Annotated in this window: 46 protein-coding genes (2 of these 46 cut by a window edge); 19 read left to right on the top strand and 27 right to left on the bottom strand. The window is 44.1% G+C overall.

Features of this window, described 5'->3' with window-relative positions:
* The 8 genes from dut to KQH97_RS05780 form a co-directional block, all read left to right on the top strand.
* Positions 1-187, top strand: partial view of a dUTP diphosphatase gene (gene dut, locus KQH97_RS05815; RefSeq protein ID WP_216553354.1) — the final stretch only. Its footprint begins 254 nt before the window's first position; 187 of the gene's 441 nt are visible here — the last part of the coding sequence; its start codon lies beyond the left edge, outside the window; its stop codon occupies positions 185-187.
* An 18-nt stretch (positions 188-205) separates the two neighbouring features.
* Positions 206-1354, top strand: coding sequence for an amidohydrolase (locus KQH97_RS05810; RefSeq protein WP_117938332.1), 1149 nt, complete (start codon positions 206-208; stop codon positions 1352-1354).
* An 823-nt stretch (positions 1355-2177) separates the two neighbouring features.
* Entirely contained in the window at positions 2178-4214 is a 2037-nt protein-coding gene (locus KQH97_RS05805) for a chemotaxis protein CheA (RefSeq protein WP_216553351.1), read from the top strand.
* Positions 4215-4216: 2 nt separating this feature from the next.
* The gene (locus KQH97_RS05800) at positions 4217-4660 is read left to right on the top strand and encodes a chemotaxis protein CheW (protein WP_022288702.1); all 444 of its coding nucleotides are present in this window, start codon (positions 4217-4219) and stop codon (positions 4658-4660) included.
* Between the two features lie 25 nt (positions 4661-4685).
* Positions 4686-5522, top strand: coding sequence for a protein-glutamate O-methyltransferase CheR (locus KQH97_RS05795; RefSeq protein WP_022288703.1), 837 nt, complete (start codon positions 4686-4688; stop codon positions 5520-5522).
* Positions 5519-6508, top strand: coding sequence for a CheB methylesterase domain-containing protein (locus tag KQH97_RS05790; protein WP_216553348.1), 990 nt, complete (start codon positions 5519-5521; stop codon positions 6506-6508). Before KQH97_RS05795 ends, KQH97_RS05790 begins: the two co-directional genes overlap by 4 nt.
* A gap of 111 nt (positions 6509-6619) precedes the next feature.
* Positions 6620-7084 (top strand): chemotaxis protein CheW, encoded by a 465-nt coding sequence (locus KQH97_RS05785; protein WP_181983469.1) that lies wholly within the window; start codon positions 6620-6622, stop codon positions 7082-7084.
* Between the two features lie 2 nt (positions 7085-7086).
* Positions 7087-7929, top strand: a complete 843-nt coding sequence (locus KQH97_RS05780) for a fumarate hydratase (RefSeq protein WP_195519792.1) — start codon at positions 7087-7089, stop codon at positions 7927-7929.
* Between the two features lie 415 nt (positions 7930-8344).
* On the opposite strand, the gene KQH97_RS05775 is transcribed toward KQH97_RS05780, so the two are convergent.
* Positions 8345-9637, bottom strand: a complete 1293-nt coding sequence (locus KQH97_RS05775) for a sodium:alanine symporter family protein (protein WP_216553345.1) — start codon at positions 9635-9637, stop codon at positions 8345-8347.
* A 142-nt stretch (positions 9638-9779) separates the two neighbouring features.
* Between KQH97_RS05775 and KQH97_RS05770 the strand changes: the two genes are divergently transcribed.
* From KQH97_RS05770 to KQH97_RS05745, 6 genes are all read left to right on the top strand, one after another.
* Positions 9780-10235, top strand: coding sequence for a hypothetical protein (locus KQH97_RS05770; RefSeq protein WP_046440618.1), 456 nt, complete (start codon positions 9780-9782; stop codon positions 10233-10235).
* Positions 10236-10259: 24 nt separating this feature from the next.
* Positions 10260-11747 (top strand): PH domain-containing protein, encoded by a 1488-nt coding sequence (locus tag KQH97_RS05765; RefSeq protein WP_117863616.1) that lies wholly within the window; start codon positions 10260-10262, stop codon positions 11745-11747.
* Positions 11748-12326: 579 nt separating this feature from the next.
* On the top strand, positions 12327-12860 hold the full coding sequence (locus tag KQH97_RS05760) for an RNA polymerase sigma factor (RefSeq protein WP_022288710.1): 534 nt from the start codon (positions 12327-12329) through the stop codon (positions 12858-12860).
* Positions 12860-15319, top strand: coding sequence for a beta-propeller domain-containing protein (locus tag KQH97_RS05755; protein ID WP_216553343.1), 2460 nt, complete (start codon positions 12860-12862; stop codon positions 15317-15319). Before KQH97_RS05760 ends, KQH97_RS05755 begins: the two co-directional genes overlap by 1 nt.
* 216 nt (positions 15320-15535) lie before the next feature.
* Entirely contained in the window at positions 15536-16888 is a 1353-nt protein-coding gene (locus KQH97_RS05750) for an MATE family efflux transporter (protein ID WP_216553340.1), read from the top strand.
* Between the two features lie 166 nt (positions 16889-17054).
* The gene (locus tag KQH97_RS05745) at positions 17055-17570 is read left to right on the top strand and encodes a hypothetical protein (protein WP_242843649.1); all 516 of its coding nucleotides are present in this window, start codon (positions 17055-17057) and stop codon (positions 17568-17570) included.
* A gap of 299 nt (positions 17571-17869) precedes the next feature.
* On the opposite strand, the gene spoVAC is transcribed toward KQH97_RS05745, so the two are convergent.
* A complete protein-coding gene (gene spoVAC / locus KQH97_RS05740; RefSeq protein ID WP_022288714.1) occupies positions 17870-18316 on the bottom strand; it encodes a stage V sporulation protein AC in 447 nt (148 codons plus the stop codon).
* Between the two features lie 288 nt (positions 18317-18604).
* On the opposite strand from spoVAC, the gene KQH97_RS05735 reads away from it, so the two are divergent.
* Entirely contained in the window at positions 18605-19426 is an 822-nt protein-coding gene (locus KQH97_RS05735) for a hypothetical protein (protein ID WP_216553337.1), read from the top strand.
* A 259-nt stretch (positions 19427-19685) separates the two neighbouring features.
* On the opposite strand, the gene KQH97_RS05730 is transcribed toward KQH97_RS05735, so the two are convergent.
* The 5 genes from KQH97_RS05730 to groES all read right to left on the bottom strand — a co-directional run bounded on the left by KQH97_RS05730 (position 19686) and on the right by groES (position 25465).
* Positions 19686-20996, bottom strand: a complete 1311-nt coding sequence (locus tag KQH97_RS05730) for a S1C family serine protease (protein ID WP_216553334.1) — start codon at positions 20994-20996, stop codon at positions 19686-19688.
* 9 nt (positions 20997-21005) lie between these two features.
* A complete protein-coding gene (locus tag KQH97_RS05725) occupies positions 21006-22427 on the bottom strand; it encodes a cell wall metabolism sensor histidine kinase WalK (RefSeq protein ID WP_117863610.1) in 1422 nt (473 codons plus the stop codon).
* Positions 22420-23124, bottom strand: a complete 705-nt coding sequence (locus KQH97_RS05720) for a response regulator transcription factor (RefSeq protein WP_022288718.1) — start codon at positions 23122-23124, stop codon at positions 22420-22422. Before KQH97_RS05720 ends, KQH97_RS05725 begins: the two co-directional genes overlap by 8 nt.
* Positions 23125-23505: 381 nt before the next feature.
* Positions 23506-25149 carry a chaperonin GroEL gene (groL, locus tag KQH97_RS05715; protein WP_117877148.1) on the bottom strand — a complete coding sequence of 548 codons (1644 nt, stop codon included), beginning with the start codon at positions 25147-25149 and terminating at the stop codon, positions 23506-23508.
* A 43-nt stretch (positions 25150-25192) separates the two neighbouring features.
* On the bottom strand, positions 25193-25465 hold the full coding sequence (groES, locus tag KQH97_RS05710) for a co-chaperone GroES (RefSeq protein WP_022288719.1): 273 nt from the start codon (positions 25463-25465) through the stop codon (positions 25193-25195).
* A gap of 921 nt (positions 25466-26386) precedes the next feature.
* Here groES and xylA point away from each other — a divergent pair.
* Complete coding sequence (gene xylA / locus KQH97_RS05705) at positions 26387-27712, top strand: xylose isomerase (RefSeq protein ID WP_022287212.1); 1326 nt, start codon at positions 26387-26389, stop codon at positions 27710-27712.
* A gap of 288 nt (positions 27713-28000) precedes the next feature.
* Here the strand turns inward: xylA and KQH97_RS05700 are convergent, their stop codons facing one another.
* Both KQH97_RS05700 and KQH97_RS05695 read right to left on the bottom strand, forming a co-directional pair.
* On the bottom strand, positions 28001-29266 hold the full coding sequence (locus tag KQH97_RS05700) for a cation:proton antiporter (protein WP_216553331.1): 1266 nt from the start codon (positions 29264-29266) through the stop codon (positions 28001-28003).
* Between the two features lie 220 nt (positions 29267-29486).
* Positions 29487-30695 carry a cellulase family glycosylhydrolase gene (locus KQH97_RS05695; protein ID WP_216553328.1) on the bottom strand — a complete coding sequence of 403 codons (1209 nt, stop codon included), beginning with the start codon at positions 30693-30695 and terminating at the stop codon, positions 29487-29489.
* A 316-nt stretch (positions 30696-31011) separates the two neighbouring features.
* Between KQH97_RS05695 and KQH97_RS05690 the strand changes: the two genes are divergently transcribed.
* Positions 31012-33732 (top strand): cellulase family glycosylhydrolase, encoded by a 2721-nt coding sequence (locus KQH97_RS05690; RefSeq protein WP_253286380.1) that lies wholly within the window; start codon positions 31012-31014, stop codon positions 33730-33732.
* A 129-nt stretch (positions 33733-33861) separates the two neighbouring features.
* Here the strand turns inward: KQH97_RS05690 and KQH97_RS05685 are convergent, their stop codons facing one another.
* The 6 genes from KQH97_RS05685 to KQH97_RS05660 form a co-directional block, all read right to left on the bottom strand.
* Positions 33862-35625, bottom strand: a complete 1764-nt coding sequence (locus KQH97_RS05685) for a glycosyltransferase family 39 protein (protein WP_216553322.1) — start codon at positions 35623-35625, stop codon at positions 33862-33864.
* A 1-nt stretch (position 35626) separates the two neighbouring features.
* Positions 35627-37189: an NAD(P)/FAD-dependent oxidoreductase gene (locus KQH97_RS05680; protein ID WP_216553319.1), complete on the bottom strand. Its 1563-nt coding sequence runs from the start codon at positions 37187-37189 to the stop codon at positions 35627-35629.
* A 17-nt stretch (positions 37190-37206) separates the two neighbouring features.
* Complete coding sequence (locus tag KQH97_RS05675) at positions 37207-37668, bottom strand: GtrA family protein (protein WP_117927943.1); 462 nt, start codon at positions 37666-37668, stop codon at positions 37207-37209.
* Positions 37669-38088: 420 nt separating this feature from the next.
* Positions 38089-39960 carry a diguanylate cyclase gene (locus KQH97_RS05670; protein ID WP_216553315.1) on the bottom strand — a complete coding sequence of 624 codons (1872 nt, stop codon included), beginning with the start codon at positions 39958-39960 and terminating at the stop codon, positions 38089-38091.
* 148 nt (positions 39961-40108) lie between these two features.
* A complete protein-coding gene (locus KQH97_RS05665) occupies positions 40109-40807 on the bottom strand; it encodes a hypothetical protein (protein ID WP_216553312.1) in 699 nt (232 codons plus the stop codon).
* Between the two features lie 309 nt (positions 40808-41116).
* A complete protein-coding gene (locus tag KQH97_RS05660) occupies positions 41117-41338 on the bottom strand; it encodes a hypothetical protein (RefSeq protein WP_216553310.1) in 222 nt (73 codons plus the stop codon).
* A 260-nt stretch (positions 41339-41598) separates the two neighbouring features.
* Here KQH97_RS05660 and KQH97_RS05655 point away from each other — a divergent pair, with 260 nt between their 5' ends.
* Positions 41599-42909: an SGNH/GDSL hydrolase family protein gene (locus tag KQH97_RS05655; RefSeq protein ID WP_216553307.1), complete on the top strand. Its 1311-nt coding sequence runs from the start codon at positions 41599-41601 to the stop codon at positions 42907-42909.
* A 76-nt stretch (positions 42910-42985) separates the two neighbouring features.
* Here KQH97_RS05655 and KQH97_RS05650 read toward each other — a convergent pair whose 3' ends face one another.
* The 6 genes from KQH97_RS05650 to KQH97_RS05625 form a co-directional block, all read right to left on the bottom strand.
* On the bottom strand, positions 42986-43690 hold the full coding sequence (locus tag KQH97_RS05650; protein ID WP_216553304.1) for a hypothetical protein: 705 nt from the start codon (positions 43688-43690) through the stop codon (positions 42986-42988).
* Between the two features lies 1 nt (position 43691).
* Positions 43692-44444 (bottom strand): hypothetical protein, encoded by a 753-nt coding sequence (locus tag KQH97_RS05645; protein WP_216553302.1) that lies wholly within the window; start codon positions 44442-44444, stop codon positions 43692-43694.
* Entirely contained in the window at positions 44441-45304 is an 864-nt protein-coding gene (locus KQH97_RS05640; RefSeq protein ID WP_216553299.1) for an ATP-binding cassette domain-containing protein, read from the bottom strand. Before KQH97_RS05640 ends, KQH97_RS05645 begins: the two co-directional genes overlap by 4 nt.
* Positions 45297-45668, bottom strand: coding sequence for a GntR family transcriptional regulator (locus KQH97_RS05635; RefSeq protein ID WP_216553294.1), 372 nt, complete (start codon positions 45666-45668; stop codon positions 45297-45299). The genes KQH97_RS05640 and KQH97_RS05635 overlap by 8 nt, the downstream gene beginning before the upstream one ends.
* A gap of 368 nt (positions 45669-46036) precedes the next feature.
* Positions 46037-46561: a hypothetical protein gene (locus KQH97_RS05630; RefSeq protein ID WP_216553291.1), complete on the bottom strand. Its 525-nt coding sequence runs from the start codon at positions 46559-46561 to the stop codon at positions 46037-46039.
* A gap of 195 nt (positions 46562-46756) precedes the next feature.
* The gene (locus KQH97_RS05625; protein ID WP_216553288.1) at positions 46757-49165 is read right to left on the bottom strand and encodes a glycosyl hydrolase family 65 protein; all 2409 of its coding nucleotides are present in this window, start codon (positions 49163-49165) and stop codon (positions 46757-46759) included.
* A gap of 343 nt (positions 49166-49508) precedes the next feature.
* Between KQH97_RS05625 and KQH97_RS05620 the strand changes: the two genes are divergently transcribed.
* Entirely contained in the window at positions 49509-50444 is a 936-nt protein-coding gene (locus tag KQH97_RS05620; protein ID WP_216553286.1) for a hypothetical protein, read from the top strand.
* A gap of 63 nt (positions 50445-50507) precedes the next feature.
* On the opposite strand, the gene KQH97_RS05615 is transcribed toward KQH97_RS05620, so the two are convergent.
* The 6 genes from KQH97_RS05615 to gltX form a co-directional block, all read right to left on the bottom strand.
* Positions 50508-50789 (bottom strand): hypothetical protein, encoded by a 282-nt coding sequence (locus KQH97_RS05615; RefSeq protein WP_038670225.1) that lies wholly within the window; start codon positions 50787-50789, stop codon positions 50508-50510.
* A 233-nt stretch (positions 50790-51022) separates the two neighbouring features.
* On the bottom strand, positions 51023-52528 hold the full coding sequence (locus KQH97_RS05610; RefSeq protein ID WP_216553283.1) for a DUF4340 domain-containing protein: 1506 nt from the start codon (positions 52526-52528) through the stop codon (positions 51023-51025).
* Between the two features lie 19 nt (positions 52529-52547).
* Positions 52548-54272, bottom strand: coding sequence for a GldG family protein (locus KQH97_RS05605; RefSeq protein WP_216553280.1), 1725 nt, complete (start codon positions 54270-54272; stop codon positions 52548-52550).
* Positions 54273-54287: 15 nt separating this feature from the next.
* The gene (locus KQH97_RS05600) at positions 54288-54992 is read right to left on the bottom strand and encodes an ABC transporter permease (RefSeq protein ID WP_022287265.1); all 705 of its coding nucleotides are present in this window, start codon (positions 54990-54992) and stop codon (positions 54288-54290) included.
* The gene (locus KQH97_RS05595) at positions 54992-55969 is read right to left on the bottom strand and encodes an ABC transporter ATP-binding protein (protein WP_022287264.1); all 978 of its coding nucleotides are present in this window, start codon (positions 55967-55969) and stop codon (positions 54992-54994) included. The genes KQH97_RS05600 and KQH97_RS05595 overlap by 1 nt, the downstream gene beginning before the upstream one ends.
* A gap of 282 nt (positions 55970-56251) precedes the next feature.
* Positions 56252-57671, bottom strand: the 3' portion of a protein-coding gene (gene gltX / locus KQH97_RS05590) for a glutamate--tRNA ligase (RefSeq protein WP_022287263.1). 29 nt of this gene lie beyond the right edge of the window; only the last 1420 of its 1449 coding nucleotides appear in the window; its start codon lies beyond the right edge, outside the window; it ends in the stop codon at positions 56252-56254.

Below are 57671 nucleotides of genomic sequence, written 5' to 3'. Positions count from 1 at the left end.
TTGGGACTACAGAGGTGAGATTATCTGCGCTCTCCACAACAGTTCAGACAAGGACTACACCATAAACAGTGGCGACAGGATCGCACAGCTTGTGATAACCCCTGTTTTCACTCCCGAAGTAGAGGAAGTAACAGAGCTTTCCGATACAGAGCGTGGCGCAGGCGGCTTTGGCTCAACAGGCAAATAAGAATGGTGAAAACTGCATATGAAAATTTACAACGTTAAAATAAAGACCATGGACAGCGACAGACGTGTTATTGAAAACGGCTGGGTGGAGATAACAGACGGCATAATTTCCGCCGTAGAAAGCGGCTCTCCCGAAGCTGTCACAGCCGAGGACATAGACGGCAACGGCAGAACAGTTTACCCTGGTTTTATCGACATTCACACACATCTTGGACTATCCACAAGCGGCGTAGGCATGGAGGGCGAGGATTTCAACGAGGAATCTGAACCATGCACAGCTCATATCCGCATTGTTGACGGCATAAACCCTATCGACTATTCCTTTGAGCTTGCAAGAAAAGCAGGCGTAACTTGCTGTCTTGTATCCCCAGGCTCAGCAAACCCAGTTGCAGGCAGTATTGCGGCAGTAAAAACCTATGGCAAGCGAATAGATAAAATGCTTGTAGGCACAGTTGGAATGAAATTCTCAATGGGTGAAAACCCTAAACTCACCTATTCTGACAAAGAGGACGCCCCCTACACCCGAATGGCAGTGGCAGGCATAATAAGAGAAGCGCTTATAAAGGCGCAGAAATACGGTGAAGCGGTCGAGCGTGCAATGGGAAGCGAGGAGGATATGCCTGAGTTTGACATGAAGTCGGAGGCTTTGCTCCCTGTTCTCAGAGGCGAAGTCAAGGCGCATTTTCACTGTCACAGGGCAGACGATATTTTCACCGCCATAAGGATAGCGAAAGAATTTGAGCTTGACTATGTGCTTATACACTGCACTGACGGTCATATCATAGCTGACGAGCTTGCAGAGGAAGAAGCAAGCTGTGTGATAGGTCCTGTAATATGCGACAGGTGCAAGCCTGAAATGGCAAATCTGACCCCAGCCAATGCCGGCATACTTTCTTCTCACGGCATAAAGGTAGCTATCTGCACCGACCACTCAGAAGTGCCGGTAGAATATCTGCCCTTGTCAGCGGCAATCGCAGTAAAGAACGGACTTGACTATGAAAAGGGCATTGAAGCTATCACCTGCACAGCGGCAGAGATAGCAGGCATTTCCGACCGAGTAGGCTCTATAAAGACAGGGCTTGACGCAGACCTCACCCTGTTCAGCGGCGACCCACTTGATGTAATGGTATCACCTGACATGGTGATATGCGGTGGACAAATAATTTGATATGATACCAATGCGGAACGGTTTTCGTTTCGCATTTTTTATTTGTACTTGTGTTATCCGCACTTTGTTATGCACTTTACAAACCATGTAGGGGCTGATGCCCTCGACAGCCCGCACCTGTTTGCCTGTCCATTCTTGCGGTAGCCATACCAAGTTCGGCACATTGTTTCAAAATGCCATACGGCACATATACACAATATTGCGAAACATAACCACTAAAAATTATTGCACAAACCCCGATAACCCCACAAATGGCGGTAGGGGCGAACAGCGTTCGCCCGCCTTTATTCGCCTACATGGTTTGTACAAATTCAACCTCCCGCAACTCCTCGAAACGGGACGTCGTATTTCTGCAAAGCAGAAATTGCGCTGCTCCCCTACAGGTATTCGGGCAAGTTTCTGCCGCCGCAAAATCGCTTTGCTCTTTGCGGATATACGTTCTGCTTTGGGATAGAATAGCGGTGCAGATTGTGTTACTCCGATATTTCTTTTGTCTGATATCTTATTTCTATATGCTTTTAATACTACAATCTGCACCTAGTCGGCTATCGCCGAATGAGGCTCTGCCTCATACTCCGCTAGGGGCTTTGCCCCTAGACCCCACAAGCCCTCCAGCGCCGAGCTTGAGCGTGCGCTTTATCTCTCGCTTCGCTCGGTGCTTGGGGGCAGCTTTGCTCATTCCTCATTCCTCATTCCTAACTCCTCGCTTGATCGTTTCTTTTACTTAAAATGCACAAAAATGCTTGAAAAATATCAAAAAATTTGCTATAATATTATTGATTATATCCGTATGCTTCAACAGCACCGAAAGGGAGTGACTTTTTTGCCGAAATTTGAAAGCGGTATGGAAAATATGGCGGATATGTTCGTCTTTGAAACAGGCGACCTTCTGGAAAAGTTGGACGAGATCCTTATGCGCACCGAGCAGGAAGACTCTATCTCCTCCGACGATATCAACGAGATATTCCGTACCATGCACACTATTAAAGGCTCTGCCGCCATGATGAGTATGCACAATATGTCTACCCTTGCCCACTCAGTTGAGGATCTCTTCTACATTATCCGTGAAGACCCTACTGTGAAATATGACAAGCCTGCTCTCTATGAGCTTCTTTTCTCAGCCTCCGATAACCTTAAATCTGAGCTTGATTCACTCTATGACGACGCTCCGCTCACCGATTTTTCAGAGCTTGAAAATAAGATACACGCCTTTGCTGCCACCATGAAAGGTCAGCCTGCCACAGACAGTTCCGATACTTCCTCAGCCGATACCGACACCTATGAGGGGCTTTTCCCTGATGATGAAAAAGAGGGCGTCCTCACCTATAAGGTCACATATTCCGAAAGCTGTGCAATGCCTGATATGCGTGCATTGGTGCTTTTGCGTGCTTTAGGTAAAATGTGCGAGGTAATAAAAACTTTCCCTGAGGATCTTGACGCCGACAATGCAGGGGACGAAATATCCAAAAAGGGACTTTACATAAAGCTTATCACCGATGACCCGAATGGCGTTCTTGACCTTATGAAAAACGCCGTGAACGTTGACAAAGCCGAGCAGGCGAAAAAGCCTGAGCAACCTGCTAACGCAGCCAAAAAACCTCAGCCTGCCCAAAAGTCTGCTCAGCCTGCAAATGCAGTCCCCAAAAAGCATGCCGAAAAGCATGAGCAGTCCATGATATCCGTCAAGCTTGATAAGCTCAACAGGCTTCTTGATCTTGTGGCTGAGATCGTTATAACTGAAGGTTCTGTTATCTCCTCTCCCGACCTGAAAAAAGCCGAGATAAACCTTGACCGCTTCAATAAATCCTCCCGTGAGCTGAAAAAGCTTACCGATGAGCTTCAGGACGTTGTAATGTCCATACGAATGGTGCCTGTTTCCACAGCATTTCAGAAGATGAACCGTGTTGTCAGAGATATGAACCAAAAGCTCAAAAAGAACGTTACTCTTGTGTTTGAAGGGCAGGAAACGGAAGTGGATAAATCTATCGTAGATATCCTCAATGACCCCCTTATGCACATTGTGAGAAACGCAGTTGACCACGGCATAGAAGACCCCGAAGTCCGTGCAAAAGCAGGCAAGACCGAGCCTGCCACAGTTACTCTGAGCGCAGGCTATGACTCCAACGAAGTGGTTATCTCCTGCCGTGACAACGGTGCAGGAATGGATACCGCAAAGCTTATGGCGAAAGCCAAGAAAAACGGTATGCTCACCAAGCCTGAGAATGAATATACCGACAAAGAGATATTCAATTTTGTTGTGGCGGCAGGCTTTTCCACCAATGATAAAATAACCGAATATTCAGGCAGAGGCGTTGGAATGGACGTTGTAAAGAAAAACCTTGAGAAAGTCGGCGGAAAGCTCTATGTTGACTCCAAGTTTGGCGAAGGCTCTGTCTTTACTATCAGGATACCACTTTCTCTGTCTATCCTTGACGTTTTAAGCGTTGACGTAGGGGGCGAGAATTTCTCTCTGCCTGTTTCCGCAGTTTCCGAAGCTTTCTCCTGCAAAGCCGAAAGCTTTATCACCGACCCCGAGGGCAACGAGTTTATAATGCTCCGTGAAAAATGCCTGCCTCTTATCAGAATGAGCGACCATTTTGATATACCAAATGCCGAAAAGGACGTAACAAAAGGCATAATGCTCTGCTGTAAAGACGGTGGCAAGGAAGCCGTCCTCATGGCAGACAGGATAACAGTTGACCAGCAGGTGGTAGTAAAACCGTTCTCACCACTCCTTGACGCCTATCCCCTCAAGGAATCAGGCATGGCAGGCTGTTCGGTCCTCGGTGACGGCAGCATAACCATAATACTTGATATGAAAGAATTTCTCGGCAATTATGACTTCCGAAAGGGTGAATAAAGATGTCAGAACAGGATATAAACGAATTTTGTCAGAAGGGCGGAAAAATACTCTCCTTTGTTTCTGATGAAAAATATTACGCCTTTGAGGTAAAAGATGTCACCGATATAATAGGGCTTCTCCCCGTCACAAGGCTCCCGAAAACACCAAAGTTCATAAAAGGCGTTATAAATCTGCGAGGAAAAGCCGTTCCCGTGATAGATCTCCGCCTGCGTCTTGGACTGCCCGAAGGGGAGTATGACAACAGAAGCAGTACCATAGTGATAGAAGTCGGCTCAAATCAGGCTGGCATAATATGCGATAAGGTCTTGGACGTTGAGGATATCCTCCCCCAGCAGACCGCCGTGTCGCCCGTAAAAAACAGCCTTGTAAAATGCTTTATAAACGCAAACAACAAAAACATATCCCTGCTTGACCCTGATATTCTGGTCAGAACAAACAGGTAAAACATAATAACAAGGAGGAAGAGGAATGCTGTCACGTCTTGAGATCTCTCAGTCAGACTTTGACGAGCTTACTGCATTCATAAAAGAAAAATACGGTCTTGACCTTGCAAGGAAAAAGTCTATCGTTGAAAGCAGGCTGAGCAACTATGTATTGGACTGCGGCTTCAACAGCTTTTCAGAATATCTCAGCGCCGTCTACAGCGATGAAACAGGCAGAGAAACTGCCAACCTTATAAACCGCCTTACTACCAACCATACATATTTCATGCGTGAAACGGACCATTTCCAACACTTCATGGAGAAATTTCTTCCCTATGCCGAAAAAAACGTCCTCGACCATGATATGCGTATATGGAGTGCAGGCTGTTCATTCGGCAACGAACCATATAATCTTGCCATGTGTATGGACGATTATTTCGGCTTTGACCGCCGTTTCTGGGACTTGAAAATACTTGCCACGGATATCTCCCTTAACGCACTGCGTTCTGCCAAAAACGGCATTTATACCAGTATGTCCATAAAGAATATCCCCGAAGATTGGCGTAAAAAATATTTTCACCCATATTCAAACACAAAGGATCTCTGGCAGGTCAGCGATACAATAAGGCAGAATGTTGAGTTTCGCTACCACAATCTTATGGATGATTTCACTTTCAAAAAGAAATTCGACCTTATCGTCTGCCGTAACGTCATGATATATTTTGACGACGATACAAAAGCCGAGATATGCAGAAAATTCTATGACGCAATGGAGGAGGGCGGCTATTTTTATATCGGTCACGCAGAATCAGTGCCGAAGTATATGCCTTTTGTAAAAGTTGCCCCTGCAATATACCGCAAGCTGGGAGGGGATAAAAAATGACGCCTCTCTTTCTTGTGATAACCGAAAACAAAGCCTTTGCACAGCTTTGCAGAAAAGCCCTTACAAACGCAGGCTTCCAAAGCTCAAAGCTTGCCTCAGCGTGTCTTTGCAACGGCAGAAAAAGCGTCACTGCCATCTCCCCCGACTATGTTCTTCTCGACGGCGATTGCCAAGACAATATGGACGATTACATCATAAGCCTTGCCCCACGATATTCTGTGCCTATAATCTTTCTTACCATTCAGCATAACAATAAATATCCCATGATGCAGGCAGGTGCCATAGACGTCGTATATAAACCTGACGGCACTCCGTCTGATAACGAGCGTTTTCAGAAACGCTTTACCGAAAGCATACAGCGCCTTGAAAAAGCAAGAGCTAATTCTGTTGTGCATATACCTGCCATAAATACCTCCGGAATAATAGCCATAGGCGGTTCAACAGGCTCAACGGAAGCCCTGAAAGCTATACTCAAAGACCTCCGCCACGACCTGCCCCCTGTAGTGGCAGTCCTGCATATGCCTGCAGGCTATACAAGGATATATGCCGAACAGCTATGCACTGAAACCGGTCACAACGTTGTGGAAGCCAAAAGTGGTCTGTATCTCAGCCAGGGCATGGTGGTAATAGCGCAGGGCGGTCAGCACCTTAGATTGTTCAGGGATAAAAAAGGCTATTTTGTCACCTCTGAAGCAGGTGTAAAGGTTTCAGGTCACTGTCCGTCAGTTGACGTGCTTTTTGACTCTGTGGCATACAGCGCAAAGCGTAACGCTATAGGCGTTATCCTCACCGGCATGGGCTGTGACGGTGCAAAGGGTATGCTCAACATGAAGAAAATGGGAGCATATAATATCGGACAGGACGCAGAAAGCTCCATAGTCTATGGTATGCCCAAAGCCGCATATGAAAACGGCTCAGTGTCAAAGCAATGTCCCCTTGACAAGATAGCGCAGGAGATACATTATCGCATCGACAGCGGATTTTGATAAAAACAAAGCGCAATACATAGCATACCTGTGTAGGGGCGAACAGTGTTCGCCTGATATCTGCAAGCAGGATAGCAAAATGGTATTGTTTCAAGATAAGGAGGGATAGCTGTGGAAAACAGCAGATATCTCATTTTCACCTCAGCAGGGCGAAGCTTTTCACTGCCCTTTGAGGATATAAAAATAATCATAGCGGCGCAGACCCCTACTCCCGTGCCTGATTTTCCCGACTATGTTCCGGGAACAGTGGTGAACGAGGGCGAGGTAGTGCCTGTCATAGACCTGCGCAGACGTTTCCGCTATGAGCCAAAAGGGATCTCCGACAGAGATTGCATAATAATCACAATGGGCGAAGAAGTTTCCGTAGGGCTTTTGTGCGACAGCGTAACAGGCTTCACGGATATTCCCGAGGATAAGCTGTGTAAAGCCCCAAACGTCAACGAAGAAGCCTGCGCAGATTTTTTAAAAGGAGAATTTCTTCTGGAGGGCAAGCCATGCTATGTCCTTGACAGCGAAAAAGTAATAAAGCTCAGCGACCGTGAAAAGGTAGCAAATACAGAGCGAAAGGATAAATAAAAATGAGAGAGATAAACGTTTCAGAAGTAGAAGAACTTGTAAGAGATCTGTGCATAAAAGCTAATCTGTATCTTCCTGAGGATATGGAAAGCTGTATAGAGTGCAACGCCAAGAAAGAGCAGTCCCCGGTGGGAAAGAACGTCTTTGCTGATATCCTTGACAATATGAGAGTAGCAAGAGAAGAAACTATCCCTATCTGTCAGGACACAGGCATGGCAGTTATCTTCATGACCATAGGACAGGACGTGCATTTTGTAGGCGGTTCGCTGAATGAAGCCATAAACAAAGGCGTAGCAAGAGGCTATACAGAGGGCAGACTACGCTGTTCCATAGTATCCGACCCATTGGAAAGAGTAAACACAGGGGATAATACACCGCCTGTTGTGCATCTTAAAATAGCAGAGGGCGAAAAGGTAGAAATAATGGTGGCACCAAAGGGCTTTGGCAGCGAAAATATGTCACAGCTTAAAATGATGACCCCGTCAGTTACCGAGGACGAGATAGTGGATTGGGTAGTGTCAGTTTGTGCAAAAGCAGGCTCTAACCCATGTCCGCCAATAGTCATAGGCGTAGGCATAGGCGGCGACTTTGAGAAGTGCGCATACCTTGCAAAGAAAGCACTGTGCAGAAGCGTGTCGGAAAGAAATCCAAAGGAACGTTATGCAAAGCTTGAAGCGAAAATGCTGGAGAAGATAAACCTCCTTGGCATAGGACCGCAAGGCTTTGGCGGCACACAGACCTGCCTTGCAGTAAATATAGAAGAAGCACCGACCCATATCGCAGGCCTGCCGGTGTCAGTGAACGTAGGCTGTCATGTGACAAGACACGCAAGCGGAGAGATATAAGGGCATAATGTGGGGACGAACAGAGTTCGCCCGCATTTTCCACAGCACGCACATCTTATTATTCATCAAACAGGCTCCTACATCTTATTCGGGCAAGTTCTTCCGCCACAAAATCGCTCCGCTCTTTGCGGATTTACATTTGCTAAGGGATAGGGAAAACGGTGCAGATTTTTGCTCCGATATCACCTTTGTTTAATATCGGACTTTCATGTGCTTTTTTCTCATTAAATCTGCACCTAGTCGGCTTACGCCGAATGAGGCTCTGCCTCAAACTCCGCAAGGGACTCTGTCCCTTGACCCTGCAAGCCCTCTAACGCCGGGCTTGTGCCTGCGTTTTACCTCTCGCTTCGCTCGGTGCTAACTTTTACTTTGTGCTTGTGCACAACTCTGGTCAGCTTTGCCAATTCCTCACTCCTCACTCCTCATTCCTCATTTTTACATCTTTTCTCCACAACACCAATACCCCGATAACATTCGGCACTGCCATAAGTCCATTGAAAATATCCGACACCCCCCACACAAGCTCCATGCTCCACATCGTTCCAATGCACCCACAAGCTATAGCCATGATCCTATAGATCATATCGCTCCGTGGAAAAAGATATCTCCAAGCCCTCTCCCCTATGAAAAACCACCCTGCCACTGTCGCTAATGCAAAAAGTATCAGCGAACCTGACATGAAATACTTCCCCGCTCCCCCAAGAGCAGCATTGTAAGCCCTCACTGCCATATCCTCCCCCGTGAGGTCAGTGCCGCTTATTATTATCACCACAGCCGTCAAAGTGCATATGACAAAGGTATCTATAAAAACCTCAGCCATTGCCCATGTTCCCTGCAATTCAGGCGACTTTATCCTGCACGAGCTGTGTACTGCCACCGTCGAGCCTAAGCCTGCTTCGTTTGAAAACGCTCCACGCTTTAACCCCTCCACCATGGAAAATATTATCGTCCCTGCCACCGAGCCTGTTATGCAGGCTGTGGGGCAAAAGGCGTTTTTTACTATCATTGCTATCGCTCCTGCGGCTTTTAATGGGTGAAATATTATCACTCCCAAACTGCCGCCTATGAAAAGCACCGCCATTATCGGCACAAGCTTTTCGCAAAGACAAGCTGCTGAGTTTTTTCCCACAGCTACTAAAAATACGAAAATAAGCACCACAAGTGCAAATATATATGAGGGTATCCCCAACCCCTCTCGGGCAGCCGCAGCCGCCGAACCCGTCTGCACCATGTTGCCCATTCCAAGGGACGCACCCACCGTAAAAACTGCAAACAAAACAGCCGTGAGCTTCGTTCTGCCTATCTTTTCGAGATAAGCCGCCGCACCGCAAAGCTTTCCGTCAGAGCATCTCACTCCCAGATAGTTTTCGCAGTAAGCAAGCCCCATTCCGAAAAATGCAGATACCCACATCCAGAATACCGAGCCTGCACCCCCTATCCTGATACATTCCCCCACGCCCACCACCGAGCCTGTTCCTACAGTTGCCGCAAGCGCCGTGGAAAATGTCTGGAACTGCGAGAGAGAATCGCTTTCGGAGCTTTCTTTTTTAAACAGCGTAAAAACCGTTTTCTTCATTATTTTTAAAATGTGTATCTGTGGAAATCCAAGCTTTATGCTCAGATATATTCCGCCCCCAAGCAAAAGTATCAAAAGCGGAACGCCCCACAAAAACGAATTTATCTTGTTTATTATAGCCGTAAGTTCCATAGCTTTCCCCCGAAAACACTTTTTTCGTGCAAATAATTGCCTTATAAATGATATGATATAAAAGGGAGATTAATTCTTGAAAACTGAGATAACCATACATACAAATACGCAAAAAAACAAACAGCGAGGTGAACGTCCTCAAATGCACAGATATAAGCCCTCAAAAATACCGCTTTTTATCTTCTGGGCTATCCTTGCGGTAATATTGTTTCTTATCCGCTATGCGGTCAATCTCATAGAAAAACTTATCCCATTTTCCGTGAATTATATCCTTATGCCAATGTGGATAATCGCCGCACTTTTTTGCCTGCTGGTGCTTCCCTTTTATTTCATCAGATCTTATTTCACCGTCAGCTCAAAAGAAGTCACCGCCTTTACAGGGCTTTTCTTTACCATGCGGCATTTTATGCCCACCTCGGCGATAAAATCAGTCACAACTATCATAACCCCACTGGGCAGTATAACAGGACTTAACTTCGTTGTCTTAAACGCCTTGGGCGCAAGACTTCTTATACCTTTTATGAGCCGCCGTGATGCCATGGAAATATCCGCCATAGTAAACAGCTCCATACGAAACAGAGAACGCAAAGAAGACTAGATACCAAAGACAGGAAAGGTTTAAATGAGCCGCAGAGAAACTATCAAGGAAAAAAGAAGCTGGCTGAAGAATTTCTTCACCCACCGCCAGCACCCTATAATGATATTATCTTATACAACTAAATATATGTGGCTTCTTGCTATCCCTCTTGCCAAGTATCTCATAGCCGCAAAATTCAACTTTCAAAGCTGGTTTCAGGCACATTGGGTTGATATCCTCACTATCACATTTATCTTCGGCTACGCTTTCCTGCGCTGGATATTCGTCTACTATGAGCTTGAAGAAGATTGCATCATAGCCCACACAGGTTATTTCGGCATAACACGAACTAAGGTCTATTTTGCCGAGATAAGCTCATTGTCACTGTCACAAGGATATATTTCCAGACTTATACATTCCTGTGCCGTGTACATAGACACCGATGCAAAATCACTGCAAAATGCAGATATAATGCTCACCCTTACAAAAAAACGAGCCTTTGAGCTTTATCATTTTGCCACCGCCAAATGCAAAAACAAACCTAAATATGTCTACAACTCAAAGAAAAGCCTGCTCGTTATATTCTCTCTTATCTTTTCATCAACTCTGTCAGGCATGATAATCGTTCTGTCGGTACTTTACGAAGCATATAGGATAGTAGGACGAGAGGCGGAGGAACAAATACTCCGCAGAGTGAATACAGAGATAGCAAAAGTTCCGGTGCTTGCAGAAGTACCTGAATATATCCTTATCGCAGGCGGTGTGCTGGCAGGAGGCTGGCTCATATCATTTCTGTCGAATCTAATGCGCCACTGGAATTTTTCCTGCACACGCTGTGCCGACCTTTTCATAATCAGAAGCGGAATAGGCACAAGACGCAGACACGTCCTCTATAGAGATAGAGTAAACTATATCGACCTAAGACAATCATTGCTTATGAAGATATGCAAAATAACCTCTGTGTCTGCCCACTGTACAGGATACGGAAAAAGACGGCTTGAAATATCAGCACTTATACCGATAACGACAAACGGACAGGTTGACCGCTCCCTGAAGATGCTCATGCCGAAAATACCGCCGGTGAAAAGCGACATCTCCACAGGAAAAGCCGACCTTGGAAGATTTATAACGATACCGCTCATATGCACGTTTATACCCATCGTATCAGGAAGAGGAGCGCTTTACTTTTTCCCTAACTGGAAAAGAGAAATAACCATACTTGTTATACTAACTACCATACCATTGCTGTGGCTCGTGATAGTCAAGGCGGCGGCAGCGTTCACAACGTCAATAGGCTTTGAAAACGGGTATTGTACATTGTCATATTGTAAATGGTATAGCTTTCATAAATCAATAGCCGCACTTGACAGAGTGTCAATGGTAACGGTCATGCAAAATCCGTTTCAGAAGATAAGCCATACTTGTGCCGTGAGAGTTTATACCAATTCGGAGAGTACAGACTATCATACTGTAAAGGGACTTAATTATGATAAGGTTATAAAATTGTTGAACAGGAATGGGTATGCGGTGTGAAAAATGAGGAATGAGGAATTAGCATAGCAGACCAAAGTTACCCCCTCAGCACCGGGCTAAGCGAGCAAAAGGTCCAGGGACACGTCCCTGGTCAGGGTCAAGGGGTGAAACCCCTTGTGGGTACAGGGCAAAGCCCTGTCGGAGTTTGAGGCAGAGCCTCATTCGGCGCAAGCCGACCAAGCGGTGCAGAGTAAAGCAAAAAAGCATATAGAAGTAGTGCTTTATTATAAATGTATATCGAAGAAACAAAATCTGCACCGCTTTTCTATCCTCCTGCACAAAGTAAAATCCGCAAAGAGCGAAGCGATTTTGCGGCGGTAGAACTTGCGACCATAATGTAGGTGACGGCGCCCCCTATATTATGGTTTGTAAAAATGTACCAAAACGTGCGGATATGCAGGGTTTGACAGACGACCGACACGGGCGACCAGAGGTCGCCCCTACACAGTTTGATAAACAAATATCATCAGGGACGACCACCTCGTCCCCGATTTTTTTATTCAAAAAAATTTTTTTCACTGCAACATTTCAGTGAAAAATATACACTTATATTATGACGGACGACAGGGGGGGATCAGATTGGACAAAAAGGGAAGAAAAAAGCTCGCAGAACTTGCGGTGAACGGCGATACGGACGCCTTTTCTAAGCTCTATGGAGAGATATATAAGGAGCTTTATTATTATGCCCTCGCTAACCTGCAAAATGCCGAGGACGCCGCCGATGCAGTGCAGGACGCTGTGCTGGACGGCTATATGAGCATCTCCTCGCTGCGGAAAAGCGAAGCTTTCGATAGCTGGATGTTCAAAATTCTGGTCGCCAAGATCAAACAAAAACAAAAGGAATACGCCCAAAGACGCTCTAACCTCGATTATATTAATGAAAGCGACGCAATAATCAAGGACGAAAACGGATTCGAGCGGTGCGAGATCTTAGAAGAGTTTGCTGATCTCAGTGAAGCGGAAAGACTCTGTATATCACTTCACTGTATAGCAGGCTACAAAGGCAGGGAGATAATGGAGATAACAGGTATTAAAGATACGACAGTCCGTTCCCATATATCCAGAGGTAAAGCAAAAATACGCAGTAAGCTGTTTGGAAAGGAGGTGACATGATGAGAAATTTAAGAAAACGCAGAAAGCTTATCAGACAAATGGAACAGGCAAACAAAATTCCTGATAAGCTCATGCCCCAGGAAATAAAAGATATGCTGGACGTGGCAGGCTTCAGACCCGTTATCGAAAATACTCCAAATAGTGCAGAGATAAAAATAAACAGCGGCAGAAGCAACGCCCTGAGATGTCTGGCTGTGGTGGCGGCTTTCGTCCTTGTGGTAGGCGGATTTGCTGTGCTTAGGTTCAGCAATACCCAGTTCATCAAAAAATACCCCAATTCCGCTTCTTCACAGTCCGCTGACGCCTCAGGTCTTGACGGCCTCCGTGGAACGACCTATAAGGGTCTTTACAACTATATAAATAGCAACAGCAAAAACATAGAGGACTTTATAGTTGACAATAGCTATATATTCAAAAATATCGACACTTTGACTGTTGATGACGATGACTATGTGGCTTTGTATAAGCAGGCACTTAGAGATCACCAGCTCACCCCTAACCCCGCTGATATACAGCTCACTCGCTCAGGCGTGGATATCACCCCCACAACAAGCATAGATGAGCTGGAAACAAACATAACCTACGGAAATGCCTATTTCATTACTGACAATGGCGGTATCGACGTTTATATTACCCAAAACGGAAATATCACAAAGTCAGAACAGGATATCTTTGCGGACACTTTCCTTAAAAAAGATCTTGTTAACATTGCCGAATACGAACAGTACGGCTGTAAGTTCGCTCCAAGCGTTGTTGCAATGTATTTGGATAATAACGAGCTTTACGCTTTCTTCGACTTTATCTTACCCGTGAAGGCAGGAAAGAAAAACCTCGATATCGAATACTGCGGAATGTGCGTGTTTGACGTGAGCGACCCTGAGAATATCAAGCTCATAAGCGAGTTTGAACAGCCCGGCGTGCTGGAGGGCATAAGAAAAGTTGACGGAAAGTTTTTCATCGTGTCACGCTACACCCGAGCGGCTTCACTGCTCTTAGACGACCAAAAGCCCGAGGATATCGCACCAGTGCGATACATCAATGGTGAAAAACAGCTTTTTGAAGAAAGCGAAATGTATATCACAGCCAGAGATAATACACCGTCAATGATCCTGCTTTCGTCCTTTGACGGAAAAAATCAAGGCTCATACATGGCTTCAAAGCTTATCGCCTGCGGTGAAAGCAGCATCTTAATGGGAACAGACAACATTTATATTTTAAGAGCATATGGCTTTGAAAAAACAGACGATGATTACAGCACAGTGCCAACAAGAGCGCTTATTACAAGAATAAACTACGGCGACGGCGGCATGGAGCTTAACAAAACCCAGACCGTCACAGGCGCAGACGCCGAGCATATAAGCCACGCCATATCAGGAGATGAGTATAACGGCAGATTGTCGCTGTTCTCAAACGACTCTGCAAACATTTACGATATCAGCACACACAATATCTATTATAGCAGCATTAATATCTGCACCCTGTGGCTTTTTGACAATGACCTTGGCGGCCCTGTGAAAAAGACCCTCACATACGAGGACACTGATTTCGAGAGTGCAAGGTATAGCACGTTCTATCATTCTATGCTGTATGTTTACAGAGATTATTCCTCCGCTTACAGCAATGATGACACTTATCAGGCAGCGAACAATATCCAGCTTGATGAAGTATATGATTTCTCAGACCCAAACAAGATAACTCAGGTGACCCCTGATGATAAAATGATAGCAGTGTCAACGGCAAACAACTTCTTCCATTATGGTACGAACTATAACGATGATATCGCCGTGCGCACCGACAGCACGTCATTCGACTCTTTCAGCGTAAAAATACTCGACAAGAGCAAAACAGAAAAGCAAGAAACCCTTTTATACGGCTCAAGCGGCAAGGGCATAGCGAATGCTAACGGCACAGTGGATCAGGTGCAGGTCTATGACACAGAGGTAGTAAAGAAATTCAACTTCTTCAAGACTATACAGGAATACAAATATCACGAGAAAGAAATGGGAACAACAGTTGACGGAAAGGATATGACCCAAAGATCCGCCAGCACTATTTCTTCAAACTCCATAATAACAGACAACGAAAACGGATATATAGCCATACCATTATATGACGTTACCTCAGTTGGAAAGACCACTAACGGCTACGATCTGGACTGTACCTATTATAATAAAACTGTGGAAAAAATGCTGGTAATGAAATATGACATAGAAACAAAAACTTTCAGCGAGTGTGGAACTATAAAGCTTGACGAATACACGGATTATTATGACGATTATTTCGATCATGCTAACGAAGACGAGATCACGGCTCTGGTCAACAACAATGACCAGAGAGATCGTTACCGCAGTGCATTCGTTCAGGACGGATATATTTATATCTTCTCCGACAGACAGATACGCTCATACAGCTATGCCGATCTCTCAAAACCCACTGACAGTGTAGACATAGTTAAATAGCATTACACCAAATTTCCCCTTTAGCACCCGACGGATAAATTTCTGTCGGGTGTTTTTTTGCTAAAACGTTTTCGTTATTGCACACAAATAAAACCACCGCAAATTGTATAGTATGTACAATAAATGTTCACAGTAATATAACCAATTGAAATTCTGTTTGTGCTAAAATAATATGGTTTTAGGAATAAATATAAGACATAAATAGGAGAAAGAATTATGAAAGACCTAACGAAAGGAAATATCACAAAGCTTATTTTAATGTTCGCTCTGCCCCTTCTGCTTGGCAACGTTTTTCAGCTTTTTTATAATCTTGCCGACACCCGAATCGTGGGACAGACCTTAGGCAAAAACGCCATAGCCGCCCTTGGCGCAACTTCATCAGTGAACACCGTCATAATAGGCTTTCTGAACGGTCTTACAAACGGCTTTGCCCTTGTGACGGCACGCTTTTTCGGTGCAAAAGAGTTTGACCGCCTGAAAAAGTCCGTTGCCCACGCCCTTACCCTCGGTATCGCAACGGCAATAGCCCTCACCGCCCTCAGCCTTGCCTTTATCGACCCACTGCTGAAAGCGTTGAACACGCCTGACAACATCTTTAAGCAGGCAAAAACCTACATAGTAATAATCCTTGCAGGAATGATAATATCAATGTTCTATAACATCTGCGCAGGTATCCTCCGTGCAGTCGGCGACACCGTTTCGCCACTTATCTTCCTTATAATATCAACTATCGCTAATATCGGGCTTGACCTTCTCTTTATCCTAGGCTTTAAAATGGGCGTTGAGGGTGCAGCCTATGCCACCCTTATCGCACAGGGTATCTCAGTTGTGCTTTGTATAATATACATCATTAAAAAACACAAATTTCTTATCCCATCAAAAAGCGACTTCCGCTTTAACCTCAAGCTCGCAGGAGATATGTATGCAACAGGCGTTTCAATGGGACTTATGATATCTCTCGTTGGTATCGGCACCGTTATAATGCAGGGCGCAATAAATATCTTCGGCACTGACATAATAGTCGCCCACACCACAGCAAGAAAAATATCTGAGATCTTTATGCTCCCTATATCAGTTTTCGGTGCGGCTTCAGCAACCTTTTCAAGCCAGAACTACGGTGCAGGCAGGATAGACAGAGTAAAAGAGGGAGTGAAAAAAGCGACCCTCATAACATGGGGCTGGTCTGTTATCGTAATAGCCGCAACATGGCTTTTCACACCATTTTTCGCACACCTTATCACAGGTATCAGCGACCCTGAGATAGTGGGTACAGTGGAAAAATACATGAAAATAAACACAGCATTTTACTTTATCCTCGGCATAGTAATAGTTTTCAGAAACGCACTTCAGGGCGTAGGAGATAAGATAACACCTATAGCTTCAAGCATAATAGAGCTTTTGGGCAAGTTCGCAGTGGCAATGATACTCGCCCCACGCATGGGATATTTCGGCATCATGATAAGCGAACCCCTTGTGTGGGCAGGCATGGCAGTGATGCTAGGCATAGGCTTTGCCGCAAATAAGACCTTCCGTAAAGAGAATATTCCCAATACGGCAGAGCAAATGTAAATAATCCGTTAATTTACATAAAACAGATAGCTCCCTATGTAGAAAAAAGTAAGCCACTATTGATTTTATCAAAGAAACGTGTTATAATTAGTAAAAACATACAATCCAAAAAGTGTGGCTAACATACCATAGACGTGAAAGGGGGAAATGCCTGCAAACGGCAGGCATGACAGAAAAAATGCTTTCAAAAATATTGTCAAAAGAGGAATGTGCAAAGTGCAGGATATGCTGCTGCTTTGACAGCTATGATATATGGGAAACACCATATATCTCACAAACGCTTGCAAGCAAGATATTGCAGGAATATGCCCCTAAGCAGGAATTTATAAAGAAGGAAAACCATTTCTTGTTCAAAATGGATAAGGAACAGAATGCAGACCTGTATTATTGCCCGATGCTGGATAACGAGAAGGGCTGTATATTAGGCGACGACAAACCGTTCGATTGCAGGATATGGCCGCTGAGAGTAATGGCGCTGAATGAAACTAAAGTAATAACATTGTCGCCGGTCTGTCCTACTATGAATGAAAAGTCCATAAAGGAGCTGACGAAAACGGCTAACGAGCTGGCAGATCAGATATTTGAGTATGCAGACGAAAATCCGGAAGCCGTGAAACCGTATCTTGACGGCTATCCAATATTGGTGGTAGAGGGTAAAAAATATAAGGATACCCTCGTATAAAGCAAAGCAGATGAAACACCGAGCGAAGCGAGCAATAAAGCGCAGGCTCAAGCCCGACGCTAGAGGGCTTGTGGGGTCAAGGGGCAAAGCCCATTGCGGAGCTTGAGGCAGAGCCTCAATAGGCGCAAGCCTACCAAGCGGTGCAGAAAAGCAAAAGAAGAAACACAAACTAAAGAACAAAACAAAGCGGTGTCGTAGAACAAACTCTGCACCGCTTTTTCTATATCCTTGTACAAACCTACCCCGCAAAGAGCGCCAGCGATTTTGCGGCAGTAGAACTTTGACGTGGGCGAGTGACCCTACCTCAAAAACAAATAATAAATAAGCCCGTAAAGCACACTAGCCAAAGTGCCGTAAAGAATAACAGGTCCGCTGATAATGAAAATCTTCGCCCCGAGCCCAAGAATATATCCCTCAGTCTTGAACTCAAGAGCAGGTGCTGCCACAGAATTCGCAAAACCTGTTATGGGTACAAGCGTACCTGCACCTGCGTGCTTCGCTATGCGGTCATACCAGCCAAGACCTGTGAGAAGAGCCGATAAAAATATCAAAGTTATTGATACCGACATTGAGGCATTATCCTTGGATAAACCTAAATATAAATACATATCCATAAGCGATTGCCCAATAACACATATAAGTCCGCCAAATAAAAACGCCTTCGGTATGGTCACCCACCACTTTGTCCCCTTTGACGCCTCCTTGTACATCTCGCTGTATTGCGCCTTGCTCAAATTTATATCCATTTTCTTCGCTCCTTTTTTCTATCATGTTTGCACCTATTGTTCCTCAAAAATCAGTTCTTATTCATTTTTTAAGCTGCACTATTTTCGCATGATTTGTTCAATATGTTGCTGTAAGGTTAATATTTTTATATAGTTTCAACAAGTTTTGTATAATGTAAACGATTTATTATAAGGAAATTTGTTTAAATAGTATCTTGAAAAAAATGCGAAAATTTTGTATCATATTCATTAGAGATATTCTATCTTAGGGGCAGTGTAACTGCCATTATTTTTCAGGAGGTTATTATAATGAAAGCTAAAAAAATTCTTGCTGCTGTCACAGCTCTTTCTCTGACAACAGTAGTATTCGCATCATGCGGCGATTCAGCTGATTCTTCAAGCTCTACTGCTGCCGCAACAACTACAACAACAACAGCAGCTACAACTACAACTGCTGCAACAACTACAACAGCTGCTGCCGAGTCTGCTGCTGATTCAGCTGCAACAGACAGTTCTGCTGACACTACAAAAGGCAGTGACTCTGATTACACACCTGTAAAGACATTCGAGGGCTATGACGCATTCCTTATGTTCGGTGACGGAGAGTGGCTCTGGGGCAACTGGCAGGGTCAGGGCGAACCTGACGCAACTCAGGCTTTCGGCGTTGACGCTGACATAACAGGCGACGGTGAGTACACAGTTTCTATCACAAACGCTTCTATAGCTTATGACGATCCGGACGAGGGCATCAACCCACAGATCGCTCTTGACGGCGACTATGCTGTTGGCGCTCAGGGTTGCGTAGTAATGTGCGTTGATATCATCGGTCTTCTTAACGGCGAAAAACTCAAGGGCACAGGCGATCCTAAGACTGATAAAGAAACTCCAGGTAAGTACAACGCTGACGATCTCAAGGTAGAGCTTAAGTCTATCAAGGCTGACGGTCAGGAAGTTGCATTCGATAAAGCTAAGATCAAGTATGGCAACATCGAGGACAACAACAACTGTTACAGAATCGAGATCTACAACGATTACGGCGATACAGCTAAGGATTCTCCTATTGACAAGGACAATCTTGCATTTGAGGACAGCCTTGAGATTACATTCTCTATCGAGGGTCTTTCTGAATAATTTTTCATGAAAACTAAGAGCAGACCGCAATATGGTCTGCTCTTTTGTATTTTTATACATTTTCCAGTGACAAAAAGTGTGACAGATTTTTTTTAAATAGCTGTCACACTTTTATGTTGACATGAAACTAATGGGAATATATAATAATAGTATTATAGTAATTCTATAATATCATCACATATTTTATTAATCCCCTAAGAAAAAAGCTGTGGTACCCTTTCTTACCACAGCTTTTTTCTTTTTTATCCATTTTTGTTATCTATTTCGCCTGACTGTCTGCCACCAGACCGCCGTTATCCGCCATAAGCTTGAATTTTATCTCAAACTCTTTCTCATCACCGCTGTCCGTCTTGCGATATACCTTGCAGGCGACTTCATCTCCTGCCTGCTTTCCTGAAAACAGCGACGCTATATCCACCTCTCCTGCGGTGGACTTTCCGTCTATTTCCGTGATGATATCGCCCTCCGCAAGATCTGTGTTGGCAACGTCACAATCAGAGTTTATGGACACAATACAAATACCCGGCTTTATGCCGTATATCTCAGCAGTGGTGTCGCTGACAGCATAATAAGTCACACCTATCTTTGCTCTGCCTGCCACATAGCCCTTTTCCATAAGCTCTTCGATAACAGGCTTCGCCTCGTCTATAGATACCGCAAAGCCTATGCCCTCATAATCGCTTGAAGCAAGCTTCGATGAGGTTATCCCTATGACCTGCCCCCACATATTGAACAGCGCTCCGCCTGAGTTACCGGGGTTTATGGCTGCGTCTATCTGTATGCAGTTCATTATTATTGACGAGTTTTCAAGCCTTATCCTGCGGTTCACACCTGACACGATACCCTTTGTCACAGTGCCGTAATAGCCAGCCGGTGAGCCGATAGCGACCACCTCTTCCCCTGCATTCACCTGAGTTGAATCACCGAACTCAGCCGCCTGCAAGCCTTGTGCCTGTATCTTTATCACCGCTATATCCGTGGCAGGGTCCTGCCCCACCACCTTGGCTTCATACTCTGAATTGTCGCTTAGAACAACTTTTATGCCCGACTCCGCCGCATTTACAACATGAGCGTTTGTGACGATATATCCGTCAGCCGACATTATAACACCGCTGCCCTGACCTGCCGCAACATATCCACCCGAATTTTTGTAAACCTCTATAGATACCACAGCGGGAGAAAACCCCTTTGCGATACCCTCGGCAGTGTATCTTCCGTCAGCCTGATAAAATTCATCGTCAAGCTTCGGCTTGTCAGCCACAGGAAGCGTAAAGCTTATCTTCTCGTCCCCTGTAACAAGATTTCTCACCCAGCCGCTTCCCCTTATGGAGGTTATTGATATGGCTATTCCGATGCCTACAAAAAGCACCATAAAGCACAGCCTTGCAACTGCGTGGCGCATACGCTCTCTGTGGCGGCTTCTTTTTTTTGCCGAATCAACAGCCGACCAAAAATCTTCGTCCACCTTGTGAGCGGCTACCGCTCCCTCAGGCAGCTTGTAATGCCCAGTTTCTTGGGCTGTATCTTCATTTTCATCATGCAGACGAGGCTGCTCTTCAAACTGCTCCATATGAGCCTCCTAGTCGCCCTCCGCCTTGTTAGGCAGCGTGAACACAAATTCCGTATACTCGTTCTTAACGCTTCGTACCATTATCTTGCCCCCGTGGAGCTTTATGATAGAACGCACGATATTAAGTCCCAATCCAACGCCTGTCTTGTCAAGTCCTCTTGACTTATCGGTCTTATAAAATCTGTCAAACACCAACGGAAGCTCGTCCTCAGACAGACCCTCACCGCTGTTTCTGATAGAAATGCTTGTCATGTTGCCCTCAGGCTCAAAGTGAAACTCTATATAACCGCCCTTGTCAACGAACTTTATGGCGTTCTCTATGAGGTTATACATGACCTGATGAACAAGGTCGTTATCAGCATAAAGGGTCACTCTGTCAACGTCAAGACCCCTTATCTCTATCTGCTTTTCCTCAAGCCTTGGCTCAAAAGTCACAAGGGTATCGACTATCGGCTCAAGTACAGAGAAATACTGCAAATTAGGTTTAAGCTCGCCTGCTTCGATCTTTGCAAGATTGAGCATACTTCTTACGAGCCTTGCAAGTCTGTGTACCTCAGAGGAAATTATCTTAAGATAATATCTCTCCTGCTCCTTTGGTATGGTGCCGTCAAGCAGACCGTCCACAAAACCGCCTATAGACGTCATAGGCGTTCTAAGCTCATGAGAAACGTTCGCAAGGAAGCTGTTTCGCATGGTGTCATAGCTTTTCAGGCTGGCAGCCATATCGTTGAAAGCGTTGCTGAGCTGTTCAAGCTCCGAGGTAGAATAATCAGGCAGCGTAACAGAAAAATCTCCTGCTCCTATCTTCTTTGACACCTCCGCTATCTCTTTTATAGGCTCTGTAAGCTTCAGCGTCATGAAATATACCAGAAACATTACTATGACCAGAACTATTATAGCGGAAACTATAAATATTTCCATTATGTTGTAGGTATAGTCGTCCTGAGCCGCCTTTGAACTGAATGCAAGCACATAATATTCAGGTCCATTCGCTTTGAACGACTTACCTATCACATGATATATAGCATCGAAAGCTCCTCCGAGATCCGAATAAACATACTCGCAATTGTCAGAAAAAGCTTCAAGCTCATGGACAGATATATTATGAGGGCTGCACACAGGATCCTTACTGGAGTTCACAAGCACTGCTCCCGTAGAGTCGCACAAGATAAAATCAGCGTTGCACGCCATTGAATACTGCGTCATCTCATCTGTCACCGACTTTTTCCAGTCGGCAGGCTGAGCCAGCATTTCTTCCTGCGTATATAAAGCAAGAGCCTTGGTGTTTTTCTCCAACAGGCTCTTTTTTTCGTCAATAAAATACCTTGAAGAAACCAGCAGTAATACCGTTCCTAAGCACACAAAGCTTATAAGTATTACTGCTGAACAAATTACAAAGTATTTAAAGAATATGCTTTTACGATTACTCATGCGGTGTTTCAGCGACTTCAAACTTGTATCCTACGCCCCATACAGTTTTAAGTGCCCACTTGTCAGAAACGCCCTCAAGCTTCTCACGCAGACGCTTAACGTGAACGTCGATAGTTCTCGAATCGCCGTAATATTCAAAGCCCCATACCTCATCAAGGAGCTGATCTCTTGTATAAACTCTGTTCGGATTTGAAGCAAGGTGGAACAGAAGCTCAAGCTCCTTCGGCGGTGTGTCAAGCACCTGACCGTTTACTCTCAGCTCATATCTTGTCATATTAACTGAAAGCTTGTCATACTTGACTTCCTTTATCTCAGCTTCGCCTGATGACTGACCTACTCTTCTGTAAACAGCCTTTATTCTTGCGATAACTTCCTTTGTATCGAAAGGCTTTACGATATAGTCGTCAGCTCCAAGCTCCAGACCAAGCACCTTATCAAATGTTTCTACCTTTGCGGTTATCATGATGATAGGCACGTTGGACTTCTTTCTTATCTCACGGCATACCTGCCAGCCGTCTATACCGGGCAGCATAATGTCAAGCAGTATGATGTCAGGCTTAAGAGCGTTGAATTTTACCACTGCTTCCTCACCGTCATGTGCAAGTATTACTCCATAGCCCTCCTTTTCAAGGTAAAGCCTGAGCAGCTCGCAGATGTTCTTATCATCGTCTACTACCAATACTCGTCCAAGCGACATATTTCATCTTCCTTTCGTTTATTTACTTCTTTTCATGCCCATTATTTCAAATTTTCACACTTCTGAAAATTTGAACAAAAGACAATAATTATTCAAATTGATATAAGTATTATAACAAATTCACAAACCCATTGTGTGAATATTTATTTAACTTTTTATTAAATATCATAATTTGCTTTAATTTTAAGCGGACGTCTGCAACAATATGTATATATTTAATTTAATTAATCAATACTTTTGGATTTTATTTACAAAAGCATCGAGGATATTATTTGATTTTTGTAAACTATATCATAAAATATTACCCATTCCATACAAACAGCCTCCGCAGGATAACTACGGAGGCTGTAAATTATATCAGATATTAGTCATGGGAGCTTATTAGTACATACCGCCCATTCCGCCTGCACCTGCTGCTGCGGCTGCCATAGCAGCGTCAGCCTGTGGGTCCTTCTTGTCTGCAACAAGGCTCTCAGTTGTGAGCACCATTGAAGCAACAGAAGCTGCGTTCTGGAGAGCTGAACGTGTAACCTTAGTAGGGTCAACGATACCTGCAGGTATCATGTCAACATACTCAGAAGTATAAGCGTTGAAGCCGTAGCCGACCTTTCTTGAACGGATTATCTTGTCTATGATAACGCTGCCCTCAAGACCTGCGTTCACTGCGATCTGTCTAACTGGTTCTTCAAGAGCCTTGTAAACGATCTGAGCGCCTGTCTTTTCGTCACCGCTGAGCTTGTCAACGAGCTTCTTAACTGCTGGCATAGCGTTGATAAGAGCTGTTCCGCCGCCTGCTACGATACCCTCTTCAACAGCCGCCTTTGTAGCTGCCAGAGCGTCCTCTATCCTCAGCTTCTTCTCTTTCATTTCTACCTCAGTTGCAGCACCGACCTTGATAACAGCTACGCCGCCTGAAAGCTTAGCAAGTCTTTCCTGAAGCTTTTCTCTGTCGAAATCAGAAGTTGTGTTCTCGATCTGTGACTTGATCTGACCAACTCTTGCCTTGATATCGTCGCTGTTGCCTGCGCCGTCAACAATGATAGTGTTCTCTTTCTGAACGACTACCTGTCTTGCTCTGCCCAGCTGCTCCATAGTTGTTTCGCTGAGTTCAAGACCAAGTTCAGATGAAATTACCTGACCGCCTGTGAGGATAGCGATATCCTGAAGCATTTCCTTTCTTCTGTCGCCAAAGCCAGGAGCCTTTACAGCTACGCAAGTGAATGTGCCTCTCAGCTTGTTTACGATAAGAGTTGAAAGAGCCTCGCCCTCAACGTCCTCGGCAATGATAAGAAGCTTCTTGCCAGCCTTTACGATCTGCTCGAGAAGTGGAAGAATTTCCTGAATGTTAGAGATCTTCTTGTCTGTGATAAGAATGTAAGCGTCATCAAGGACAGCCTCCATTTTATCTGTATCTGTTACCATGTAAGGTGCGATATATCCTCTGTCGAACTGCATACCTTCAACGACTTCGCTGTAAGTTTCAGCAGTCTTTGACTCCTCAAGAGTGATAACGCCGTCAGCAGTTACCTTTTCCATAGCCTCAGCAATAAGCTTACCGATATTCTCATCAGCGGCAGAAACAGCACCTACTCTAGCTATCTCATCAGAGCCTTCTATCTTCTTTGAGTTAGCGACGATAGTTTCAACAGCAGTATCTACAGCCTGATCCATACCTTTTTTAAGTACCATTGGATTAGCGCCTGCTGCGATATTCTTCATACCCTCTCTAACAAGAGCCTGAGCAAGCAATGTAGCTGTTGTTGTACCGTCACCGGCAGCGTCGTTAGTCTTAGTAGCGACTTCCTTTACAAGCTGAGCACCCATATTCTCGAATGGGTCGTCAAGCTCAATTTCCTTAGCGATAGTAACACCGTCGTTTGTGATAAGAGGAGCACCGTACTTCTTATCAAGAACTACATTTCTGCCCTTAGGTCCCAGTGTTATCTTAACAGTGTTTGCGAGCTTGTCGATACCGCTCTGCAAAGCTTTTCTTGCGTCTTCGCCAAAAATTATATCCTTAGCCATTGTAAATTACCTCCGTTTATATACTATTTAAAATGCAGTGAAATTAGTCAACAACTGCGAGAATGTCGTCCATTTTAACGATAATGAACTCTTCACCGTCCAGCTTAACATTAGTACCGCTGTACTTAGAGATAAGCACCTTGTCGCCCTTATTAACACCCATAGTAACATCCTTTTTACCAGGGCCTACAGCTATTACCTCTGCGACCTCAGGCTTTTCCTTCGCTGAGCCTGTGAGAATGATACCACTCTTTGTGGTTTCCTCAGCCTCTGTCATCTTAACTACAACTCTGTCCTGCAATGGTTTGATCGCCATGATAAGTTCCTCCTTTTATAATACCTTTTAATATGCTAAATTAGGATCCTTCGTGGTCGCACCTATGTTTTCAGCACTCTCACGATCGGATTATTAGCACTCAGTCTTTCTGAGTGCTAATTATATTTTAGCACCTTTTTCGCAAAATTCAAGTCATTTAAGGTCATTTATGTGATTTTTGTAGGGTTGCACAATATCTATTAAGTCACAAAATGATTTTGAAAGCATATTGTACAATAAATTGTGGAGTATTGCAGGGCTGAAATCAGATTTTCGGGTGGAGATAAATGTATTCAATGGAGGTATGCGTATCAACAGTATCCATAATTGTAGGGTATGGTGGGCAAGTTTTTCGGTTGCCAAACCGTGTTGTAATTGTGGGCTTGTTCCTTCGACGGGCGAACGGTGTTCGCCCCTACAGATTTGTTGCCGTGTGTTTACCCGTTTTTATATTCAATTTTCAAGCTTCAAACAAGGTGCAGGAAGTGCTTTTCTGTGCGATCAGAACCTCTCATCGTGTTCACCTAACTCACGTTGACAAAATGTTTCCTCATACACTGCTACCTTGCAGGATATTCGATTTGGGATAATACCCTTATACTTATCCCGAAAAAGGGGTGCTTTGTTGCATAAAAAATGCAACAATTGCAGAAATGTTGCCAAATTAAATATAAAATCATTTGTTTGCACAAGTTTATTTGTCAAAATTTGTGCAGTTATTACACAAAATTATTACAGAAATATTGATGAAAGTACGAGAAAAAATAGTGTGTCTATGCAGTTATCCCACAATTTTAATTTATATCAATATATGCGATTTTAATAAAAAACAGTTGACAAACGGGTGCGGTTTGGTGTATTATTATATTGTAATCGTTTAATCGTTAAGATCAAACAATAATATATTCGGAGGTCAAAATTATGGCAGAGTATTTTAAGGATATTCCAAAGATCAAGTATGAGGGCGTAAACTCAACTAATCCCCTCTCTTTTAAGTATTATAACCCAGATGAGGTTGTAATGGGCAAGACTATGAGAGAACAGCTCAAGTTCGCTCTTTCATGGTGGCACACAATGGGCGGCGACGGCACTGATATGTTCGGCTGCGGCACTACTGACAAGACTTGGGGCGAGGCTGCTCCTGAGGCAAGAGCTAAGAAGAAGGTCGATGTTGCTTTTGAGATAATGGACAAGCTTTCTATCGACTATTTCTGCTTCCATGACCGTGACCTTTCTCCTGAGTACGGCGATCTCGGCACCACTAACGCAAAGCTTGCTGAGGTAGTTGACTACATAGCTGAAAAAATGGCTGCTGACCCTACTAAGAAGCTTCTTTGGGGTACTGCCAAGTGCTTCGATCACCCAAGATATATGCATGGTGCAGGCACATCACCTTCTGCTGATGTTTTCGCTTATGCGGCTGCTCAGATCAAGAACGCTGTTGACGCTACTATCAAGCTTGGCGGTAAGGGCTACGTTTTCTGGGGCGGAAGAGAAGGCTATGAAACTCTTCTGAACACAAACATGGGTCTGGAGCTTGACAACATGGCAAGACTTATGAAGCTGACTGTTGACTATGCTCGTTCAAAGGGCTACACTGGTGATTTCTACATCGAGCCAAAGCCAAAGGAGCCTACAAAGCATCAGTATGATTTCGATACAGCTACAGTTCTCGGTTTCCTGAGAAAATATGGTCTTGACAAGGACTTCAAAATGAACATCGAGGCTAACCACGCTACACTTGCCCAGCACACTTTCCAGCACGAGCTGAGAGTTGCAAGAGATAACGGTGTATTCGGTTCTATCGACGCTAACCAGGGCGACCCACTGCTCGGTTGGGATACAGACCAGTTCCCTACAAACGCTTATGACGCTACACTTTGTATGTACGAAGTTCTCAAGGCAGGCGGCTTCACAAACGGCGGTCTGAACTTTGACGCTAAGGCAAGAAGAGGCTCATACACAATGGAAGACATTTTCCTGAGCTACATTGCAGGTATGGACACATTTGCACTTGGTCTTAAGGCAGCTGCAAAGATCATTGAGGACGGCAGACTTGACAAGTTCGTTGATGACAGATATGCAAGCTGGACAACAGGCATTGGTGCAGACATCATTGCAGGTAAGGCTGACATGGAGAGCCTTGAGAAGTATGCAGTTGAGAAGGGCGAAGTTACTGACTCACTTTCAAGCGGCAGACAGGAATATCTGGAGAGCGTACTCAATCAGATCATGTTCAATCTTTAGGCAGGGGCGTGCCCCTGCACCCATATCCGCTATCATTCGTGGTAGCGGATTTTTTTATCGCCGCCCATATCATTTTTTACGCTGTGATAAAATATGAAGGCGTGCCCCTGCACCCATATCCGCTATCATTCGTGGCAGCGGGTTTTTTTATCGCCGCCCATATCATTTTTACGCTGTGATAAAATATGAAGGCGTGCCCCTGCACCCATATCCGCTATCATTCGTGGCAGCGGATTTTTTGTACAAAAAAAGAGCGGAGTTTTTTGCTCCGCTCTTTGCTTTTTTTCATTACTTTTCTTTTCTTGAGAGTTCCTGCAGCTCTTGTTCATACTGTGAAAAGCCCTCAACAGACTTCATAAGCTCGTCCTCAACGTGTTCTTCATGATTATCCTTAAACACAAACTTCAGGAATACCGGTGTGATTATCGTTGTTGCAACCACCATGATGATGATAGGTGCGAAAACCTCGTCGCCCATAAGTCCAAGCTTCTGTCCTTTAGCCGCTACTATAAGTGCGACCTCGCCTCTGGATATCATTCCCATTGCTATCTGCAAGCTTTCCTGATTTGTATACTTACAAACCTTTGCACCTAGTCCGCAGCCTATTATCTTTGTGACTATTGCCACAACAAGGAGCAAAACTGTGAACAGCACCATTTTGCCGCTCATGTTGATACCGTTCATTGTAAGGCCGATGCTTGCAAAGAATACCGGTGAAAGGAACATATACGAAAGTGTTTCAAATCTGTTGGAGATATACTTTACGTCCTTTTCGCTTGAAATTGCAAGACCTGCAACAAATGCGCCTGTGATATCTGCTACGCCGAAAAGCTCTGCTACATACGCCATGAGCAGGCAGAAAACGAAGGAAATGATAACGTGACGTCTAAGGTCTTTTTTATCTCTTTTTCTCCACTTTGTGAACACAACATGGTAAACGACTGTACAGCCGATAGCCACTGCAAAGAACGCTACTATCTTAATAAGGACTGTTGCAACGTGAACGCTTGTATCTGCAAGGCTTGTGATAAGGGTCAATGCGATGATACCAAGAATATCGTCTATGATAGCCGCACCGAGAATGGCATTACCTGCTCTTGTAGAGAGCTTGCCAAGCTCTTTCAGAGTTTCTACTGTGATAGAAACTGATGTTGCAGTAAGCACAACGCCTATGAAGAGGTGCTGCAGGAATGGTGAGCAGGCGAGCTTATCGCCCTTGCCTACGCCCATTGCAGCGGCAAGTCCAAGTCCGCCGAACAGTGGTACGATAACGCCAAGAAGAGCGATTATGAATGACGCTTTACCGGTCTTTTTAAGCTCCTTAACGTCTGTTGTAAGTCCTGCGGTGAACATCAGCACGATAACGCCGATTTCTGACAGTTCTGAGATGAACTCAGTTTCTTTTACAACATTAAGAACAGCAGGTCCGAGTATTACACCCGCCAACAACGCACCGACTACCTGCGGCAGTTTCATTTTCTTTGTTACAAGACCGAGAATCTTGGTCGAAAGCAGTATAAGTGCAATAAACAATATGTAGCTATACTCTTCCATGATTTTACTTCCTTTCCACACCGCCATTATATGACGTTAATGCGTAAAAATAACGATTCACAGCATTTTACTTTCTGCAAATCGTCATTGATTTTCCGTATCTTATTATAGCATTATGCCGCACTATAGTCAACAGACAGCACAATTTGTTCACAAAAAAGAGCAACAAAAAAGAGCCGCAAAAGCCGGCTCTTTTTGTGATTATTTTATCAAAGTTTGTTTATACAGCTTTTTTGCCGTTAGGGAATATCTTATCCTCGCAGATACCTGCCATTTTTTCTATAGCAGGCTGGATATCCTGCCACAGACCACAGCCATCGTCCTGACCGCTTGTTTTCCATGCGAACACGCCGTTCCAGCCATTGTTGTAAGCGTCCTCATAAGCTGAGGTGATGTCGAAATCGCTGTCGCTTGCAACGGCCGGGCATTCGCCTATAACGCAAGGCTTTGTACCGTCAAGGCCAAAGTCTGTTGGAGATTCGCTGAAAGGATATCCCCACATTCCCTGCATCCAGGTGTACCAATGAGTTGAATAGAAGTCAACATAGGCAAGGCTCTTGTCATACTTATCACCGCTCAAAACGTTCTGAAGCTCGCTGTCGGATATTTTGTTGCCCTGCTGGCTGTCGGAGTTATACTTTATCATACCCATGCCCACGGTTACGAGAACGTCTGAATTTGCATGGATAGCTGCGGCTGCCTTTGCATAATACTGCTCCAGATAGGGCCAATCAAGCTTGCCGCACTCTTCATTTTCAACTATCCAGTCAGGCTCGTTGCAAAGGTCCACAGACCAGAAATAGTCGCTCTTGCCATATCTTTGAACGAGAGGGACTATATAGTTATCTACAAACATATCTGTCTTGTCGCTGTCCTGAATGAGCGTTCTCCAAGCCTGATAATTCTGGTTCTGATCCTTGAAGTTATCAAAGGACTGAACTGTTGCCATTATATAGATCTGATACTGCTCTGCAAGATAGAACAGATTGTCAAGATCCTCCCAATGAGCTGTTGTTGCACCGTCAAATGTACCGTCTGCTGAGATAGCCATACCAACGTCGCCGTTGCAGATTATCCAGATCCTTGCGGCATTTACGCCTGAATTGTGAAGCTTCTGGAAATGATCTTGCCAGAACTCAAAATTAAAGCCTCCGCCAAAGTCGTTCCACTTATCCCATGGAGCGTTCACTCCATTGAACCAAAGCTCCTTGTCGCCCACCATGAATTTTGTTCCGTCGATCTTGACTTTCGCTGAGCCGTCGGTCGTTGTTGCATAATCCTTTTCAGGCATTGCAGTTTCCGAAACAACGGCAGAGCTGTTGGTTGCTTTGCTTTCAGCCTTTGAGCTTGAGGAATTATCTCCGCAGCCCACGGTCGAAACAAGCATCAGCACTGCAAGTGATGATGCAAGCCACTGTTTAACTTTCATAAAATATACCTTCCTTTCTTTTGACTAAAGTTTTGAACACATTTGATTATAGCACAATACCGCTTCATTTTCAATAGCAAGGTCTGATTTTTTTTGGCAGATAATATCCTCTAAAATTTTAACATTGTATAATTATATTAGCTCTAATAAATCGGCACTTTTTCATATAGCGATTAAAAATATGAACATTTGAGATTTATACACAAAAAGAAGGTATGTTATTTGTTTAATAAGCGTATTCTAATTTGAACAGAGATGTGGTATAATAAAAGATACTGATGAGGTTAATATTTTATATATGAAAGGACGGGAAAGAATGAAATCAGTATCAAAAAGATACCTGAGCTTTATTTTATCTCTTTTAATGGCAATGACTATATTTGTTGGTCTTGACCTTGGGGATATAAATGCGCAGGCATTGTCGGGAGATACTCTCAAAAACGCTGACACGGAAGCCATACTTGAGGATATGGGTCTGGGCTGGAATTTGGGCAACTCTCTTGACGCAACAGGCGGTTCGGGTCTTGACACGGAAACATCGTGGAGCAATCCTAAAACAACTCAGGCTCTTATAGACAAGGTAAAGTCTTTAGGCTTCAACACAGTGAGAGTGCCTGTTTCTTGGGGCAAGCACGTATCGGGTGACAACTACACTATCGACTCAGCATGGCTTGCAAGAGTAAAGGAAGTAGTTGATTACTGCTACAAAAACGATATGTATGTTATTTTGAATATTCATCATGACACAAAGTCTTCTGCAAGCGCTTCGGGAGCAGGATATTATCCAAGGTCTTCTGCATATTCAAGCTCTGAGAAATTTGTTACCAGCGTATGGTCACAGGCGGCAGAATATTTCAAGGATTATGACTATCATCTTATATTTGAAACCCTTAACGAGCCTCGGCTTATTGGCACAGGCTATGAGTGGTGGTTCAACAAGTGGAACATTCCGTCAGAGGTAAAGGACGCTATCGACTGCATTAACAAGCTCAATCAGAAGGCTGTTGACACCATAAGAAACACAGGCTCAAACAACAGGAGCAGACTTATCATGTGTCCCGGTTACGACGCTTCCATAGACGGTGCAACTGTTTCAGGCTTCAAGCTTCCTACAGATATCTCAGGCAACAAAAACCGCATCGCTGTATCAGTTCACGCTTACAGCCCTTACAACTTTGCAATGAATGTAGATACATCAAATGGTGCAACATCGACTTACTCTTCTTCTATAAAGGAGGAGCTTAAGAACCTTTTCAGCACGCTGAAAAGCACTTTCCGTGACAAGGGTATACCTGTTGTTATAGGCGAGTTTGGCTCAACGGACAAGAACAACACTGCTGAGCGTGTAAAGTGGGCGACAGACTACACTGCGCTTGCAAAGAAGAACAACATTCCATGCGTACTGTGGGACAACAATGCTTTTGCAAGATACAACGGAAGCAGCATTGTTCTCAACAGTGAATATCACGGCTACATAAACAGAAAAAACAACACTGTTACAAGCCCTGCAAAGGACGTTATCGAGGCTCTTATGAAGCCTTACGGCAACAAAGCAAATCTTAACTGTTCTTCAAGCGTTACCATAGTTGCGGGACAGAGCAAGAACATTGGAGCAAGCTCATCAACAAGCGGGGCTGTTCTCACATACAAAAGCACGACTCCGTCAATATGCACTGTTGGCAAGAACGGAAACGTGACCGCTCTCAAGATAGGTACAGGATATGTTACTGTTACGGCTTCTGCAAATGGTTATGACAGCGTTTCAAAGGACGTTAAGATAGTTGTTTCAAAGAAGAGCCTTAACAACGGACTTCTTACGCTTTCAGAAACAAGCTATGTTTATGACGGCACATACAAAAAGCCTGCGGCTACAGTTACGCTTGACGGCAAGGTGCTTCAGGCAGGCAAGGATTACACTATCTCATATAGAAACAATCTAAACGTTGGCGTTGCAACTGTTATTGCGACAGGCATGGGCGACTACACAGGTTACACATCAAAGAACTTCACTATCACAAAGCGTGCAATGGCAGGCGGAACAGTTTCAGTGACTTCAAGCGTTTCATTCACGGGAAGCAATATTACTCCGTCAGTTACAGTAAAGGCAGCAGGCAGGACGCTCACAAGCGGCACTGACTACACAGTTTCATACTCAAACAACAAGAACGTTGGCACGGCTAGCGTTTATGTATACGGCAAGGGCAACTATTCAGGCTCTCTGAGCGCTAAATTTGACATTGTTCCTGCAAAACAGCAGATACAGAAGCTTGAAACCAGATACAAGGGATTCTATATTGATTGGGCGCAGAAAGGCTCTGCAACGGGATATGACGTTGAGTATTCTGTAAACTCAAACATGAGCGGTGCAGTTTCAAGGCATTTGACAGCAAACAAGCCTGACACTCTGACAATAAGCGGTCTGACAGGGGACAAGACATATTATGTTCGTGTTCGTTCATACACAAACAGAAACGGCAAGGTATACTACGGCGCATGGTCTGATGTAAAGAGCATAAAGACAGCTAACAACGACATCACAAAGGCTTCTGTTTCTGGCATTTCCACAAAGGCGTTCACAGGAAAGGCTATTACACAGAACGTAACTGTAAAGGTCGGAAACACTGTTCTTAAAAACGGCACTGACTACACAGTTTCATACTCCAACAACAAAAAGGTCGGCAAAGCTACTGTAAAGATAACAGGCAAGGGCAAGTATGGCGGAGTTATCACAAAGACGTTCAAGATAAATCCTGCAAAGCAGGAGATACAGAAGCTTACGGCTAAGAGCAAGGCATTCTTTATCGACTGGGCGCAGAAAGGCTCTGCTACCGGATATGAAATTCAGTATGCTACCAACTCAAAGTTCACTGGTGCTAAGAAAGCGACTATAACAAACAACAAGACAGACAAGACCACTGTTTCAAAGCTTTCTGCCAACAAGAAATACTATGTTCGTGTGAGATCTTACACAACTGTAGGTGGCACAAAGTATTACGGTGCTTGGTCGGCAACAAAAACTGTCACTACAAAGAAATAAGGCTATATTGGCATAATGAAAATACCGACGGCTCGGAATGAGAGCGGTCGGTATTTTTTTGCGATATTTTTCAGTTTGTGGGGAAGCTAGGCGGGCGAACGTTGTTCGCCCCTACATGGGGTCGGGGTTTTATCCGTTAGTGCTTGCCACAAAGAAATATGTTATGTAGGACAGGACGATAAATGCAGAAGAAAGATAGCTCAGAGTGCTGACTATGGCTTTGCAGGGGGCTTTTTCAGAGCGGTTGCAAAGGTCTGTGAAAAGTCCGATATTTATTAGTCCTATGAGCATACATGGGATTATGTATCTGAAATTCATTGTGCAGATAAAAGGATATCTGATGCAGAAGTTATAATAGTTGCCTAAGATAGTGGCATAGACCACTGTGAGCATGAGTTTTTCGGTAAATCTTGCGTTATCGGTCTTTACAAAAAGCACTATGAGCATTGCGATGAACGCTATTACCGCAAGAACCAAGGCTATCCAGAAAAGTGCATATGGCACGAGCATTGCGTTTTCGGGGAAGAAAGTTTCGTTTATGCCCTCGCCGAAAAGCGAGTTTTTAAGCATTGCTATGGTAGGGTTATACTCTTTATAGCTTTCACCGCCCCACTGCTCAAAGACTATTTTGATCTGTGAGAAGCTGAAGTCTGTAAGGCGGTGTCTGGCGGTGAGGTCGCCTATATACTGGCTGTCGGCATTTGAAAGGCTTGGGACATAGTTTGGTTTTACGCCAAAGCGCAGGTAGTTTCTCACGCTCCACCAAAGTCCAAGAGGACAGCATATTACACCGAAAAGGCACATTTGACCCAGGCGGTTTGCCATATGCTTGCGGTTTTGCACAAGCGCCATAAAGAAAAGTATGGCTACGGCAGGGGCGATAAGCCCTACGGATATTTTTGTCATCATGCCAAGACCGATACAGAGGGCGGCTTTGACGATATTCTTTGCAGTCTGTTCTCTATACCATTTCAGCACGCAATATATTGCTCCCACTGTAAAGCACAGCATGAGAGGGTCGTTATTTATTCCACCTGACATAAGGACAAGGTATGGATACATACAGCACATACCGAACGGGATAGTCAGGGCTTTGCCTTTAAGGTCAAAGAGCCTTAATATCTTATAGACTGTTATTGTTACGGCACAGACATAGAAGAGGGTCAAGGCTTGTATGGCCTCGCACGCCATGTAATACTCTATACCTATGGAGGTACAGAATTTCAGCCATACTGCACAGATGATATGATGGAGAGGCGGGTGATAATACTGCCAAAGGGTAGTAGGGTCGAAATTTGGCAGGGCGTTGTTATTATAGATATACTCTATATAGCCTGCGTGACCGCCCTCGCCGCCGAAATACCACACGTCATTCTGTCTTGTATAGATATCGGACATAAAGACATAAGAATAGCGCAGGACAAAGCCTGCACCTGCCAAGGCAAGGCAGGTGACACGGTCGTGGAACTTTTTATCGTTATTGAGCAAAACGACATACATAACAAGCACGGCGCAAAGTCCTGCAAAGCAGATAAAAGCCGCTTTATATTGGGTATGTACGAAATAATTCACTGCCGCAAGGGTCAAAAGGGTCTTGCCTGCAAAGGTCAAAACTGCGCCTGCGGTATGCTTTCCGCTGTCATCGAGCTGTTTCAAAAACCGTCTGAGGTAGAAAAACTCTATTATCATGAAAACGCCACACACTGTGACGCCGTTTAAAAACTTATAGCTATAGCTTCCAAAGCCTGTGAGTGCAAGGCATATGAACGCTGCAACTATATAAGGGTGACGGCTGAGGGTGCGGAAGATCGCCTCAAGCCGTCTGTCGCTTATGGCTCTTCTGTTCATGTCTTTCCGCAGGGACAGAAGAAGTCCACCTTTCTTTTTGTTCATATTAGTTTCCAGATTTTTCTTCGTGATATTCTTTTTCTGTGTTCACGTTCCAGATATCTTTTCTGCTCTTTTTGCCTGTTTTTATGGCTTCGGCTGTTTCCATGGCGGTGAGCATTGAATGGTCCATATTATTATATCTATGCTGACCGTTTCTGCCAACGCAATAGAGGTTCGGGAAAGTATCGAGGAACTTTATCATGGTATCGAAATGCTTATATGTATCAAAATAAGCAGGATATGCTTTCTTGACCTTTTCTCTATGGGAATCGAGGACTTCGTTTTCGGAGATAACTCCCATTTTAACAAGCTCAGCGGTGGCGAACTTCACGCAATCCTCCTCGGACATATTCCAGAAATCGTCCCCCTCGGCACAGAAATACTCAAGGCCTATCCAAACTGTATTCTCAGGCTTTTCCACCATATAAGGCGACCAGTTGTTGAATATCTGTATTCTGCCAAGCTTTACGCCCTTATCCTGAACATATATCCAGCAGTCAGGGACGATATTGCCAAGAGTTGTTTTATTTGTTTCATTTTTAAGGTTGAGCTTATTGACAAGCAGACCAACGGTAACAAAGTCACGGTATGGCAGACCCTTGGCTATCTTTATGACAGTATCGCAAGGCTTTGTGCCGTCCATGCCGAGGATAAGGTCTTTGACAGGCATTGAGGAGATAAAGATATCCCCTGTGAAGGTCTTTTTGCCCTCAGCGGTATCGCAGACAACGGAGGTGACTTTTCTGCCCTCGCACATTATTTTCTTTACCTGACAGCCTGTGAGTATTTTTCCACCAAGCTCTTTTACTTTCTCAGCGGCTGTTTCCCAAAGCTGACCAGGGCCGTATTTTGGATACCAGAACTGCTCGATAAGGGAGGTTTCCACCTCGCCCTTATTCTTTGTGCCGAACACCTTTTTGAACATATCTTTCAAAAGGGCTGTGATAGAGAGGCCTTTTACTCGCTGTGAGCCCCAATCTGCGGATATCTCGCTTGGGTGTCTGCCCCAGAGCTTTTCGGTATAGCCCTCGAAGAACATAGAGTAGAGGACCTTTCCGAAGCGGTTTATATAGAAGTTCTCAAGGTTGGTTTCAGGCTTTTTGAACACGCACGCCCACAGGTAGCTAAAGCCTGCTTTCATGGTGGTGACAAAGCCCATGTTCTTTATGGTTTCGGGCTTCATTGAGATAGGGTAGTCGAAGAAGTGCTTATTGTAATAAATTCTCGACACTCTGTCACGAACGAGCATTACATTATCATCGGTTTCAGGGTCGGGGCCGTTTTCGGCAAGCGGCTTTTCGTGGCCTAGCTTTTTATCGTCATAGGCAGGCTTGCCCTGCAAAGGCATAAGGTCTGCCCACCAATCCATGACCTGCTGATTTTTGGAGAAAAATCTGTGTCCGCCTATATCCATGCGGTTGCCGTTATATCTCACTGTCTGTGATATTCCGCCCATTGCCTGCGAGCCTTCAAGTATGGTCACGTCATAGTCGCCGCCGTTTTTAAGAAGCTCTATTGCCGCAGTCAGACCGGCTGGGCCTGCGCCTATAATAATTACCTTTTCCATGTGTTATCCTCTCCTGTTCAGTCTTTATTTTTATCAAATATAATAAATTTTCTTCCTGCAAAATTCCATATGAAAACTATCACTGTGGAAACAAGTTTGCCCACAAGATAGTATTTATCCTGCGGGAGAAGCGTGCCGAATATGAGCTTTGAAGCAAGGATATCCTTGAAGAACCATATTATTGCGGCGTTTATGCCAAGTCCCACAACGCCCACGGCGGCAAATGCCGCAAACTCTGCAAGGCGGTTTTTTATCTTTGAATTTTTGAATATCCAAAACGTACTTAGGGAATAATTCACCAAAAGTCCTGCCACGAAAGAGATAGTCGCGGCAATGACTGGGTCGAAGCGGCAAAGCTCCACAAGTGCTGTCATAATGCCGTAATCCACCACAAATGCGAATCCGCCCACAAAGACGTATCTGAAAAACTGTATGAATGTATTATCGGTATCACCCGAAAAAAGCTGTTTTATCTTCATTTTCACGTTCCGTTCCTAATATGCTGACACATATAAATGCGTTCACAGGGGCAAAAAGTTGCACACAGGTGGTTACTGCGGCTCAACTTCTCCCTTTCGCACAAATATACGTTCTGCTTTTTGTACACATTGTTAGAAACACATAGTTCACAAAGCATTAATTAATATTATACAACTTTTATGTCGTTTCGTCAAGCAAAATTATGCAAAAAATAAAAAACGGACGGTTTTATCCGTCCTCTAAGCCTATCGAAAAACACTCAAATAACGGGCGAACGCTGTTCGCCCCTACATACAAACAGCGTATTTTCGCCATTTGTAGGGGACGGCGCCCTCGACGTCCCACTTGTTTCAGACTTTTTCAACAAGCTAAAAGGACGGTTTAATCCGTCCTCTAAGTTTTTTCAGAACCATTACAGATCATATCCTGTTATGAGGTTTAAGTCTTTTATCCTCATACATATATTTATCGGCGATGTGCATTACATCGTCAAACCAGAAGTTTTCCACCGGAGCTACTGCTGCACCGACGCTTACTGAGAGGACATAGGATCTACCGCTTCGTCTGTTCAGCTCTGCCATTTTATCCTTTATCTCCTCCTTGACCTGATCGGCAAGGTCTGTATCAACTATAGCAAAAAGGGCAAGCTCATCTCCGCCAAATCTGCCGCAGACTTTATTTTCTATGCTCACGCTGTCGATAGCGTTTGCGGCGGCTCTTATTGCATAGTCGCCTGCTTCGTGTCCGAAATTATCGTTTATATATTTCAGTCCGTCAACGTCCACTGAAACTACAAGTGCAAGCTGGTCGTTTCTTCGTGGGAGAGTTTCAAGGGCGTTATAAAAGCCAGTACGGTTATAAAGCCCTGTGAGCATATCGTGACGGTACATTTCTTCGATATGCTTTGTCATATACTTCTGATAGGTGACGCTTCGGAAGCTGCCCAAGGCGGTATTCAGGGAATTTACATAGAGTGGTATTTTAAAATACTCGTTGAGCTGCACAGGAAAATAGAAGCAGACATAGCCAAGTGGTATGCCGATATGGGCAAGTGCTGAAAATATGAGGGGGACTTTATAGTCCATTATATTCTCAATATCGGGAATGATGTTGGTGCGGTCAAAGGGCTGTGGGATATCTCTGTCTTCCACGGCACGGCTCCGCAAAAGTATCATTTCATCGTCAAAAAGCGGTTCTCTATTGCTTACACGAGGGTCTTTACGTTCGTCAAAGAAATCACCATTCACCACAACAGCCATATCGCCAAAAGCATACTCTTTCAGCAGGGCGGCAAGAGTCTTAGGAGTTTCGCAATTCATGATATTCACTGCAAGCTCATAGAGGACACGCTCCTCGTCCTGATAGCGGTTCATTCTGTCTCGGAGTATTCTGATATGCTCCCCGGTATTTATCTGCTCCACTGAGGGTTCACAGCCGCAGGAATTTTCAACGGACAGATCATAGTCAACTGTATATACCTTTTCGGGCTTTTCACCAGCCAGAGCTTTACTTATAGTATTGATGATGGTTTTAGCGGTATCATCATAGCTACAGCCGCTTGTTGTAAGCATAGGTGTACAGTACCTAGCCTCTTCAAGTCCGTCAAAGCCTGTTATGATAATATCTTCAGGTATTTTATAGCCACGTCTTTGAAACTCAGCCCCTGCGGCTATAGCCATCATATCGTTTGCACAGACGATCGCTCTTGGGACTTTATTTCCCTCTATCATATCGTCCACTGCTTTCAAAGTAGGTGCTGACCAATAGTCACCGTAATAAAAGACATCATTTCTGAATGGGATATCATACTCCTCGAGTATCTTTCTGAAAACTGCTATACGCTCTTCTGAATTTTCTTCGTCTTTTCTGCCTGCGATAAAGCCTATATCTCTTACACCATGCTGTTCTATCACATGGCGAACCACTTGCTCAAAGCCTTTTGCATAGTCGAATTTGATGCTTATGCAATCGTCATGCTCTACGCCGACTGATATAACAGGCTTACCATATTCGGCGGCGTCCATTCTGATTTTTGTCATTACATCTTCAGCATACACGCCCTCTTCAAAGGTAACTACGGCATCTGTTATATTATAATCAATAAGGTCAAACACAGACTGCTCGCCTTTTTCAGACAGAGTCTTCCAATAAAGGTCTGAGCAGGTGTGATATACAAAGAGCCTGTAATCGTTTTCAACAGCAAAATTATTAAGAGCCCGTATGATTCTATAGTTACGCTCATCATAGACTTTACACATACAGACCGCAATTATTTTGATGTTACCGATCATACAGCACAGCTCCTTTCCTATAAATTCAAATACAGTGTTATTATAACATGATTTAATGAATAAATCAAGAGAAAATCGGACGATTTTTAAGAAATTAAGACATAGTTTCGCACACTTGATTAAATAATTAAAGAAAAGGAGCAGGCTGTTAATCCAGTCTGCTCACATCGTTCCATGACCTTACACGCTGATAAGACATTTTATGCTGTTGGAGATACTCGTCGGTATTTTCGGGAGGGCTGGCGATATCCTGTGGGTTATCGCTTGTAAAGATATCCTCATAATCGTTAGTTATGACCTTATCGTCCTTTTGGTTATCCAGCAATTTTTGCAGGTTTTCGGTCATTTTATCACGGGTAAGCCCCTCGAAGTCTATACGCTCTTTTCTGCCGTCGAAGGGAAAGTTGGGGAGTTTACGCATGAAATTAAGATCAGACACAGTTTTTGCGGTGATGACAGCAGCTACTACAAGGTAGGCGAGCATAACGAAAGTATCGCCTGACACGCTGTCAAAAAGGGCGAATTTCAGACCCATATATAATATCATCACGGCAGGGGAGGCGACTATCAATTTAGTTGTATCCGCCATGAGCAAAGCACCACAGGCGGCAAACGCCGCATAGTTAAAAAAGGCATTTGAGCTTGCATCAAAAAATGCGAACATCGCACTTTCCGCCGCAAAATAATTCGCCCATCCTATCATTCCGTATAATATAGCCGCAGGAATAAGCAACGCAAAGGTAAAAGATGCAAATCGCCGCTGCCTTTTTATAAGCCTGCGGAAATGCCTGCGAAGAGTTTCGTCAGGCAGTGTTTTATAGTCGGCTCTCAGATCAAACATTTCCATGTTATGTCACCTCCTGAATTTATTATAGCATGGGGGTAGGGGATTGTCAAATGGTTTCTGGGGGTGTTAGCACAAACCATGTAGGGGAGCGGCGCAATTTCTGCTTTGCAGAAATACAACGTCCCGATATTTCTTGCCCGTTAAATTATTGGAGAATTTCACAATAATGTCACCCCCGAATAATTCAACATCAAAGATACAAAAAATACGGCAGTATTCCTCCGAGTGGGACGCCGAGGGCATCGTCCCCTACAATCCTGAATTTACAGCAAACTCCAGGCACAGGCGAACAATGTTCGCCCCTACATCTCATTCGGGCAAGTTCCTGCCGCCGCAAAATCGCTCCGCTCTTTGCGTATCTACATTGCGCTTAGGGTTAGAAAGGCGGTGCAGATTTAATTCTCCGATATCACTTTCATCTGATATCCTATTTCTATCTGCTTTTGATACTACAATCTGCACCTTGTCGGCTTGCGCCGAATGAGGCTCTGCCTCATACTCCGCTAGGGGCTTTGCCCCTAGACCCCACAATGGGTTTCACCCCTTGACCCTGACCAGGGACGTGTCCCTGGACCTTTTGCTCGCTTCGCTCGGTGCTGGGTACTCTACTTTGTGCGACACTGTCATTCCTCACTCCTCACTTAACTTCGCTCCTCATTTAGCCTCGCCCCTGATTTATTCAAATGTAATCGTTTTATGCCTATTGCATTAATTTGCTTTTTGTTGTATAATATATTTGTTAATATATACAGCCATTTGGCAAAATCAAGATATGAAAGGACCTTATTACTATGAAGAAATTCCTTGCGGCGGCTCTTGCTCTTTGCATGACAAGCGCTGCTCTCACAAGCTGCGGTGATTCAAACAGCTCTTCTGCTGCTGACTCAAACTCCGCTGCGGCAAACTCTCAGGCTTCCGATTCAAGTGCGGCTGATACCGAAAGTGTTTCAGACAAGCTTCTTGCTGAGTACCCTGCATCTACGGAAAAGATAGATGTTAAAAATGGTGCTACTGAGAACATGATCGCCAGAAGCGTTATCAACGAGGGCGACACTTCCCGTCTTGCGGCTAAGCTCGACTACGCTCTGCAAAATCCTAAGGAGACAACAAAGATCTGTTTCATCGGCGACTCTATCACGGCAGGTTCGGGTGCTAACTCCTCAACTAATCAGTATGTAAACCAGTTCAAGAGCTGGTGGGAGGAAAACATAAGCTTCTATGTTGATGTTACTAATGCCGGTATCGGTGCAACTGACTCATACATAGGTGTTCACAGGGCACAGCGTGACGCTTTGGAGGCTAAGCCTGACATTATCGTTATCGAGTTTATCAATGACGCTGATGATGAATTTTATGAGTCCTGCATGGACAGCCTTGTAAGAATGTGTCTTGAGCAGGACAACAATCCTGCAGTTATGATACTTGAGCCTTCAACTGAGGGGGGCACATCTCCGCAGGCTGCACATCTCAAGGTAGCACAGGCTTACAACATTCCTATGATTTCTTATCATGACGCTGTTATGCCTGAGATAGAGGCTGGCAACTTCACATGGGCTGACATTTCACCTGACAACGTTCACCCTAATGATGACGGACACGTTATAATGGCTTCACTGCTCACAAAATTCGTTGGCAACATAAAAGACAATATTGACAGCGTTGACAAGGAAACGAAGGCATTTGACACAAGCACTGTTGCACCGACGGGTGATGTATTCGCTGACGCTACTATTGGAAGCCGTCAGACAGAGGACATTGTAAAGACAACTGACGAGGGAACATTCACAGATGTTACTACATTCCAGAAGTTCACAGACGGTTGGGGAACGACAACAGGCGGCACTATCAAGTTTGAGATAACTGCAAAGAACATTGGTATGATATACTACATGACAGTTGACGGCAAGTCCGGCGTGGCTGCTGTAAAGGTCGATGGAGAGGACGTTGCGACTATCAACGCTGACTTCACAAGCGGCTGGGGCAACTATGCTAAGGCACAGCAGATATACTCATCTGACGAGGTGGCTACTCACACTGTTGAGGTAACTGTCGTTGATGACGCAAAGCCTAACTTCCAGATTCTTAACTGGCTTATTTCATAATATGTGAAACTAATAGCCGCAAGGCATAAAAAAGTGCTGATACGTTTTGTCCGTATCGGCACTTTTTGTTGGCATATTATCTTTTAACGTCCATTCGCCTGCAAGCTACTGCGAAAAATACTGCCAGCTCTGCAACGGCAAGCAGACCCAGAGTTCTGCGGTATACGATGCTTTCAGCAAAATTTCCTGCATCCAGCTCAGAAAAAAGTTTTATGAAAAGTGCGGTGTACGCCGCCGCTGTAAGTATAGCGACAGACCTGTTAAAACGCTTTATCACCACGCTCAAAAGCAGTGCGGACAAAAATATTATGGCAAAAAACATCATTGCCGAAACAAAGCTGCCAAGCCGTGAGCCGCTGAAAAATATATCGAATATCTGCGATCTTTGTTCAAGAAGTTCATATTCGACAGAGCCTGCGGAGCTGCCGCACATAAGCTCTATGACACGCAGCCACAGGAGATAGCCGCCTGAAACGAATACCGACATTGTTACCATACTAAGGAGCACACAGCCTATGCCGCATTTTCTTGGGATATTTTGTGCACAGGTTATCTGAATAGTGTTCGTGCAGACCACATATGCACACACTGCGGTGACGACACAAGAGGCTATCAGCAGCAAGGGCAGCACAAAATCGCAGGCTATTGCCATATCGCCGCTGCCGCATAAAAATGCAGATACTGTGATGACGCCGTAGAGGCAAAGCATAAAGGCATATATCACAAGGCAGTAATATCTCTGGATCGTCTTGAAAAGTGTGAGTGTTTTGATCTTTCGCATTTTATTTCACACCCCTTTGTCTTTTGATAGGCTTTCTGTGCCAAAAAAGGTAAGCTGTCAATGCGGCGATGATCGTAAGTACCGCATAGGTAACAGAAAAGGCTATCGGTGCAACATCGGGAACGATATTTTCAAAGAACTCATAGCTCAGCAAAGGACTTCTCAAAGCCTTTGTGAAGATACCGCCGCCGATATTCAGTGCCGCAAGGATAACTATAAGACCGCAGTTGATGAGTTTGCCTGTGCGTTCAAGTCGGCTCATTATAATGAAAAATGCCGAGCCGCTGAAAAATATGAGAAAAGTTCTCACAAACAGCATCAAATAGATATAAGCTGCACTTTTGCTGAATGACAGCGATAAAAGAGAATAATTTTGCAGTATCTCTGCGTGTGTATAGTCCACTGCCACGCCGTCAAGGCGTATAACAGTTCCTTTCAGCTTATCTGCAAAAATAAAGCTCTCTATGCTGTGTGCGGCAACAACTATAAATGCTGTGACAAAAGCACAGATAAGTATTGCAGCAAAGGACTTTTTTCTTGACACACCACAGCAGACTGAAAGTGAGAATATCTCTTTTACCGTAAAAAACGCCGCCGCAAATGCTGCCGCCCCCGTAAGCAATTCATAATATTCCGACACACCCTCCACGCTCAAAGCCTTTGCCGCAAGCAGCACAAGGAAAAACACAAGCACGGCTGCAAGGGGAAAGAGAGTTCTTACAACAGTAGTTTTACAGAGTTTTAGCTCATTCATTGTTCCCCCTCCTCACCTGTCAGATTTATGAACACCTGCTGTAGGTCGGGTCTTGAGATCTCAAGACCTTCGGGGACATTTTCGGGCGTGCCCTTTAGATACGCCGAGCTTATTGTTCCGATGTTTTTCATGCAAAGCACCTCTTTATTCTGACAATAGGCAGAAACTAAACTCTTTGCACCTGTGACGGAATAGCCATCCGTCAAAATATCCTCCGTTTTGCCTGCCGCAAGCACCTTGCCCTTATCTATTATTATGACATCCTCCACAAGGTTCTCGCACTCTTCGATAAGGTGGGTGGATATTACCACGCCGCACTGAGTTTCGGCAAAGCGTTCTACCAGCAGGCGGTAAAAAAGGTCACGGTGGTTTGCATCAAGCCCAAGAACAGGCTCGTCAAAGAAGAGAAATTCTGCACCGCTCGCCAAGGTGAGAATGAGCTTTGAAACTGTCAGATAGCCTGTTGACAGTGCAGAAAGGCGTTTTTTCTGGTCAAGCTTGAACTTTTCGGCAAGAGAATAGGCATAGTCCTTATCAAAACCGCCGTAAAAATCAGCCGTGATATTCACCGCCTGCTTAAAGGTCAGACCTGCCGGCATTGTGACGCTCTCGCTCATTGCGTATATACGATTCAGTGCTTTATCATTTTCCAAAAGGTCTTCGCCGTCAAGAGTACACCTGCCCGAGGTGGCAAAAACACGGTTTGTGATGATATTGAGCAGAGTGGATTTGCCTGCGCCGTTTCTGCCCAAAAGTCCGTATATCCTGCCCTTTTCTATCTCCACAGACACACCCACAAGGGCATAGTTCCTGCCGTATTTTTTTATGATGTTATCCGCCTTTATAACGCTGTTACTCATTTTCAAAACCCCTTTCGATCATTGCGATTATCTCATTTTTTGATATGCCAAGCTTTTTGGCTTCTGCGCACATTTTGTCAACGTAGGTCTGCTGAAAATCCTGCTGTCTTTCTGCTTTGAGTTTTTCCACTGCTCCGCTGCTCACGAACATTCCAAGGCCTCTTTTTTTGAATATTACCCCTTTATCCACAAGCATATTTATTCCTTTCAAGGCTGTGGCGGGGTTCACTTTATACTCCACTGATATTTCTGTTGTGGACGGTATCTGCTCTCCCTCAGGTATCGTTCCGCTTATTATCATATCCGACAGCCACTCGCACAGCTGGACATATATAGGCTTTTCGCTCTCCAGTCTGAGTTTCATATCATTTCCCCCTTTCGGTTTCGATCTTTGCTGTCTTTTTTCTTTTATTCTCACAAGTTTATTAGTTAGTTACTCATGTAACTAACTATACAACAAATAGCGGCTTTTGTCAAGCTTTTTGGCAAAAGATTTTTCAAGACAGGCAAGATACACAATTTTATACTGCGTCTTTTATGCAATATAAATGTTATAATATTTTATGAATATACAAAATATTTAGCGAAAACTAAGCAGCCAGCTTAACAAAAACGAAAATAGATATGATATAATAAATATGCTGAAAGAAACAAACACAGCGATAACTTATTGATCCCCTTAATAAGACTTCTCCCGACAGGTTTTCCGACTGTCGGGAGTTTTTTTGCATATTAGTTTTCTTTTTGTTCTGTGATAATATCCGAAAGCTTATTTATCAGATCTTCAGGCACGTTGTAGTAACACTTATTTATCTTTACGTTATACGCATCTGCCGTTGTTTGTCTGACAATTATGCTATATTCTTTACCGTCTGATACTTTCCACTGAGCAGTACCAGCTGAAATCATTCCATTTTTTGCTGTATTTTCATCGACCGCATAGCTTAAACTTTCGTTGAGGAGCTGGCGAAATTCTGTTATAGCCGTTTCATCTGTTATATCCCAGTTTTTCCCCTTTGCATATGGGTCGCCATACTCGGCGGACACACCAAAGCCATTTATATTGCTGAAATCAAGTTCTGTGATACTATCATTGTCCACCGAAGCTTCACTTTGTTCAGTGCTTTCACCGAGCACAACAGAGCTGTTTGCAGGCGTTGGGGTGGCACTGCTTTCTGTGGTATTTCCGCAGGCTGTCATTACAGCTATTCCTGACAAGGTGAAAATAAATAATATTTTATATTTCGTTTTGTTCATAATATCGCCTCCTGTAATAATTATACTCGAATTGTATAATTACTACAATTGACAATTTTAACATATTATTTGTTTATGTTTTGTACAATTTACTAAATAAATCTAAATATTATTAAAAATCGTCAAAAAATCGGCAGCAGGCACATGATAGCGTCTGCTGCCGATAGTTTTATATTGTTTTAAGCATTAAAGCAATTATCCAAGAACAACAACGATGTTTGTCTGCTCTGTCATCTTGCACTCGCACACGAAGTTGCCTTCAACTGCTTCGCCGTTGACTGTCATAGACTTTACGCCGCTCTGAACGTGGTCTGGGTTCTGAATGTCGATAGAAAGGTGCTTGCCACGGAAGTTCTTTTCGATCTTGAAGCCGTCCCATGTGTGTGGGATAGATGGGCTTATTACAAGTCCCTCTGCGTTTGGTCTCATACCGCAGATACCCTCTACGCAGCCTACCATTACTGTTGAGCCTGTACCTGTCAGCCAATGAACGTGTGAACGTCCTGCATATGGTGAACGTGTTGACTCTGTAAACTGACCGTGAACGTATGGCTCAAGTATTCTTACTTCTGCCTTATCGTTCATGTTAGCAGGTGAGGACTCGAGGAAGTACTCGAATGCTCTGTCACCGTGACCGAGAAGTGACTCTGCAAGGATAGCCCAGCCCTGTGTCTGTGAGAAGATACCACCGTTCTCCTTTGTATCAGGGTTAAAGATGTGCATGAGAGCACCGTCAAAGTAATGATCTACATAAGGTGGCTCCATGATCTTTACGCCGTATGGAGTATTGAGTATCTCATGTACCTTTTCCATAGCAGTTTCAGCCTGCTTCTCAGATGCGAAGCCTGAGATAACTGACCAAGACTGTGGGTTGAGCCACATTGAAGCCTCTGGATCCTTCTTAGCGCCAACGATCTCGCCGTTCTCTCTGTAGCCTCTGATGAATCTATCTTCGTCCCAGCAAGCTTCAAGGCTCTTGCCGAGTTCAGGCTGTACCTTATCGATATAAGCAGCGTACTCATTATCGCCTCTGTCAAGTGCATAGCCCTTGATGATGCTCATTGCATAGTAGAGCTGGAATGCAACGAATGTTGACTCACCCTTCTTACCAAGTCTGAGGCAGTCGTTCCAGTCAGCATAAAGACCTGCTGGCATTGTATGAGCGCCAAGTCTTTCCATTGAGAAGTTGATAGCTCTCTTAAGATGCTCGTAAACTGTATCCTCGCCGCCGTTTGCGTATACGATAACTTCATCGAGGAACGCCTTGTTTCCGCTCTCACCGATATACTTATTAACTGTTGGGAAGAGCCAGAGAGCGTCGTCTGCTCTATAGCATGGGTGGCCTGTTTCCTTAGCGTAGATAGAGTTCTCGTCGTTCTCGTCCGGGCAAGTTTCGTGACCTGCCTTGTGGTCGAACTTAACAAGTGGAAGTCCGCCGCCGTTATCTACCTGTGCAGAGATCATAAATCTGATCTTTTCAGCAGCAAGCTCAGGATTGATATGGATAATACCCTGGATATCCTGAACTGTATCTCTATAGCCATAGCCGTTTCTCAGACCGCAATAGATGAATGACGCAGCTCTTGACCAGATAAATGTGATGAAGCACTGATAAGCGTTCCATACGTTTACCATGTTATTGAACTCGTCAGAAGGAGTTTCGATCTGGAAGTTATTGAGCTGACCATGCCAGTAAGCGATAAGCTCCTTTACCTCAGCGTCTACCTTGCCAGGCTCGTTATATGCAGCGAGTATCTCGTCAGCTACCTTAGGATTCTTCTGACCAACAACATAGATTATCTCCTTTGTCTCGCCAGGAGCAAGGATAATGTCAGACTGAAGAGCGCCACAAGCGTTGGAGTTATAGTTGAGCTTGTTATCGCAGAAGCCTCTTTCAACTGCAACAGGGTTGCCGTATGTTCTGTAAGAGCCGATAAAGCTGTCCAGATTACCGTTATAAGCGGAAACAGGAGCGCCAACTACGCCGAAAAATCTTTCTCTCCAGTTAGAGCCGTTCTCGTCCTTACCGCTGTTCTCATTGATGTGCTGAACGATCTTATTGCCCTCAAAGCTTGTTCTTGTGATGAACAGTGTATACTGGAGGTTTACCTGATCCTGCTCATAGTTGTTCTCGTTTGTGAACTCTACAAAGCCGAATGTTGAAAGGTTTCTGTATCTGTCAGAATTATTTGTGATCTTAGTTCTCCATACCTCATAGGTCTTGTTCAGAGGAACATAATATGTAAGCTCGGAGTGGATATCTGCATAGTCAGACTTGATAGTTGTATAAGCTGTACCATGGTGGCACTCTGTCTTATACTGATCGAGAGGCTTGCCTACAGGCTGCCATGTGCATGACCAATAATCCTTGGCGTCGTTATCTCTGATGTAGATATATCTGCCAGGAAGACCGATATTTGAATTGAAACGGTAACGGATTATTCTTCCGTTAGCACCGCTCTTTACAAAGCTGTATCCGCCGCCGTTGTTAGATACGATAGCACCGTACTCTGGTGAGCCGAGATAGTTAGCCCAAGGTGCAGGTGTGTCAGGTCTTGTGATGACGTATTCCTTGTGTTCAAGGTCAAAATAACCATACTGCATATTTTTTATACGCTCCTTTTCAATATTTTAAAGTTGTAAACGTTTCACCAAAATGGCGTAAACGTTTCCCTCATAGATTCCGTCATTATTCATAACGCTTATATTATTTTAGCATACTTCCGATAGCTTTACAAGGGGGTAAAGCCAAAAAAATGGGCGTATTTTCAAAAAACTTTTTCGGGATTGTTGACTTTTGAAACTTAAACGATTGAAAATCGTCATGCTTTTTGTCATTGTCCAAAACGCACTAATAACTGATATTTATTTATATATATTGGATATTGACAGCAATGTCGAAAATATGGTATATTGTGTATATAATAAATTATAGGAGGTAGATACTATGGCAAAGATATGTAACAGCAAGCCTGTTAAAATCGTGCTAATAGTTGCAATTATAATACTGGCTATAGTATTTGGTTTTGTCTTTTATCAAAAAATGTCTGATGAACAGCAAGAAAAGGAAGCTAATGCCAATGACGATGTTTCTTATGACGTGCCTGACGCTTCGGACATAAAGGTCAAAGAAGGTCGATACTACCTTAACGGTGACACGAGCAGCTATTATTTTGAGATCACCGCAGGCAATCACATACAGCTCCACTGCGATGATATGTATGCTCTTTTTGAAAAGTGGAATCCCGGCAAGGATGACATTATCAAAGAGGACGTTGCTTATTGGACAGGCGAAAAGGAATATAACATAGTTATTACAGAAACAGGCACTGTAATACTAGCGGTAGAATGGGAATATGACGACAACAGCAATCTGACCGGACTTACAAGCGGTCCTTGTTGGCTTGATGAAAACACTCTCGGCAAGTGGGGTCAGGAGGGCGACTTCAAGTATGTAGACAGCAGTGAATATGCTGACAGCTCATCCGACAGCACTGAAATTTCGGCATATTATATTCATCACTGGTATGGAGAAGAACCATATGAGATAACAGACAAGGACACTATCGACAAGATAACTGCGTGGATAGAGAACGCTAAATCGGTATGCAAGGATTATCCTTACATTGACGGCTTAGAATACGGTGGCGCAGACGCTTATGGAATCTCTCTCGAAAAGGATGAATCAAGTGATGCGTATGAGAGCATTTGTGTTATCGATGTTTCACAGTATTCGTGGGACACCTCAGGCGGTATGCACTCTGAAAATAAAATATGCAATTTCAGCATAAAAGATGATACAGGCGAATTTCAGGATTACAATTTGCCAAAGGAAATGATAGATGAAATAATGTCACTTATAACAAGACCTAATGTTGAATAGCATACAACACATACAAAAACGGCGTGTATCTGCCACGATACACGCCGGTTATTTTTTGATGTATTATGATACCTTGAGCCATGCGCAGGCAAAATCAAGAGCTTCATAGAGGCTTGATTTTTCTGCCACCTTAACTATCTGCTTATTCGGAGGCAGTGTGCTGTCTGTTGCAACTTTTCTTATTCTTACCTTATTTGCAACGTCGATACCGCCGACCTTTTCTGTAGAAAGTATTTCTATCATGACTACGAACTCGTCATACATATTTCCAAAATAGATATTATTCCCTTTTCTCACCAGTGGAACGCCCTTATAGGTGAAAAAAGCTTTCTTTTCTTCTGCCATTTATCTCTCCGCCTTTCTCATAATATATTTCTCTTTTTGTTTACTATTTTATTATACCATACTTTTCACATAATTAAAAGAGCTTTTGACAACTTTTTTGCGCAGGTTTTCAGCCTTGCTTTATGTGGGATACATATTGTATCACATATTCTTTGCAAAAGCTGTCGAAACATGACCGTATGGGCGAACTCCGTTCGCCCGTCAGATCATATGCTTAGCATGGGATATGCGTTTTAGTAGTTTTCGTCCACAGCCTCGCCTTTAAGAAGTCTGTCCATATTTGCAACGAACGTATCGACCCAAGTTGACTGTATTCTGAATGAGGTTTCACCGTTTAGCTTGACCACAGAACGTCTTGAAGAATCCTTATAAAGCTCCATAACGTCCTTTTTGCCGTCCTTGCGGTCGAATGTTATAGTCAGATAGCTTTCGCCCTCAGGGTCTGTGAAGTATATCTCATTTGTCGGGCAGCCCATAAGATACTGATAGAAGGTCTTAAAGTTGTCAACGTCAAGCTCCTTGCCGTCTGTTGTGACCTTTGTTACCTGTGCGGTAGTTTTGCCGTCAGAATCAGTATCAGCACTTGTGCCTGAGCTTTCCACCTCATAGACGGTCTTTTTACCATTATAGACTACCTCAACGTCTTTAAGGTCAACAAGGTAATTTGAAGTCATAAGGCTTGTTATAACGTCCTCTGCTTTGATCGTTGCCCATGGGAGGTTATCGGCTGAAACGAGGTATATAGCGTCAACGCCCTTTACGCCCTCAAAGTAGCAATAATATGCAGACACTGTATCTGTTGTTTCACTGCTGTCGCCTGCGGTAGCATAGACAGGGTCGCCTATTTTAAGGGTATAGTCATAGCCGTCTCCTGAAAGCCTTACTGTTGCGAACGGGTCGGAAAGTCCATGCTCTTTCATTGCAGTTTCATCAGGTGCGATGACCTCACAGCTCTGTGCTGTAAGTCCCCACATACCATGGGTAGTTGCTGAAGAATTTGTGATGTTCAGGTATGAGAAGATAGGCTCTGTCATTACCTGACCTGAAAGTCCCTCTATCTCGTTCGGGTTATTTTCAAACGCCATTTCATAGTCCAGATCTTTTCTTGTAACTGTTTCCTTGCCATAGTCAGGCCAATCGTCGTCAGACGGCTTTGTAAGCAAAGTGAGGTTCGCATATGCGGTCACTGGATCTGTATAGTATGAAAGCTTTGTTCCCATTACCATATAGACGGTCTTTTCATCGTCAAGGCTCACATAGCTGTATCTTTCGTTGCTTGGTGAAACAGAGCCTACATGAAGGGTAGTGGCAGTGCCGTCGCTGTATTCAACTGTGAGATCTGCTGTGGGCTTATCAAGACCGTATTTTGACATATCCTCAACGTTTTCTTCAACGAGCTTTTTCGCCTTGAAGCCGTCAAGATTCGATATCATGGAAGCTTCTGCGGTGGCATTTGCATTGAGAGTGCCAAGCTCAGGTATGCTCCATGTGGATTTGCCTGACTCGGACTTATTAACGGAATACTCGCCATGTTCGTTTGAAACCTTTACGCTTGTTATATCGTCGCTTGACTTTGTAAGGATAACAACGCTCTCGTCCTGACTTGAAACTGCCGCTGTTGACGATGAGCTGGAGTCTGCGTCTGATTTGCCTGAGGTGGAGTTGAGAAACGCCATTACTCCCACCAGACAAGCGGCTGTGACTCCGCAGATAATGATACCCTGCAATTTACCATTCATTTGTGATTACCTCTGTGTTTTACTTATTCTTTCTTCTTGACCAGATAACGATACCCACTATAAGAACTACAACAGGTACGCCAAGGCAGAATGTCCATTTAAGAACTGTTTTCTGCTGCTGAGTGATGTCGAAAACATTGCCTGTAATAGTTTTTGGTGTGATAGTGATACCTGCGGTCTTTCCGGTAAGGCCGTTTATAACGCTTATGAAATACTCGCTGTTCTGATACTGTGAATACTGCAAGTAGGTATCAGACAGCATACCCTCTGAACCTACTGCGATAACATTGCTATAGAGAGTTTTGTTATCGTCTGTAAATTTTGCCTTTGAGCCGACAGCCATATAATTCTGCTGACCCTTTACCAGAGCATCGCCTATATTCACCTGACCTGTGGTCTGTGATATATCAACATTTGCGGTATAGGCAGAATCTGAGGACTTGAGGTAAGCGTCTGTGGACACCATATCCTGCTCGTCAAAGAGTGTGTTTACAGGACGGCAGAGTGCTGAAAGGATAGCCGGGTTCTCTGTAGAAACGTCCTGAGTGAAGTTATCGGAAACTGTGGAAGCTACTGTTATGCAAGGCGAGTTATAATACTTGCCTGAGTCGCTTTCGCAGATAACGCCCTTGCCGACAGAAAGTCCATACTCTGACAGGAACTCATCAAGATTCGGGGTGTCCTCCTGACCATAAGAAGCGATATAGAGGAGCTGTTTGCCAAGATTTCCGTCATTATTGAGGAAGTCGCTGACCTTTTTGATATCCTCCTCCAGATAGTCAGTCTTAGGAGCAGGGATAACCACAACGTCTGTATCGGCAGGGATATCCTCGGAGGTTATATCCACTGTGTTCACGTTATAGCCGTTAGCTGTAAGAAGCGTCTGGAAATATGTGAGCTGTGTAAGCTCGCTTCTGCCTGTGAGGACAGTAACATAGACAGGGTTAGGGTCTGTTACTGTCATAAGTGCAGAAGTGAAAGCCTGCTCTGCGTTTGAGGACTCAACATAGCTGCCGTAATAGGACAGAAATGAAAGGTCGCCGCCTGCCTGCTGGGCAAGGGTATCTATGCTGTAGCCTGATTGTGACAGCTTCTGCTCGAACTCGTCTGTGAATGTAAGGAGGTCGAGCATACCGAGCTTTCTTGTTCGGCTTATCTCTTTGCCGTCAACCTTTGTTTTTGTTTCAAATATCATATCGAACTGGCTGATAGTATCGGTATACTCCTTAACGATCTCAGGGTGTGAGTCGATATCAACGAAACGATATGTGATATGGTGATTGAGCTTACAATAGTTTTTCAAAAGCTCAACAGCCTGCTTATTATAAGAGCTGTAATTTGTATAAGTATTCTCGTCTGCGAAGATAGTTACCTGAACGTCTACGTTCACTTTCTTTACATAATCCTCTGTATCGTTTGAAACTGAATATATCTTATTTGTAGTCAGGTCGATAGTGATAGGATATCTGTCAAAAAGCATTGTTGTGACAACATTCACCAGGACAAGCAGAGCGACAAAAACGCAGGTGAACACTGTTGCCATTGTTCCATGCTTGAGCTTTTTGGCATTGAACTTTTTGCCGTCCTTTGTCTTTTTCTCTTTTTTATCTTTCTTTTTGTCTTTATCTTTTTTATCCTTTTCTGTATCCTTTGGAGCGGTCTTTGCTGCCTTTTCGTCTGCTACAACGTCTTTAAGCAGGTCTGCTCCTGATACAGAGATCTTTTCGTTATTATTCTCTTCCATTTAAACAGCCCTCCTTTAGCCCCAGCGGCGTTTTTCAAGCACTCTCACCGTGAGGAAAAGAAATGCCACTATTGCACTCAGAAAGAACACAACGTTAGAAAAATCAAAAAGTCCATAGGTGAATGAATAATATCTCTCGCCGAATGACACCTTTTCGCACACTGTTGTGAGCCATTCAAAAGGCAGAAGATTGCCTATAGTTGACAGGAACGACACGAAGATAAGTGCGATAAAGCTTATTACTGCGGCAACTATCTGGTTTTCTGTGAAAGATGAGCAGAAGATACCGATAGCGATATAAGCGCCGCCAACAAGTGCCAGAGCGACGATGTTGCCCACAACGACGTTCCAGTCAGGCGTACCGAAAGCGGATACGACAACTGCAAAAACGCCTGTGATAGCGATAGCTATGATATAGATAAGGAAAGCGGCAAGGAATTTACCAACGACTATGCTGCCAAGTCCCACAGGGGCGGTGAGCAGACACTGGTCTGTTTTTGTTCGCTTTTCCTCGGATATGGTTCTCATGGTGAGGACAGGTATAAGCACTATTATGATTATAAGAAGCGCACTGAAAACGGAATCAAGTCTTGTATAGCCGCTTTCAAGGCTGTAGTTTGCAAACATTACGCCTGAATAGGCATAGAATGCCGCAAGGAAAATATAACCGATAGGTGAGGTAAAATAGCTTCTTACCTCTCGTCTGAATATTGCGCCCATTAGTCATTTCCCTCCTTATCGGAAGTATTTTCAAGGGCAGGCAAAGCCTCGCCCATTGTGAGCTTGAGGAATATATCTTCAAGTGAAAGTTCAGAGGTCTTAAGTTCAAGCATATACCAGCCGTTTTTAACAACTGTTTCAAAGACGTCACGTCTGATATCCACGCCCTCTTTTGCCTCTATTCTTATATCGTTCACGCCGTCTTTATGGCTTGCGTCGCAGATGACTTTCTCAACGCCCTTTATGCCCTGCATTGCTCTGACGATCTTATCCTTATCGCCCTGTATCTTTGCAGTGAGCTTATGCTCGCCTGAGAGCTTCTGGGAGAGGTGTTCCTCTGTATCGTTTGCGACGACCTTGCCCTCGTTGATAACTATTATCTTATCGCAGACAGCCTGCACTTCAGAAAGGATATGGGAAGAAAGGATAACGGTATGATTTTTGCCGAGCTTTCTTATAAGAGTTCTTATCTCGATTATCTGCTTAGGGTCAAGACCTACTGTAGGCTCGTCCAAAATAAGAACCTTTGGGTTGCCGATAAGAGCCTGAGCAAGACCTACTCTCTGTCTATAACCTTTTGACAGGTTCTTGATTATTCTGTTATAAACATGGTCTATCTTTACAAGTCCGCATATATCTTTAAGATGTGACACCTTTGGAAGCTTACACTTTTTAAGGTCATAGACAAAATAGAGATATTCTTTTACGGTCATATCCATATAAAGGGGCGGAAGCTCAGGGAGATAGCCTATCTGCTTTTTAGCCTTGATAGGGTCTTCAAGGATATCTACGCCGTCTATAAGGGCTTTGCCGTCTGTACAGGATATGTAGCCTGTAAGGATATTCATGGTGGTGGATTTTCCCGCTCCGTTAGGACCGAGGAAGCCGAGAACTTCGCCGTCCTCCGCTTTGAAAGAGATATTATCGACAGCCTTTTTGTCGCCGTATCTCTTGGTAAGGTTTATAACCTCTATCATTTTATTTCCTCCTCTTAGGAAAAGCATTCATAAGTCTTTACAATTTTATAATACTTATGTGACAGGGGAGTGATAGCTGTACGAAATACAGAGCATTTTAAGTAAATTTAAAGTAGCAAATACTCAAAATGCTCCGCTGTTGAATTATTTATCTGTTTAAAAGCGATGTATCTATGTAATTTGTAGGGGAGCGGTGCAATTTCTGCTTTGCAGAGATCCGACATCCCACTTGTTTGGAAATTATTTCGCCCCTACACATATTCAACATTTTCGTAGTTTTTATTATGACAGCTTCTCAATGCCCTTTCTTATTCTTGCAAGAGTATCCTCCTTGCCGATGAGATATGATATCTCAACACCGCCACCCGGAGTGAACGCCTTACCTGAAACTGCAACTCTAAGAGGCCACAGAACGATACCGTTCTTTACGCCAAGCTTGCCGATAAGGTCAAAGAGTGCGTCATGGATATTTTCCTCTGTCCAATCCTCAACGCCCTCGAGTACAGGGAGAACTTCTTTGAGAGATTCAAGAGAATTTTCAGGGTTCGTTTTCATCTTCTTATGTGTATAGAGAGCTATATCATACTCAGGGAGAGCGTCGATAAAGTCTACCATTTCAGGTATCTCTGTGAAAAGCTCTGTTCTTGCCTGCAAGAGCTTTGCGATCTCGTTAAGGTCAACGTCCTCTCTATGAACGGACTGCTTGATATAAGGGATAGCATACTCAGCAAACTTCTCAGGGGTCATAGCCTTTATATACTTGCCGTTGATAGCTTTAAGCTTAGCAGGGTCGAAGATAGCAGGTGACTTAGAAAGTCCGTGGATATCGAACTCCTTAACAAGCTCTTCAAGTGAGAATATCTCGTTCTCGCCCTTTGGCGCCCAGCCAAGCAGAGCGATATAGTTTATAACAGCTTCTTTAAGATAGCCCTTTTTCATAAGATCCTCATAGGAAGCGTCGCCGTCTCTCTTTGAAAGCTTATGCTGTTTATCTTTCATGATATGCTCAACATGGATATAGGTTGGTATCTCCCAGCCGAAAGCCTTATAGAGCAGGTTATACTTAGGTGCAGAAGCAAGGTACTCGTTACCTCTTACAACGTGTGTGATACCCATAAGGTGGTCGTCAACGACGTTTGCAAAGTTATAGGTAGGCATACCGTCTGTCTTTATAAGTATCTGGTCGTCGAGGGTAGAGCAGTCAACAGTGATATCGCCGTAAAGCTCGTCATGGAAAGTAACTTCGCCCTCTGTAGGTATTTTCTGTCTGATAACATAAGGAACACCTGCGTCAAGCTTTTCCTTTATCTCTTCAGGTGAGAGGTTGCGGCAATGTCTGTCATACATTGGAGCGATACCGCTTGCTTCCTGAATGGCTCTTACTTCCTCAAGTCTTTCTTTGTCGCAGAAGCAATAATAAGCTTCACCCTTTTCAACAAGCTCCTCGGCATATTTCTTGAACATACCCATTCTCTGTGACTGGATATAAGGGCCTACAGGTCCGCCGATATCAGGGCCTTCGTCCCAATTAAGACCAACGTCTTTAAGTGTCTTATAGATGACCTCAACAGCACCGTCAACATAACGCTCCTGGTCTGTATCCTCGATACGGAGAATAAAATCTCCTCCGTTCTGCTTTGCAATAAGATAGGTAAAGAGTGCTGTTCTCAGGTTGCCTATGTGCATATAACCTGTTGGTGAA

Origin of the sequence: Ruminococcus sp. MSJ-25 (genome assembly GCF_018917825.1) — a bacterium.
In the GTDB taxonomy this organism is placed as follows: domain Bacteria; phylum Bacillota; class Clostridia; order Oscillospirales; family Ruminococcaceae; genus Hominimerdicola; species Hominimerdicola aceti.
The sequence above is the reverse complement of the archived record's forward strand: the minus strand, read 5'-3'. Positions and strand labels throughout refer to the sequence as shown.

Coding starts and splice junctions, on each gene's coding strand:
- KQH97_RS05650 (WP_216553304.1), bottom strand. CDS start 43,690: ATGCGAAAGATCAAAACACTCACACTTTTCAAGACGATCCAGAGATAT.
- KQH97_RS05790 (WP_216553348.1), top strand. CDS start 5,519: ATGACGCCTCTCTTTCTTGTGATAACCGAAAACAAAGCCTTTGCACAG.
- KQH97_RS05665 (WP_216553312.1), bottom strand. CDS start 40,807: ATGGAAATGTTTGATCTGAGAGCCGACTATAAAACACTGCCTGACGAA.
- KQH97_RS05685 (WP_216553322.1), bottom strand. CDS start 35,625: ATGAACAAAAAGAAAGGTGGACTTCTTCTGTCCCTGCGGAAAGACATG.
- KQH97_RS05735 (WP_216553337.1), top strand. CDS start 18,605: ATGAAAGCTAAAAAAATTCTTGCTGCTGTCACAGCTCTTTCTCTGACA.
- KQH97_RS05750 (WP_216553340.1), top strand. CDS start 15,536: ATGAAAGACCTAACGAAAGGAAATATCACAAAGCTTATTTTAATGTTC.
- KQH97_RS05645 (WP_216553302.1), bottom strand. CDS start 44,444: ATGAATGAGCTAAAACTCTGTAAAACTACTGTTGTAAGAACTCTCTTT.
- KQH97_RS05725 (WP_117863610.1), bottom strand. CDS start 22,427: ATGAGTAATCGTAAAAGCATATTCTTTAAATACTTTGTAATTTGTTCA.
- KQH97_RS05780 (WP_195519792.1), top strand. CDS start 7,087: ATGAGAGAGATAAACGTTTCAGAAGTAGAAGAACTTGTAAGAGATCTG.
- KQH97_RS05700 (WP_216553331.1), bottom strand. CDS start 29,266: ATGGAAGAGTATAGCTACATATTGTTTATTGCACTTATACTGCTTTCG.
- KQH97_RS05620 (WP_216553286.1), top strand. CDS start 49,509: ATGGCAAAGATATGTAACAGCAAGCCTGTTAAAATCGTGCTAATAGTT.
- KQH97_RS05625 (WP_216553288.1), bottom strand. CDS start 49,165: ATGCAGTATGGTTATTTTGACCTTGAACACAAGGAATACGTCATCACA.
- KQH97_RS05775 (WP_216553345.1), bottom strand. CDS start 9,637: ATGGAACTTACGGCTATAATAAACAAGATAAATTCGTTTTTGTGGGGC.
- groL (WP_117877148.1), bottom strand. CDS start 25,149: ATGGCTAAGGATATAATTTTTGGCGAAGACGCAAGAAAAGCTTTGCAG.
- KQH97_RS05795 (WP_022288703.1), top strand. CDS start 4,686: ATGCTGTCACGTCTTGAGATCTCTCAGTCAGACTTTGACGAGCTTACT.
- KQH97_RS05640 (WP_216553299.1), bottom strand. CDS start 45,304: ATGAGTAACAGCGTTATAAAGGCGGATAACATCATAAAAAAATACGGC.
- KQH97_RS05635 (WP_216553294.1), bottom strand. CDS start 45,668: ATGAAACTCAGACTGGAGAGCGAAAAGCCTATATATGTCCAGCTGTGC.
- KQH97_RS05770 (WP_046440618.1), top strand. CDS start 9,780: ATGCACAGATATAAGCCCTCAAAAATACCGCTTTTTATCTTCTGGGCT.
- KQH97_RS05730 (WP_216553334.1), bottom strand. CDS start 20,996: ATGGAGCAGTTTGAAGAGCAGCCTCGTCTGCATGATGAAAATGAAGAT.
- groES (WP_022288719.1), bottom strand. CDS start 25,465: ATGGCGATCAAACCATTGCAGGACAGAGTTGTAGTTAAGATGACAGAG.
- KQH97_RS05810 (WP_117938332.1), top strand. CDS start 206: ATGAAAATTTACAACGTTAAAATAAAGACCATGGACAGCGACAGACGT.
- KQH97_RS05800 (WP_022288702.1), top strand. CDS start 4,217: ATGTCAGAACAGGATATAAACGAATTTTGTCAGAAGGGCGGAAAAATA.
- KQH97_RS05595 (WP_022287264.1), bottom strand. CDS start 55,969: ATGATAGAGGTTATAAACCTTACCAAGAGATACGGCGACAAAAAGGCT.
- KQH97_RS05655 (WP_216553307.1), top strand. CDS start 41,599: ATGAAGAAATTCCTTGCGGCGGCTCTTGCTCTTTGCATGACAAGCGCT.
- spoVAC (WP_022288714.1), bottom strand. CDS start 18,316: ATGGATATAAATTTGAGCAAGGCGCAATACAGCGAGATGTACAAGGAG.
- KQH97_RS05615 (WP_038670225.1), bottom strand. CDS start 50,789: ATGGCAGAAGAAAAGAAAGCTTTTTTCACCTATAAGGGCGTTCCACTG.
- KQH97_RS05680 (WP_216553319.1), bottom strand. CDS start 37,189: ATGGAAAAGGTAATTATTATAGGCGCAGGCCCAGCCGGTCTGACTGCG.
- KQH97_RS05675 (WP_117927943.1), bottom strand. CDS start 37,668: ATGAAGATAAAACAGCTTTTTTCGGGTGATACCGATAATACATTCATA.
- KQH97_RS05755 (WP_216553343.1), top strand. CDS start 12,860: ATGAGAAATTTAAGAAAACGCAGAAAGCTTATCAGACAAATGGAACAG.
- KQH97_RS05690 (WP_253286380.1), top strand. CDS start 31,012: ATGAAATCAGTATCAAAAAGATACCTGAGCTTTATTTTATCTCTTTTA.
- KQH97_RS05695 (WP_216553328.1), bottom strand. CDS start 30,695: ATGAAAGTTAAACAGTGGCTTGCATCATCACTTGCAGTGCTGATGCTT.
- KQH97_RS05600 (WP_022287265.1), bottom strand. CDS start 54,992: ATGGGCGCAATATTCAGACGAGAGGTAAGAAGCTATTTTACCTCACCT.
- xylA (WP_022287212.1), top strand. CDS start 26,387: ATGGCAGAGTATTTTAAGGATATTCCAAAGATCAAGTATGAGGGCGTA.
- KQH97_RS05765 (WP_117863616.1), top strand. CDS start 10,260: ATGAGCCGCAGAGAAACTATCAAGGAAAAAAGAAGCTGGCTGAAGAAT.
- KQH97_RS05720 (WP_022288718.1), bottom strand. CDS start 23,124: ATGTCGCTTGGACGAGTATTGGTAGTAGACGATGATAAGAACATCTGC.
- KQH97_RS05745 (WP_242843649.1), top strand. CDS start 17,055: ATGACAGAAAAAATGCTTTCAAAAATATTGTCAAAAGAGGAATGTGCA.
- KQH97_RS05610 (WP_216553283.1), bottom strand. CDS start 52,528: ATGAATGGTAAATTGCAGGGTATCATTATCTGCGGAGTCACAGCCGCT.
- KQH97_RS05630 (WP_216553291.1), bottom strand. CDS start 46,561: ATGAACAAAACGAAATATAAAATATTATTTATTTTCACCTTGTCAGGA.
- KQH97_RS05670 (WP_216553315.1), bottom strand. CDS start 39,960: ATGATCGGTAACATCAAAATAATTGCGGTCTGTATGTGTAAAGTCTAT.
- KQH97_RS05605 (WP_216553280.1), bottom strand. CDS start 54,272: ATGGAAGAGAATAATAACGAAAAGATCTCTGTATCAGGAGCAGACCTG.